Annotated in this window: 46 protein-coding genes and 1 pseudogene (1 of these 47 running past the window's edge); 18 read left to right on the top strand and 29 right to left on the bottom strand. The window is 52.4% G+C overall.

Translation table 11 applies throughout. From position 1 onward, the window contains the following. On the top strand, nucleotides 1-114 hold a 114-nt coding region (locus ACL7TT_RS09160), incomplete at its 5' end, for an IS3 family transposase (RefSeq protein ID WP_413395021.1). A 27-nt stretch (nucleotides 115-141) separates the two neighbouring features. Here ACL7TT_RS09160 and ACL7TT_RS09165 read toward each other — a convergent pair. From ACL7TT_RS09165 to ACL7TT_RS09185, 5 genes are all read right to left on the bottom strand, one after another. Further along, a complete protein-coding gene (locus ACL7TT_RS09165) occupies nucleotides 142-585 on the bottom strand; it encodes a hypothetical protein (RefSeq protein ID WP_413394871.1) in 444 nt (147 codons plus the stop codon). A 279-nt stretch (nucleotides 586-864) separates the two neighbouring features. Beyond that, complete coding sequence (locus ACL7TT_RS09170; RefSeq protein ID WP_413394872.1) at nucleotides 865-2,025, bottom strand: acyltransferase family protein; 1,161 nt, start codon at nucleotides 2,023-2,025, stop codon at nucleotides 865-867. A 117-nt stretch (nucleotides 2,026-2,142) separates the two neighbouring features. Then, entirely contained in the window at nucleotides 2,143-2,766 is a 624-nt protein-coding gene (locus tag ACL7TT_RS09175; RefSeq protein WP_413394874.1) for a LysE family translocator, read from the bottom strand. Between the two features lie 154 nt (nucleotides 2,767-2,920). Continuing rightward, entirely contained in the window at nucleotides 2,921-3,547 is a 627-nt protein-coding gene (locus ACL7TT_RS09180; RefSeq protein WP_413394876.1) for a class I SAM-dependent methyltransferase, read from the bottom strand. A 1,023-nt stretch (nucleotides 3,548-4,570) separates the two neighbouring features. Continuing rightward, nucleotides 4,571-4,816: a hypothetical protein gene (locus tag ACL7TT_RS09185; RefSeq protein WP_413394878.1), complete on the bottom strand. Its 246-nt coding sequence runs from the start codon at nucleotides 4,814-4,816 to the stop codon at nucleotides 4,571-4,573. Between the two features lie 716 nt (nucleotides 4,817-5,532). Here ACL7TT_RS09185 and ACL7TT_RS09190 point away from each other — a divergent pair. Continuing rightward, nucleotides 5,533-5,904, top strand: a pseudogene (locus ACL7TT_RS09190) (transposase); the annotation flags it as partial. A gap of 138 nt (nucleotides 5,905-6,042) precedes the next feature. Here ACL7TT_RS09190 and ACL7TT_RS09195 read toward each other — a convergent pair. From ACL7TT_RS09195 to edd, 8 genes are all read right to left on the bottom strand, one after another. Further along, entirely contained in the window at nucleotides 6,043-6,501 is a 459-nt protein-coding gene (locus tag ACL7TT_RS09195) for a CPCC family cysteine-rich protein (RefSeq protein WP_413394880.1), read from the bottom strand. After that, complete coding sequence (locus ACL7TT_RS09200) at nucleotides 6,501-11,390, bottom strand: RHS repeat-associated core domain-containing protein (protein WP_413394881.1); 4,890 nt, start codon at nucleotides 11,388-11,390, stop codon at nucleotides 6,501-6,503. Before ACL7TT_RS09200 ends, ACL7TT_RS09195 begins: the two co-directional genes overlap by 1 nt. Before the next feature lie 820 nt (nucleotides 11,391-12,210). Continuing rightward, nucleotides 12,211-13,647: a pyruvate kinase gene (gene pyk, locus ACL7TT_RS09205; RefSeq protein WP_299941940.1), complete on the bottom strand. Its 1,437-nt coding sequence runs from the start codon at nucleotides 13,645-13,647 to the stop codon at nucleotides 12,211-12,213. A 143-nt stretch (nucleotides 13,648-13,790) separates the two neighbouring features. Then, nucleotides 13,791-14,825 carry a type I glyceraldehyde-3-phosphate dehydrogenase gene (gene gap / locus ACL7TT_RS09210; protein ID WP_413394883.1) on the bottom strand — a complete coding sequence of 345 codons (1,035 nt, stop codon included), beginning with the start codon at nucleotides 14,823-14,825 and terminating at the stop codon, nucleotides 13,791-13,793. Nucleotides 14,826-15,012: 187 nt separating this feature from the next. Then, nucleotides 15,013-15,642, bottom strand: coding sequence for a bifunctional 4-hydroxy-2-oxoglutarate aldolase/2-dehydro-3-deoxy-phosphogluconate aldolase (gene eda / locus ACL7TT_RS09215; protein ID WP_413394885.1), 630 nt, complete (start codon nucleotides 15,640-15,642; stop codon nucleotides 15,013-15,015). 21 nt (nucleotides 15,643-15,663) lie between these two features. Next, nucleotides 15,664-16,374 carry a 6-phosphogluconolactonase gene (gene pgl / locus ACL7TT_RS09220; RefSeq protein ID WP_413394887.1) on the bottom strand — a complete coding sequence of 237 codons (711 nt, stop codon included), beginning with the start codon at nucleotides 16,372-16,374 and terminating at the stop codon, nucleotides 15,664-15,666. A gap of 196 nt (nucleotides 16,375-16,570) precedes the next feature. Next, nucleotides 16,571-18,031 (bottom strand): glucose-6-phosphate dehydrogenase, encoded by a 1,461-nt coding sequence (gene zwf, locus ACL7TT_RS09225; protein ID WP_413394889.1) that lies wholly within the window; start codon nucleotides 18,029-18,031, stop codon nucleotides 16,571-16,573. A 51-nt stretch (nucleotides 18,032-18,082) separates the two neighbouring features. Next, nucleotides 18,083-19,900, bottom strand: a complete 1,818-nt coding sequence (gene edd, locus ACL7TT_RS09230; RefSeq protein WP_459564491.1) for a phosphogluconate dehydratase — start codon at nucleotides 19,898-19,900, stop codon at nucleotides 18,083-18,085. A gap of 535 nt (nucleotides 19,901-20,435) precedes the next feature. Between edd and ACL7TT_RS09235 the strand changes: the two genes are divergently transcribed. From ACL7TT_RS09235 to ACL7TT_RS09245, 3 genes are all read left to right on the top strand, one after another. Beyond that, on the top strand, nucleotides 20,436-21,533 hold the full coding sequence (locus tag ACL7TT_RS09235; protein ID WP_413394890.1) for a LacI family DNA-binding transcriptional regulator: 1,098 nt from the start codon (nucleotides 20,436-20,438) through the stop codon (nucleotides 21,531-21,533). Between the two features lie 239 nt (nucleotides 21,534-21,772). Next, on the top strand, nucleotides 21,773-22,639 hold the full coding sequence (locus ACL7TT_RS09240; RefSeq protein WP_413394892.1) for a DUF6279 family lipoprotein: 867 nt from the start codon (nucleotides 21,773-21,775) through the stop codon (nucleotides 22,637-22,639). A 107-nt stretch (nucleotides 22,640-22,746) separates the two neighbouring features. Then, nucleotides 22,747-24,036 (top strand): aminotransferase class I/II-fold pyridoxal phosphate-dependent enzyme, encoded by a 1,290-nt coding sequence (locus ACL7TT_RS09245; protein ID WP_413394894.1) that lies wholly within the window; start codon nucleotides 22,747-22,749, stop codon nucleotides 24,034-24,036. 9 nt (nucleotides 24,037-24,045) lie between these two features. On the opposite strand, the gene olsF is transcribed toward ACL7TT_RS09245, so the two are convergent. The 3 genes from olsF to ACL7TT_RS09260 form a co-directional block, all read right to left on the bottom strand. Then, nucleotides 24,046-25,767 (bottom strand): bifunctional ornithine lipid synthase OlsF, encoded by a 1,722-nt coding sequence (gene olsF, locus ACL7TT_RS09250; RefSeq protein ID WP_413394896.1) that lies wholly within the window; start codon nucleotides 25,765-25,767, stop codon nucleotides 24,046-24,048. Further along, nucleotides 25,764-25,982: a hypothetical protein gene (locus ACL7TT_RS09255; RefSeq protein ID WP_299941966.1), complete on the bottom strand. Its 219-nt coding sequence runs from the start codon at nucleotides 25,980-25,982 to the stop codon at nucleotides 25,764-25,766. Before ACL7TT_RS09255 ends, olsF begins: the two co-directional genes overlap by 4 nt. 246 nt (nucleotides 25,983-26,228) lie before the next feature. Further along, on the bottom strand, nucleotides 26,229-26,564 hold the full coding sequence (locus ACL7TT_RS09260; protein ID WP_299941969.1) for a DUF1820 family protein: 336 nt from the start codon (nucleotides 26,562-26,564) through the stop codon (nucleotides 26,229-26,231). Nucleotides 26,565-26,735: 171 nt separating this feature from the next. Between ACL7TT_RS09260 and miaB the strand changes: the two genes are divergently transcribed. From miaB to ACL7TT_RS09290, 6 genes are all read left to right on the top strand, one after another. After that, complete coding sequence (gene miaB, locus ACL7TT_RS09265; protein WP_413394899.1) at nucleotides 26,736-28,103, top strand: tRNA (N6-isopentenyl adenosine(37)-C2)-methylthiotransferase MiaB; 1,368 nt, start codon at nucleotides 26,736-26,738, stop codon at nucleotides 28,101-28,103. Nucleotides 28,104-28,309: 206 nt separating this feature from the next. Beyond that, nucleotides 28,310-29,326 (top strand): PhoH family protein, encoded by a 1,017-nt coding sequence (locus tag ACL7TT_RS09270; RefSeq protein WP_299941974.1) that lies wholly within the window; start codon nucleotides 28,310-28,312, stop codon nucleotides 29,324-29,326. A gap of 17 nt (nucleotides 29,327-29,343) precedes the next feature. Continuing rightward, the gene (ybeY, locus tag ACL7TT_RS09275; protein ID WP_299941977.1) at nucleotides 29,344-29,814 is read left to right on the top strand and encodes an rRNA maturation RNase YbeY; all 471 of its coding nucleotides are present in this window, start codon (nucleotides 29,344-29,346) and stop codon (nucleotides 29,812-29,814) included. Nucleotides 29,815-29,883: 69 nt separating this feature from the next. Beyond that, nucleotides 29,884-30,780 carry an HlyC/CorC family transporter gene (locus tag ACL7TT_RS09280; protein ID WP_413394902.1) on the top strand — a complete coding sequence of 299 codons (897 nt, stop codon included), beginning with the start codon at nucleotides 29,884-29,886 and terminating at the stop codon, nucleotides 30,778-30,780. A 116-nt stretch (nucleotides 30,781-30,896) separates the two neighbouring features. Continuing rightward, the gene (gene lnt / locus ACL7TT_RS09285; protein WP_413394904.1) at nucleotides 30,897-32,465 is read left to right on the top strand and encodes an apolipoprotein N-acyltransferase; all 1,569 of its coding nucleotides are present in this window, start codon (nucleotides 30,897-30,899) and stop codon (nucleotides 32,463-32,465) included. 131 nt (nucleotides 32,466-32,596) lie between these two features. Next, nucleotides 32,597-33,514 carry a TIGR01777 family oxidoreductase gene (locus ACL7TT_RS09290; protein WP_413394906.1) on the top strand — a complete coding sequence of 306 codons (918 nt, stop codon included), beginning with the start codon at nucleotides 32,597-32,599 and terminating at the stop codon, nucleotides 33,512-33,514. 31 nt (nucleotides 33,515-33,545) lie between these two features. On the opposite strand, the gene ACL7TT_RS09295 is transcribed toward ACL7TT_RS09290, so the two are convergent. The 3 genes from ACL7TT_RS09295 to ACL7TT_RS09305 all read right to left on the bottom strand — a co-directional run bounded on the left by ACL7TT_RS09295 (nucleotide 33,546) and on the right by ACL7TT_RS09305 (nucleotide 35,432). Then, complete coding sequence (locus ACL7TT_RS09295) at nucleotides 33,546-33,839, bottom strand: hypothetical protein (protein WP_299941984.1); 294 nt, start codon at nucleotides 33,837-33,839, stop codon at nucleotides 33,546-33,548. 364 nt (nucleotides 33,840-34,203) lie between these two features. Beyond that, nucleotides 34,204-34,965: a YdcF family protein gene (locus ACL7TT_RS09300; RefSeq protein WP_413394908.1), complete on the bottom strand. Its 762-nt coding sequence runs from the start codon at nucleotides 34,963-34,965 to the stop codon at nucleotides 34,204-34,206. 17 nt (nucleotides 34,966-34,982) lie between these two features. Continuing rightward, nucleotides 34,983-35,432 carry a zinc ribbon-containing protein gene (locus tag ACL7TT_RS09305; RefSeq protein ID WP_413394910.1) on the bottom strand — a complete coding sequence of 150 codons (450 nt, stop codon included), beginning with the start codon at nucleotides 35,430-35,432 and terminating at the stop codon, nucleotides 34,983-34,985. A 162-nt stretch (nucleotides 35,433-35,594) separates the two neighbouring features. On the opposite strand from ACL7TT_RS09305, the gene leuS reads away from it, so the two are divergent. The 3 genes from leuS to holA all read left to right on the top strand — a co-directional run bounded on the left by leuS (nucleotide 35,595) and on the right by holA (nucleotide 39,817). Then, nucleotides 35,595-38,192, top strand: coding sequence for a leucine--tRNA ligase (gene leuS, locus ACL7TT_RS09310; protein WP_413394912.1), 2,598 nt, complete (start codon nucleotides 35,595-35,597; stop codon nucleotides 38,190-38,192). 81 nt (nucleotides 38,193-38,273) lie between these two features. After that, nucleotides 38,274-38,798, top strand: coding sequence for an LPS-assembly lipoprotein LptE (locus ACL7TT_RS09315; protein WP_413394914.1), 525 nt, complete (start codon nucleotides 38,274-38,276; stop codon nucleotides 38,796-38,798). Nucleotides 38,799-38,812: 14 nt separating this feature from the next. Continuing rightward, nucleotides 38,813-39,817, top strand: a complete 1,005-nt coding sequence (gene holA / locus ACL7TT_RS09320; RefSeq protein ID WP_413394916.1) for a DNA polymerase III subunit delta — start codon at nucleotides 38,813-38,815, stop codon at nucleotides 39,815-39,817. Nucleotides 39,818-39,964: 147 nt separating this feature from the next. Here the strand turns inward: holA and ACL7TT_RS09325 are convergent, their stop codons facing one another. The 6 genes from ACL7TT_RS09325 to ACL7TT_RS09350 form a co-directional block, all read right to left on the bottom strand. Next, the gene (locus tag ACL7TT_RS09325; protein WP_413394918.1) at nucleotides 39,965-41,143 is read right to left on the bottom strand and encodes a hypothetical protein; all 1,179 of its coding nucleotides are present in this window, start codon (nucleotides 41,141-41,143) and stop codon (nucleotides 39,965-39,967) included. Nucleotides 41,144-41,197: 54 nt separating this feature from the next. Beyond that, nucleotides 41,198-41,677 carry a hypothetical protein gene (locus tag ACL7TT_RS09330; protein ID WP_413394920.1) on the bottom strand — a complete coding sequence of 160 codons (480 nt, stop codon included), beginning with the start codon at nucleotides 41,675-41,677 and terminating at the stop codon, nucleotides 41,198-41,200. Between the two features lie 350 nt (nucleotides 41,678-42,027). Continuing rightward, nucleotides 42,028-42,876, bottom strand: coding sequence for a CsgG/HfaB family protein (locus ACL7TT_RS09335; protein WP_413394921.1), 849 nt, complete (start codon nucleotides 42,874-42,876; stop codon nucleotides 42,028-42,030). 50 nt (nucleotides 42,877-42,926) lie between these two features. Continuing rightward, nucleotides 42,927-43,337 carry a curli assembly protein CsgF gene (locus tag ACL7TT_RS09340; RefSeq protein ID WP_413394923.1) on the bottom strand — a complete coding sequence of 137 codons (411 nt, stop codon included), beginning with the start codon at nucleotides 43,335-43,337 and terminating at the stop codon, nucleotides 42,927-42,929. Next, on the bottom strand, nucleotides 43,337-43,771 hold the full coding sequence (locus tag ACL7TT_RS09345) for a CsgE family curli-type amyloid fiber assembly protein (protein WP_413394925.1): 435 nt from the start codon (nucleotides 43,769-43,771) through the stop codon (nucleotides 43,337-43,339). Before ACL7TT_RS09345 ends, ACL7TT_RS09340 begins: the two co-directional genes overlap by 1 nt. A gap of 1 nt (nucleotide 43,772) precedes the next feature. Continuing rightward, nucleotides 43,773-44,456, bottom strand: a complete 684-nt coding sequence (locus ACL7TT_RS09350) for a helix-turn-helix transcriptional regulator (protein ID WP_413394926.1) — start codon at nucleotides 44,454-44,456, stop codon at nucleotides 43,773-43,775. 979 nt (nucleotides 44,457-45,435) lie between these two features. Between ACL7TT_RS09350 and ACL7TT_RS09355 the strand changes: the two genes are divergently transcribed. Continuing rightward, nucleotides 45,436-47,094 carry an acyl-CoA dehydrogenase family protein gene (locus tag ACL7TT_RS09355; protein ID WP_413394928.1) on the top strand — a complete coding sequence of 553 codons (1,659 nt, stop codon included), beginning with the start codon at nucleotides 45,436-45,438 and terminating at the stop codon, nucleotides 47,092-47,094. A 235-nt stretch (nucleotides 47,095-47,329) separates the two neighbouring features. Here the strand turns inward: ACL7TT_RS09355 and pepN are convergent, their stop codons facing one another. Beyond that, complete coding sequence (gene pepN, locus ACL7TT_RS09360) at nucleotides 47,330-49,963, bottom strand: aminopeptidase N (RefSeq protein ID WP_413394930.1); 2,634 nt, start codon at nucleotides 49,961-49,963, stop codon at nucleotides 47,330-47,332. 1,030 nt (nucleotides 49,964-50,993) lie between these two features. Between pepN and ACL7TT_RS09365 the strand changes: the two genes are divergently transcribed. The 3 genes from ACL7TT_RS09365 (at nucleotide 50,994) to ACL7TT_RS09375 (ending at nucleotide 54,726) form a co-directional block, all read left to right on the top strand. Next, a complete protein-coding gene (locus tag ACL7TT_RS09365) occupies nucleotides 50,994-53,987 on the top strand; it encodes an intermembrane phospholipid transport protein YdbH family protein (RefSeq protein ID WP_413394932.1) in 2,994 nt (997 codons plus the stop codon). 207 nt (nucleotides 53,988-54,194) lie between these two features. Then, nucleotides 54,195-54,389, top strand: a complete 195-nt coding sequence (locus tag ACL7TT_RS09370; protein WP_299944975.1) for a YnbE family lipoprotein — start codon at nucleotides 54,195-54,197, stop codon at nucleotides 54,387-54,389. Between the two features lie 10 nt (nucleotides 54,390-54,399). Further along, nucleotides 54,400-54,726, top strand: coding sequence for a YdbL family probable chaperone protein (locus ACL7TT_RS09375; RefSeq protein WP_413394934.1), 327 nt, complete (start codon nucleotides 54,400-54,402; stop codon nucleotides 54,724-54,726). Between the two features lie 79 nt (nucleotides 54,727-54,805). Here ACL7TT_RS09375 and rpoS read toward each other — a convergent pair whose 3' ends face one another. The 3 genes from rpoS to ACL7TT_RS09390 form a co-directional block, all read right to left on the bottom strand. Next, nucleotides 54,806-55,855 (bottom strand): RNA polymerase sigma factor RpoS, encoded by a 1,050-nt coding sequence (gene rpoS / locus ACL7TT_RS09380; RefSeq protein WP_413394936.1) that lies wholly within the window; start codon nucleotides 55,853-55,855, stop codon nucleotides 54,806-54,808. A gap of 201 nt (nucleotides 55,856-56,056) precedes the next feature. Then, nucleotides 56,057-56,719 carry a peptidoglycan DD-metalloendopeptidase family protein gene (locus tag ACL7TT_RS09385; RefSeq protein ID WP_413394938.1) on the bottom strand — a complete coding sequence of 221 codons (663 nt, stop codon included), beginning with the start codon at nucleotides 56,717-56,719 and terminating at the stop codon, nucleotides 56,057-56,059. A 296-nt stretch (nucleotides 56,720-57,015) separates the two neighbouring features. Next, nucleotides 57,016-57,671, bottom strand: partial view of a DUF368 domain-containing protein gene (locus ACL7TT_RS09390; RefSeq protein ID WP_413394940.1) — the 3' portion only. It continues 307 nt past the right edge of the window; only the last 656 of its 963 coding nucleotides appear in the window; its start codon lies off the right edge, out of view; it ends in the stop codon at nucleotides 57,016-57,018.

Below are 57,671 nucleotides of genomic sequence, written 5' to 3' on the forward strand. Positions count from 1 at the left end.
GCGATGCGTGAAACGGTGTTTGAATACATAGAAGTAGATTACAATCGAACCCGCCTTCACAGCGCCAACGGCTACCTCAGCCCAGAAGCGTTTGAGGCACAGCAAGCTGCTTAATGGCGTGTCCGTTGCTGGTGGGCAAGATCAGATCGTCTCCTGGTTGCCTTCGCGGTAGTCGTTGACCACGAAGCTGCCGGACTTCGTCTCAGAGGGCATGTTCAACTCCTTGATGATCCGCGTTTGCCAGCCGCCGCCGGCCTTCTTCTGCTGGATCTTGACGGTCAGGACGTTGGAGCCTGAGCCCGCGCCCCTAACCGTGTACCTGTAAGTGGTGTTCTGGCTGGCGGTGTCCTCGAACGTATCAACGGTATCCAAGCCGGACAGGGTGCCATTGGAATTCCAGGCCAGCGGCGCCCTGGCAACGCTGGGTGTCCTCAGGGCAAACAAGCGCGGTGCGTTTTCTACCAGAGTGGGTAATACCTTGTGTTGAGACTCTGTGTATTGCTGCGCAACTTCAGTGACCGCAGTAATCTCCTTGTCAGCCGCAAACGAGCTATTCAGTAGAAATACTAAGTATAAGAACTTCATGTAACACTCCTTGTGTTTTAGCCAGTTGTTTATTGTCCTTTCGATGGCAGCTACGAAGCATCCTCCATAACTTGACTTTCTATTGTTCCGTGACTCAGTTTTATTTAATACTCCAGTTATTTCTGCAGTGATTAATCAGCGGGAACTGTAACTTATTGATTAATACAATACCATAAAAAATGCGGTAGTGTTCAAAACTCAATTAATTCAATATTACCCCTTGTTAGTTTACCATTTTTTATTAGGGAGGCTTGAACTACATTGCGCCTAACGCCGCGATCACCGACCTGTCCGGTGCAGCGCTTTATTATAAGCCATATCATCGCTCACACTAACTTTTGCCGGCTTAAGGCCGAACAGTCTGCGTGACATGTTGAACGGATATACAGCCAACAAGCATATGCTTGTCGTTACTAATAAAGAACTTACCAGCAATATCAAAGCCTTATATCCCAGCGATATTGGCCAGCTAATCACATAATAACCAATCACAACTATGACTGTTTGATGAAAAATGTAAAACGGATAAATTAGCTCATTGCTGAGTTTAAGCCATTCAGGTGTGTGTTTTAGGTAATGCTGGGCATATCCTATTAGGGTAAGTAACGCCGACCAAGCAACCAAACAGCAGACGAACCACCAAAGTGACCAGCGAGTTTGCAATGGTAAATACCCGCTTAAGTCTGGAGAGTAATAATATCCATAGAAGATCAGAGAGCTTACAATCAACCACATCATGTTGGCTCGACGGTTTTTACTGATTGACTGCCAAACAACCTGAGACTGAATGAAAGCCATCCCTGAAACAAAAAAGAAGAGGTAGAACAAAGAAGAAGCTGGATTACTAATAGTTTGGTCATTCCCTGGAAAATATATTTTTAATCCAACCCTAATCGCAATCAACATCGCAACCAAAAAAAATAGTCCGCTTGGGATAAATGATAGCCTTTCTAAACCAGACTTAATCAACATTGCCGGTTTCGATTTTAAAAAAATATGCAAAGGGATAGCGAATAGGGCGAAAACAATCAGATATTCAATAAACCAGAGGTGATTTGAATCAAACTTGAGTGCTAACGTAGGAAATGCTTGCCAGTACGATTCATAGTCGCCAATGTTCTCTATAAAATTTTGTGGCGGGACAATGAACAGCATTCCCACCATCAAAGGAATAAATAGACGAAAGAACTTTTCACGCAAAAATTGCAAAGCACTTATCCTGCGAAGGAGTAGGACACTACCTGCGCCCGCAATAAAAAATAGTGCGGGCAGCCTATACTGCTCAAAATATACCATGATGTCATCCAGCAACTTACTAGATTCACTATTCATGATATGCCAACCATCCCCGTTAAATGGCATCAAGACATGATGTAAAAATACTGCCAGAATTAAACCAACTCTTAGCCAATCCAGCTCTGAAATTCTATTATTATTCATATCGTTCTTTCCATACTGCGTAGAACCCTAGTGACTTATAACCCCTAAAGCACCTGCGTCAAAACCATAGCGAAGCAGAGGTTTTGACGTTGAATGCCTTTACTTGATGGTTGCCGGTTACTTTGATGCTGTTGCCAAGAAATAACCAGCACCTATAAAGGTTGAACCAAATATTCTACCCGGCACTTTACCCGAAATCACACGATTTGCGTTGGACCTGGCGCTTTGTGCCAGCAGAGAGTACGTGGACAAACATATAAATGACAAGAACATAAAACTGAATACCAGAAATGTAAACTGAGGTAATAACGGCTCTGAGCCTGAGAAAAACTGGGGGAATAATGCTGTTATGAACACAATCGCTTTGGGATTTGTCAATGCTACAAATATACCTTGTGCATACAAACCAAAAATGCTGACTTTAGCGTTTTGAGAGATACTGCCCTCAAGTTTCCCTATACCATTTCTCCATATTTTGAATCCCATGTAGATGAGATACATCGCTCCCAGAATCTTTAAGGCAGTAAATGCTATGGCTGAATGAAGCACAACTACACTCAACCCAAGTACAGAAAACCCTGACATTATAAAGAGTCCAGAAATATTTCCTAGAACTGTCACCAGAGACTTCTTAAAACCAACGGATAAGCTATTCACTGAAACCAATAAAGCTGCCGGTCCAGGTGTTGCTGTAGCTAATAATGCAATTGAACAAAAAGCTAACCAACTTTCAAGCTGCATTGAAATCTCCCAAGGTAGCTAATATCTCAATAACCGGCAGCTCAAACGGAACAAAGCGCAGTGTAAGCTGTTTGGCGCCGCAGGCGCGCTGTTTATTGACTTGTTATGAGACAGTTATCCGCTCAAGCGACTAACCACACGAGCATAAATAATTTTATAATTTCCGTGCAACCATGAAAACAACAGCATCTTTAATTCCATGATGCCACTGGCGTTCAATCGTAAATCCAGAATTATGAACTTCGCTTGCCAAATCAGATTTCGTCAGTACATACACATCAGGCATTATCCCTAGGAGCTTCCCTAGAGGTACAATAGGCTTAATAAAGCGGAGGTACGAATTACCTAGGCAAGCGGTACTACTAACGAAAACGCCCCCAGGTTTTAAGATTCTAGCCACTTCAGTGAGTACAGACTGTCTATCTGGTAGTAAATGCAATACATTTAAACCTAAAACAACGTCCAAACTAGCTGCATCTGCGTTGAACTCAATCAGAGTTGAACGAGTGAACGTAATATTCTCAACACTTGCTTTGTTGGCTTTTTCACGACCAATATCAAGCATGTTCTCAGATATATCAATCGCATCAATGTGCAATACATGTGGTGCGTGATGCATTGCGGTTGTTCCTGTTCCGCAGCCAAACTCTAAAAGCCGCATTTTTTTCTCTAACAAGATTTGCGTTTCGGTAAGCTTCCTCTTATAAGTCTCTTCGTCGGAAATCGGACTCTTTGCATACCCTTCTGCTTTTTTATTCCAAAATTTTTCAGATATATTCATATCAATCTCCATTAGACGGGTAAAGCCCGGGCTCAAAACGCCAAGATAAGGGGTGCGTAGCGAGGGATGATTGGAGTATCCCAGTGAGTAAAACGAATAGCTTAATGTTTTTGTTATGTGATTTCATCCTAAAATATAAAACCATGATTCGTGATTAACAAAAAATCCTTTTTTACTTTTTGTGTCATAGCCAATAATTTCATTAGATTGCCAAACAACATAATTCTCCAGCTCGCCACGAGCTACTTCTTTACCGTCATAATTTTCGTCGGAAGAAATTATATATAGCTTTTTTGAGTTTGTGCTTGATTTAAAAAAAATTAACTATATCTTCTGGTGATTCCACTTCCTTACATTTCCGTTCATTGAAGTGTCTTATATCACGAAGGTCGTCGAATATTTTATCTCTTCTTTTCTTACTTTTAATATGCCAAAGAAACCGGTCTTTTCGATTTGGTGCTATAAATTGGCTAAACAGCTCTTTTTCAATTTTATGATTCACGCTTTTCACATAACATTTGTATACGAATCATCATGATCAGTATTTCTGGATTTTTTTCACGTCAAACTATTAAAAAATCACTGCAAATCAATCTAATACAGTAATTTAGTACTATCGAGCCACCTGGAATAATCATCACTACAACCAGTATCCCAAAAATCATCAATAAATGTAACCCACTGTATTTATTGGTTTTTAAGAAGAATAAGCCTTCACTGGAAAAATAACAGTCACGGTGATCGAAATATCGGCTCATATCTGATCAAATTGCCTATAGAACTGCACCACGATCCAGAAAGGTGTATCGCCAGGGCGGGCTCCCTCTCGCCCGTTGACACACCTTTTCGGTACAGCTACGGCAGCGCCGCCTGCAGCGATTGAGCCTTGCGTATCTACAGCGGTACCAAGACGGAATGGAAATCCATTGTCTTGTCGTCCTGACTGCGCTTACCTCCCCAGGGAGTGTACAAGAAGGTAAGCGTTTGCGGGGCTGCACAGGATTTCTAAATGTCCGCTCAGCGTTACGTCTTTTTATTGGGGCGGTGCTTGAATGGCCTGAGGGTAGCTGGGGACTGATTGGCTGGGTTCTTCTCCAGCGCCCAGGCTTCTTCCAACAATTGCAGTAACCGCACGGCCCGCATCACCCGGTTATCCCTGCTGGGTGCAATGTGCAGATCCACAACCTTATCCTTGATGGCAACTGGCGTGATAATAAAATACCCACCCAGGTCCACTGGCTGAAATAATCGACAGGGTAATATAGGCATCTTGAATAGGCTCTTTATGTCACCTGTGGCGGAAAGGTGTAGCAAAAGCGTATCGCTTTGCGCGGTTTCTCTCGCCGCAGGTGCGATCCTTGTGGGGAAAAGAAAAGGGAAACTTGCAGAAAGGGGGTGCAGCCAGAGCGGCGGTGCGCGGCTGAAGTAAAAGACCACACCAATCATCACGCAACGCCACAGCACACTCCGCCGCCGGGTGCCGGAGTGACTCGGAAAATGCGCCTTCAGGGAGACGTTTATTGAAGGCGAACGAGTGTATGGCGTATCATTCAAGACAGCCTCGCTAGATAGCTCTGTTATCTATTGGGGTTAGCCATCCCCTGGTGTCTCTAGCACCGGGGGCTGGCGCTTACGCCTGACTTACGCGGCCATGATGCGGTCCTTCTTTTTGTGTTGAAAATTTGTTGTGGTTAGGGTTTTCCCACGAATGCTGCCTTACAGGGCGCCTCGCGGGCTGAACGGTGATCGTTTGGGTGTTTTTTCTATTTATTATTCTTTACTGGTGCCAGCTAAACGGCTGGGTGCTATGACAGCAGGCCTACCCTAATCGCTTTTTGTCAAGAATTCAATCGAGGTGAAGCTTTTGGCGACACCAAGTTTAAACCCCCACCACTGGTGAAGGGGGATGCAGTTTTACCTGTGCAGGGCGCAGTGCTGTGGAGCCCTGCGCGGAGGCGCGCAACACCAGAAGCTGAGAGCTGACAAAGACAGCAACGCTCAATGCTGCCGAAAATGCTTTGGACGAGTTGAAGGCCAAGTGGGGAGACCAATATCCGGTGGTGATCAAGTCCTGACGCGCCAAGTGGCCCACCCTGTCGATGTACTTCAAGTATCCGGAATACGTGCGTACGCCGATTTACACTACTAACGCCGTTGAGGCTGTACACCGCCAGTTCCGAAAGCTGACTAAAACCAAGGGCGGCTTTGCCAATGAGCACAGCTTACTCAAGCTACTCTACGCCGGTATACTGAAAGCCTCCGAGCGCTGGACGCACCCGATCCAGAACTGGAACCCGACGCTGTCACAGCTGACGATCCACTTCCCGGATCGCCTGGAGAAATATATCAGCCTATGAGGCTACTTGGCTGACACAGAGTTTTGAACACCCTCCGGGACGCCTTGCACCATGAGGTGTATGATAAGAAATTAGTATTTACGGCTCTGTAAACAAGTAGCCCCGAAAATGCGGGGCTACTCCAATAAAATAATAAATTTAATTACTTAACCACTTATTTCTATAAAATAAATTGGGTTGTCCTTTGATCCTATCTCTATATTCTTTAATGCTCCCTTTATTAACGCCGCTAGAAGAATCTATATCGGCTGTTCCGTCATCTTCCCAATTACAGTAGTCGCAAATATCATAACCAGTGCCTTCTTCTTGGTTATAAACTTCAGAAAGCGTTTTCATGTTGCAGCAGGGGCACCTAAACATTTCAGCAACCTCCCCTACAACTTCAACCTTTTTACCCGTCATCCCTTCGTAAAGTTCTGACAAGTAACCATTACTTACACCTATATATAATTCTGTTAGCACCTCAAAAACTTGATTCTCAAGCTCGACATTCTCATCTATATCCTCCAGCAACTCCAAAAGTTCGTCGCGAGAATTAAAGGCTAAACGGCATTTTGTAACGAGCTTAACAACTTCCTCTCTAGAGATTGTTTTCATTATAATTTGCCAGCCTCTTTCAGCGTATTGATGACAACATCATCACTTCTACCATCCCATTTGTAAAATGACTTTATTTTTCCACCAGCATTTGTCCCTATAAAAATAGTGTTTGTGGATGGATCGAATCTATAATTAAACGCTCCACTCGTTGTTTCAATCAGGTTGCCGTTATTTTTTCTCGTACCAAATTCAAGAGCCATTTCGCTATACTCCTTTGAATTTTTAGCACCGAACTCAGCACCATGTTTCTCAAAGTGCGTTTTTAACTTTCCTTTTGACCAAAGCTGTTTTCCAGGTCCCCACTTTGTAACAACACCTTTTTGTACTTGCGGACCAGCAATCGCATTAACTTGCCTATACGGATCTTCCTTCGCTGCTGTCAACCCCAGCGGGTCAACCCATTCAACTGGATTAGGCACATACTGATAATTATTCGCCCCCCCCAACAACCCAATCGGGTCCTGTTGGGTAAACTCCCCAATCCTCGGATCATAATACCTGAACCGATTATAATGCAGCCCGGTCTCTTCATCAAAATACTGACCCTGGAAACGAATGGGCTGTTCAATCTGGTTTTCATGGGCCAGGGCAATATTGCCATAGCTCTTATAGGCAACACTCCAGACCACTTCCCCTTCTTGGTTAGTGAGGGTATCCGGGGTACCGAGGTGATCCAGGTGATAGTGGTAGACCTGTTCTTTCTCTTGTAGGCTTTCCTTTAAAGCAACCGGTTTAAAAGTGCCCGGCTCGAAGTAGTAGGTGCGGGTATTGAGGTCCTGCCTGGTCTGGAGATCAACCTTATTCTCCCGCAGCAGGGTATCGCCGTCCCATAGAAAGCGGGTTTGCTCGCCATGGTCCGCCTTGCCAATACGGCGGCCCAGGGGGTCGTATTGGTAGTGGATCACCTGCTGGAACTGCTCAGTGCCCTTCTCTACCTTGAGCTTTTCCACCCGCACCAGTTGCTGGCGGCTGTTGTAGTAATAACGGGTTTGCAGTTTTTGCCCTTTGCCGCGCAGTTCGGCGATGCGGTTGCCGTGCATATCGTAGCGGTAGTGAGTGTCACCGCGAAAGGCTAAACGGTTGCCTTTGACCTGGGTGGCGCTGGCCTGCCGTTTGACTTCCTCACCGGAGCCCGCGGCGGCAAGTATATTGTGTGCGGGGTCGTGCACAAAGTATTCGGGGTTGGGGCCGTCTACCTGGGTCAGGCGATCCAGGGCATCGTAGTGGTAGCTGCGGGTGCCGCGCAGGCTGTCTTCGATTTTGGCGATCTGGCCGGCTTTGTTGTACTGGTAACTGCGCTCCAGGATTGGGGTTGTGCCCTGGGTGGGGTCAGACACCGGGCTCTGGTTTGCACTGCGGGTTTTGCCCAGTCGCAGTTTTTGCAGGCGGCCTTGTGGATCGTAGTCTCTCTGGCTTTCCAGTCCATTGCCGTGCTGGCGCTGGCTTTCCCTGCCCTGTTCGTCGTGGCTGATACTGGTGATCAGCTGATCCGTATCGCTGCCTAAGGGGCGGCGGTGCAGGCTTTGGAACTGGCCAGCGGGGTTGAAGGCAAAATTGAGCACTTCACCATCGGGCAGGGTTGTGGCGATACGGTTGCCAGCGGCATCGTACTGGTGGCTGAGTTTGTCTTTGCCCTGCCAGTCGGCGGTCACGCGGCCACTGGCGTCGTATTCCCAGCGCAGTTTGCGGTGGGTATTTTGCGCTTTGATGAGTTGTCCGCTGCGGTTGTAGCGGAAGCTGGTTATGCCATCTGGGGTGGTCTCTTCCAGCAGTCGGCCGAAGGGGTCGCGTTCGAAGATGGTGTCGATACCTTTGCCGGTATCAGTGTCGGTTACGGCTCTGGAGCTGAGCAGGTGGCCGGCGCGGTTGTAGGCGTAGCGGGTAACGCGACCGTCGAATCCCACTTCTTCAATTAGTCGCTCGTTGAGGTCGTACTTGAGTTGGTAGCGCTCATCGTTCTCGTTGCTAAGGCCAACGAGGTTGCGCTCGCCGTCATAGTGATATTCCAGGCGGCTGCCGTCCGGGTTGGTGCGGGTCTTAACCTGGCTGAGGCCGTCGTAGGCGTAGCAGGTACTGCAGCCTTCTGAGTCGGTCACCTCGGCAAGTAACCCCTGCGGGTTGTAGCTGTATTGAGTACGGGCACCGTCTGGGGTGGTCACCGCATGGATACGATCCTGGGCGTCGTATTCATAGCGGGTAACTTGGTCGGGGGCGTGCTGCACTTCTTCCAGGCGGCGGGCACCGTCGTAGCGGTAGTGTTGGGCGCGCCCCATGGGGTCTTTGACTGCGGCGAGATTGCCCTCGGGGTTCCACAGGTAGCGGGTGGTATTGCCTAAAGGATCGGTAACACTGCCGATCAGGCCAACGGGGTTATAGCCGTACTGGGTGCTGTTGCCGAGAGGGTCTTTGCTGGCAACGATCTGGCCATTGTTGTTGTATGCCCGTTGCCAGCTATTACCGGCGGGATCGGTGACTTTTGCGGGCAGGCCTTCGCCATTGTATTCGATACGGTGGCTATTGCCGGCGGCATCGGTTTTTTGGCTCAGGCGGCCCTGGCCGTCGTATTGGTAAATTTCCTCTCGCAGACTGCCATCGTCGCTGGGCAGTTGTACGCGGGTGACCTGACCCAGGTCGTTGTAGCTGTAGAGCGTCTCTGCCCCTTCCGGGTCGCGGTGGTAAATGGGCAGGGCGCGCTCGTTAAAGCGATAGCGTTCTTTACCACCTCGGGTGTCGGTGACGGTAACGCCTTTGCCGTCATCATCCCAGGCGAACTGGTAGTTGTACGTATCCTGGCCATCGATCGGGTCGCCCCACTGGCGCACACAGCGGGCAGCGGGGCCTTCCGTATCCCATTCAAAGTGGAAGCGGTAGCCGGTTTTCAGGGTGCGCTGCTTAATGACGTGCTGATGGTATTGGTACTGCTCACTGTAACCATCGGCGTCGGTGGCTTTGATCAGGTCGCCTTCATCACTGTACTCATAATGCGCGAGTGCTTTAATACGGCCATCGCGGGTTTCTTTTTTCAGCTCACCCATACGCTGGCTGTTGGCCTTTCCTGCGGGCGGGCTGATATGCAGGGCTTCGCCAAGACTGCTCTCGATGCAGATCAGGCGTTCGCCGATATAGTGGAGCAGGTAGTAGTTGCCGTAGCCATCGCGGATTTCCGCAAGCTTGAGGGCACCTTTATCACCAGTGGCCTTGAAGTGTTTCTGTACTCCGTTAGGGGCGCCGTAGGGAGTGATAATCCAGTGCTCGTTGTTGACGCGGCTGAGGCTTAGCCGCTCTACCACATTGTGGCTGCGGCCACTGCCCCCCGGTGCGGGCAGGCTGATCACCCGGCCTTCGGCATCGTGGAACTCTACCGCTTTGCCGGGGCGCAATACCAGACGTTCGCCCAGGGTGTGGGTCCAGCCGTGGCCCAGGCCAAAATCTTTGGGGTTACTGCTACGGTAAGTGCGCGCCAGGGTGAATGGCAGCGGGCCATCCAGCACCGCGTCCACCAGGGTCAGGCGCTCTTCACCGGTTTTTAAGTTGATCGGTTCACCGCCCTCACAGGCCTCGGCATTGCACTGGGTTTTGTCGCCGTTGCGGTTTTCCCCGGTCGGATTATTGGTGTTATCCGATTCGTTGGATGTGCCGCTATTACTCCTATTGCCCGCCTGGCTGTTCTGGGCGCTGGTAGAGCTTCCGTCGGAACGGTTGTTACTGCTTTGGTTGCCACTTTTATTGGCGCCTGAACGGCTACTGGCGCTACTGGCTGAACCGGAGTTACCCGAAGACGGGCCGCTGCCACTGGACGGCACCGCAGCCTCAGAAGCACTAAAATCGGAGAAACTGGCCCCACTGCCCTTGGCCTTGCCGCCGCGCTTCCTGGCAAGCAGGCTGCGCTGCTTTTTCAGTTTGGCGAAGTCGAGCATCAGTTCGCCGATACCGCGGAAGGCTTTCAGCAGACGGGCATTTTTTACCAGAGAGATTACAGCTCCGGCACCACCGGTAACCGCGGCCAATACGATGGTGAGAATAATCTCGAAAGCACCGCTGCCGGCCAGCTCGGTGATTTCCAGACTGTGCTGGGCTTTGACATAATCCTGGGCGAAGCGGTAAATGGCGTCCCTTAGAGTCGGCTCTGCATAGATCAGCTGGGCCACTTCAAGGGCCAGCTCCAGCTGTTGCCTGGTGATCTTGGAGGGATCGAAGCCTAGTACATCCACCACTTCCCGCTGCACAGCAGACAGGTACTCCCTGCCCGATTCCTCAAAACTCTTGTCGTGCAGGAAGTAGTTGACAGTGGCGGTACTGTATTCGATGGACTGGCGGAGGGGATGCACCAGTGCCGCCACCTCCAGAATATTCTTGCTCCACACCGCCAGGCCCCAGGCCGCATTGCCCACGCCTGTAGCACCGCGATCAATATAAGCCCCCACCTTTTCCAGGGGGGAGCGCTGCTCGTGGCGTTGCTGGATTAATGCCGCCTCGGCGCGTTCCTCGGCAATAATCTGCTGTAAGCCCATGCGAAGCTTGGTGGTCAGTTCGGACTGTTTGTCGGCAAGCGCCACATCCGCGAACGGGGCTTCTTCGATAATCAAGCGGTTTTGATTCAAAGCCAGGTAGATTTTCTGTTCCTGGCTGGAGAGGTGACCAGGTGCTTCGGAAAGCGAGGGCAGGGGCGTTGTTCCCGCTTGGCTGGACTGGATACTGGCACTTTGCCCATTGCTGGAGATACCGTTCACGCCAAAGAAGTGATCGTAAATCTCCTGAATCACAGAGTCATCGAACATTGACAGCAGTTGGGTGGCACTGACCTTCAAGGGAATATCCATCTGATAGACCCTGCCAGTCTTGACAATATAACGAACGCCCTGCCTGTTTTCGACACTTAGCTGCATGGATGATCCTTCAGTTGCTTTGCGCCAGCTTTTTGTTGTTCACCGTAATCGAACAATTCGCAAAGAGTTATTGCGTTCATCTTCTTAACCGCGGCGGTCAATCTCCCAAGGGCAGCCACTTCCCTGTTACAAAAGTGTACCCACCCGGAATACACCAGACGGCGATCCCCTAGCGCAATACCCGCAAAAAACATGCTGGATTAGGGTAAACGCAATTTGTGAAAACTTAAATAGTGTTGGCTGCCCACCGCTGGATTTATGCAATGTCTATTCACCAATAGTTTCACTGCAATGCCGGCAGGCACCGCCCGGCTCCCTCCGGTATCGGGTTACAGCCGGCATGGTCACCCGCCTGAAGAGATTAACGCAATTCGGCAAAAGGCAACAGCGCTATGCCATTACACGATATTGACGCCCTATTGAAAAATAAAAACTTCCGAAATAATTAAAATTATTTGATTTTTAATAGGGCATTCCCGCGCCTCTGCCGTTGTACCAATGAAAAGGGCACTGTCGTAGTGTGATACAACCACAACAGAATTTCTGCTGCAGATGCGCCTTTCAGCAAGCAGCTTCGTTTCAGCGCGCACCATTATTAGCAAAATAAAAATGGGTATTTTTCTGAGATCAGGATCTGGCTGCCAAAAGTGGAGGGCTCACTGTGAACTTGTGCACAGAATGGGTAAGGACAGGAAATGCAGGGTGCCCGGGTGGATCAAAAACCCGCGGATAGCACCCAGTGCTGACAGGGTATGCCCGCTGCCCTGCCACCGCAACCCCGCAGCGGCGCCGGGTCTATGGTGGCTATAGGGGGGGCCGGTTATTCGATTTCCTTAATCCGCATGGAGCTGGTGTAGCCGCCCACATTCACCCGTTCTCCCTGGGTGATGAGAATGCGCTGCCCCTTTTGCAGGTCAATGCGCGAGTTCAGCACTTCAATAACGGCGCCGGTCAATTGCCCCAGAGGCACTGCGGCCGGATCGAAGCTGACCGGCTCAACCCCCCGCAGCAGTACCAACTGGCGTGCGATACGCGGATGCCGGGTAAGCGCGTAGATCGGCAAGTGGGTATTGGCTCGGGACATCATGCGCGGGGTGCGTCCGGATTCCGTCAGTGCCGCCACCGCACAGAGGTTTTCCACCCGCGCCGCCACATCGATGGCCGCCTGGGCGATCACGGTATCGATACGGTCCGAGGCGCCGTGCTCCTGCGGGGTGTAGGGCACACTGCCGAGGTATTGCTCGGCCCCCACAATCACCTCGCTCATGGACTCCACTGCCGCCACCGGGTAATCACCGGCGGCGGTCTCGGCGGAAAGCATCACCGCATCGGTCCCATCCAGTACGGCATTGGCTACGTCCATCACCTCGGCGCGGGTGGGTGTGGGGCTGGTGATCATGGACTCCATCATCTGGGTTGCGGTGATCACGCCGCGGTTGAGGGCATTGGCGCGATGGATCAGTTTCTTTTGCACCCCCACCAGGGCCGGATCTCCGATCTCGACCCCCAGATCACCGCGGGCCACCATAATGGCATCCGAGGCAAAGATCAGGGCATCCATCTGTGCGCTATCGGCGACCGCTTCGGCGCGCTCCACCTTGGCCACAATGGCGGCCTGGCTACCGGCAGCCTGTATCGCCTTGCGGGCAGTTTCCAGGTCCTCGGCGCAGCGGGGGAAACTCACCGCGAGGAAATCCACCTCCAGCTCTGCGGCCAGCTCAATATCCCGGTAGTCTTTTTCCGTCAGCGCCGGGGCAGACAGGCCACCACCGAGCAGGTTGATACCCTTGTTATTGGACAGGCGGCCACCCTGCAACACGCGGCAGTAGAGTTTGCTCGGGGTAGTGCCGGTCACTTCCAGGCGGATCTTGCCGTCATCGAGCAACAGGACACTGCCGGACTTGCAGTCGCTGACCAGGCTCGGGTAATCGACCCCAACGCGTTGCGCATCGCCGCCCTGGGGCGGGCAGTCGAGGTCCAATGTAAATTCGTCGTTGTCCTCCAGCACCACGTGGCCTTCGGCAAAGCGGGCAATGCGGATCTTGGGTCCCTGCAAATCGCCCAGTACAGCAACGGTCCTGCCCTGTGCGGTCGCGGCGTTACGCACCTCCTGTACCCGGCGGCGGTGGTCGTCCGCGGAGCCGTGGGAGAAATTCAGGCGCACGATATTGACGCCGGCTCGAATCATTTCCTCGATAATATGGGGCTTGTCAGTACCGGGGCCCAGGGTGGCAACGATTTTGGTATGGCGAATCATAAGGTCCTGTGAATTGATCAAGTAAGAAGATAAAAGTGAACGGGGGCAACCCAGCTACTGTTGGCGCTGGGTTGATGCGCCGCATAAAGTGCGAGGCCATTCCCATCCCTGTTTGCAGACTGTGGAACAGGTTTACGCACAGATCAGGCAGACTCAGCAACCGGCAACTGCAGCTGCAACGCGGCGGCCATGGCCAGGCTGGTATCCAGCATACGCTGGGAGAATCCCCACTCATTGTCGTACCAGGCCATCACTTTTACCAGATTGCCGTTCACACGGGTGTGATTGGCATCGAAGTGGCTGGAGGCGCTGGTATGGTTGAAATCCACGGAAACCAGGGGCCGGTCGCAATAGGTCAACACCCCCTTGCTGGCCTCCGCAGCCTGCCGCATGATGTGGTTCACCTCTTCGACGGTCGTATCGCGAGCGGCGATAAACTGGCAGTCTACCAGGGAGACATTGTTCACGGGAACGCGTACTGCCATACCATCGAGCCGGCCTTTCAATTCCGGCAGTACCAGGCCCACTGCAGCGGCAGCGCCGGTCTTGGTGGGAATCATATTATCGGCTGCGGCGCGGGCCCGATACATATCCGCGTGGACTGCATCCTGGGTGTTCTGATCATTGGTGTAGGCGTGCACGGTGGTCATAAAACCGCGCTCAATACCCAGCCCGCGGTGCAACGCCTGCACCACTGGCGCCAGGCAATTGGTGGTACAGGATGCATTGGAAACCACCCGGTGGTCCGCACTCAGGGTCGCATCATTGACACCGTACACCACGGTAAGGTCGGCGTCCTTGGAGGGAGCGGAAATCAGTACGGCACCGGCACCCGCTTCAATATGTGCGCAGGCAGAGGCTCTGTTGGTAAAGCGACCGGTACATTCCAGCACCAGATCCACACCGAGTTCCCCCCAGGGCAGCCTGGCCGGATCGCGCTCCTGGCAAACCTGCACGCGGTCGCCACCGATCACCAGCGCGTCGCCATCCACGGTTACCTCGGTGGCAAAGCGGCCGTGGATCGTGTCGAAACGGGTGAGGTGCGCATTGGTGGCCACCGGGGCGAGATCGTTGATCGCAACCAGCCGGATACGATCGCGATAGCCGGATTCATAGATGGCCCGGGTGACATTGCGGCCGATTCGACCGTAACCATTGATGGCAATGTTTATTTTCATCTGGCGTTACCCTATTGTTTTGGCTTTCCGCGCTGCCTGCCTGTGCGGATACCCTTTACCGAACGTTTGTGGCACTGAACCCGTTAGCCCAGGCAACCCTCTGCGACTTGCCGGAACACAACTCCTGCAACCCCACCTGCGGGCTGACTTTTGCAACGGTCGGTGCCAGCGCATGGCTATCGGCCTATTAAGGTTTCAATGCCACAGCCTGCCTTGACAGGCGGGTGATCTCCGCCCAGTTTTTCTCCCGCACCAGAGCGCTGGACGCCATCCAGGAGCCACCCACACAAATCACATTGCCAAGGGTTAGATAGCTCGCTGCGTTATCCGGGCTGATACCACCAGTGGGGCAGAAGCGCACTTCCGCCAGCGGGCCCGCAATAGATTTCAGCATCGGTGTACCACCGGCGGCCTGGGCCGGGAAAAACTTCTGGTAGCGATAGCCGCGCTCAAACAGGCGCATGACCTCGGAAACACTGGCCGCTCCGGGCAGCAGCGGTACATCGTAATCATCCGCAGCCGCCAACAATCGCTCGGTCGCTCCTGGGCTCACCACAAAACTGGCGCCGGCCTCGGTGGAGCGCCGCAGATCGTCGCCATTTAAAATGGTACCGGTGCCTATTTGCACTTCGGGCAAATGTTTGGCAATCCGTTCCACTGCATCCAGGGCAGCCTCGGTGCGCAGGGTAATTTCGAGTACACTCAGGCCGCCTTCGAGCAGCGCCGCCGCCAGGGGCAGTGCATCTTCGGGGTGTTCAATCACCAGTACCGGAACAACACCGGCAACCGGTAAAATGTCGGCGATATTTTTCTGCATCCGTCACATCCAGATCGTTCGTTAAGGTGCCCAGTAAACCGTGACCGGTTTCAGTGCCTGTTTGAGAATGCTGCGCACCGGCATTTCCATTTCATCACTGCCGAGCAAAGCTTCGCGGTAAACTTTCAGTTTTTCCCCGCCAGTAATCAGTAGTTTGATATTTCTCGCCTGCAAAATGGCGTTTGCGGTCAAGGTCATACGCTCGGTGTAAGTACCGGTCACGTCACTCTGCCTGGCAGTAATTGCGCTGCAGAGTTTTTCAGAGTGCGGATTCAGCACGGGTGCAAGGCCCTGTGCATGGGGAAACCATGAGGCGGTGTGGCCATCAGCACCCATTCCCAGAACGCAGACATCGAAAGGGCGCGGCAGCCGGGCGTAGGCGCGCTCACATTCAGCCTCTCCCTCAGCCGCTGTTGCGTGAGAGGTTTTCATGGCCAACAGTGTCGCGTCTGCGGCGCAGTCCTGTAGCAGGCATTGTTGAATAAAGGCCTGGTTGCTGCCGCTTTGCGATGGGTCCACCCAGCGCTCATCCACCAGCGCGGCAGTAATGTGCGACCAGGGCAGCGGGCGCTTGGAAAGCGCGCGATAAACAGGCTCTGGCGTGCTGCCACCAGAGACCAGGAAGGTGGCACGGCCCTGCGCCTTGATCCCCTGTTGCAACTCATAGGCACAGTCATGTGCAAACACCTGTACCAGACGCTCGCGATCGGGATAAAATTTTTCCTCTACCATGGGTATTTCCAGTTACTACCGGGTCGGAAGGAAAGAATAGCCCTCTCCCAGGACACGCTGTGAATACATCCTTGTACGCTCGTAATCGGCATCCATGCCTCATACGATCCTGGGAGAGGGCTATTCTTCCCTTCTGCTTTTTTACTAGTACTTCCCTGAAGGTGCGCCTGTCGCAGACAGGCAACCCCAGCAATCATTACTTGGCGTTAAACCAGTGGCGGCCGCTACGGGCCAGCAATTCACCGGCCTCCGTCGGCCCCCAGCTTCCCGCGGTGTAAGGTTTGGGCTGATTATTGGTGTCACGCCAGTGTTCAATAATCGGGTCGACCCAGTCCCAGGCTGCGGCCACTTCATCGCGATGAATAAACAGCGCCGGATTGTTGGCCGCGGCATCCAGCATCAAGCGTTTATAGGCATCGCTGCGGAAGCTGTCGTAGGTATCCGACAGGTTTAAATTCAATTCCGCCTGCTGCAACTTTGTGGCCAGACTGTCCATCTTCTTGGCCATCAATATCAGCTTGATACTCTCTTCGGGCTGCAGGCGGATTACCAGGCGGTTGGGAATGACTTTACCGGCACTTTCATCGTAGACGTGATGGGAGACTTTCTTGAACTGCACCACAATTTCCGCACAGCGCTTATCCATACGCTTGCCGGTACGCAGAAAAAAGGGCACACCCGCCCAGCGCCAGCTGTCGATATGCGCCCGTATTGCGACAAATGTCTCCGTAGCACTGGCACCGTGTTCCAATTCGTCCAGGTAGCCGGGCACACGCTGCCCGTCGATCTCTCCAGCCACATATTGCCCGCGCACGACATTCTTATCCACTTCTGATGCCGCGAGCGGGCGCAGGGCTTCCAGCACCTTGATTTTCTCCGCGCGAATATTTTTCGCGGACATGGTGTTGGGTGATTCCATCGCGATCAGGCACAACAGCTGCAACAGGTGGTTTTGCACCATATCCCGCAGTGCGCCCGTCTCATCGTAAAAACCGGCGCGCCCCTCCAGGCCGACCGTTTCCGAGATACTGATTTGGATATGGTCGATCGCTTTTGCATCCCACAGGTGCTCAAACAACACATTGCAGAAACGCAGGGCAAGCAGGTTTTGTACGGTTTCCTTGCCCAGGTAGTGATCAATGCGGAATATATTGTCTTCGGGAAAATAACTGGCGAGTTTGCTGTTGATTTCGCAGGAGGTCTGTGCGTTGTAACCCAGTGGCTTTTCCACAACCACTCGGGCTTTCTCACTGATCAGACCCTTTCTGTTGAGGTTTTCACAGCAAAGGCCAAAGACTCCCGGTGGGATTGCCAGGTAGAAAATACGCACACGCCCGGGGTCTGCACCCAAGATGTCCGCGAGGTGTTCCCACCGGGCATCGGGCACGGCTATATCCAACGCCATGGGACGCAGCAGCCGGCTGAAATCGCGCCAACTGGAGTCACAGTATTCACCCTCGCGCAGGTGCGCCTGCAGGGCTCGCTGTGCGGTTTCCAGGTAATGATCGGCATCTTCCCGGCGTCGGCATACCGGGAGGATCCTGCAACTCTGTGCCAGACTGCCCTCTCTAAACGCGCGGTAAAGCGCCGGTATCAACTTGCGCAAGGCAAGATCACCGACGCCACCAAACAACACCATATCAAAAGGATCAAGCATAGGTTCCGCTCTGAGATCGTTTTCCTGCAATGCCTGGCGGCACTGTCCCGGTTAATACAGAATACTGGCGCCCGTCTCCGCACCACTGGCCATTGCACGCATATTCGCGAAGAGTTCTCGACCCATGCCGCGGGCATTTTCCGACAGATCGCACTGAGCGGGTTTGCGCGCGGCGAATACCTTTTCATCCACAAGCACACGCAGTACACCCGCTTCACAGTCCAGTTCAATCAGGTCACCGTTGCGCACCCTGGCAATGGCTCCCCCCTCAACGGCCTCAGGGGACATATGAATGGCCGCCGGCACCTTGCCGGAAGCCCCGGACATGCGCCCATCTGTCACCAGTGCCACTTTGAATCCGCGATCCTGCAGTACCCCCAGCGTCGGCATCAGCTTGTGCAGCTCCGGCATACCATTGGCGCGGGGGCCTTGAAAACGCACCACAACGATAAAATCCCGCTCCAGTTCGCCGGCCTTAAAACGCGCCAGTAGTTCATCCTGGTTGTGCAGTACAATGGCCGGCGCCCTGATCTTGAGCTGCGCGGTTTTCAGCGCGGAAACCTTGATCACGCTGCGGCCCAGATTGCCCTCAAGCAATTGCAGACCGCCATGGTGGGAAAAGGGATTGCTCACCGGGCGAATCACCGAGGTATCGGCACTCTCTTCAGCACTTGGCCGCCATACCACGCCATCTCCGGCATCGTTGAGGAAAGGATCGCAGCAATAGGGCTTGAGCCCCGAATCCCCCAGCACTGTGTGTACGTCCGGGTGCAACAGACCGGCAGAGAGCAATTCTCGAATCAAAAACTGCATACCGCCCGCCGCGGCAAAGTGATTAATGTCTGCGGTGCCGTTGGGGTAAACATGACACAGCAGCGGCACCACTTCGGAGAGATCCGCCATATCCTGCCAGGTCAGCTGGATGCCCGCAGCGCGGGCCATGGCCACCAGGTGCAAGGTGTGGTTGGTGGAACCACCAGTTGCCAATAACCCCACCACGCCATTAACAAAGGCTTTTTCTGTGAGAATCTTGGCGATCGGTGTGTGTTGGCTGGGCTCGGTAATTGTTACCAATTGCGCCACTGCCGCTTCATTCAGGGCATCGCGCAGTCCGGTGCCGGGATTGACGAAAGAGCTGCCCGGCAACTGCAGCCCCATAATTTCAATCAGCATCTGATTGCTGTTGGCTGTACCGTAGAAGGTGCAGGTGCCGGCACTGTGATAGGAAGCACTCTCCGCTTCCAACAGCTCTGCACGGCCCACCTTGCCCTCGGCATAGAGCTGGCGTACCCGCACCTTTTCCGTATTGGAGAGGCCGGTGGGCATAGGGCCCGCCGGTACAAAGATCGTGGGCAGATGCCCGAATGCCAGCGCCCCGATCACCATCCCGGGCACAATCTTGTCGCAGGTGCCGAGGAACATGGCGCCCTCAAACATATCGTGGGACAGCGCCACTGCTGAGGACATGGCGATCACGTCGCGGGAGAACAGACCCAGCTCCATACCCGGCCGCCCCTGGGTAACGCCGTCACACATCGCCGGCACACCACCGGCCACCTGGGCGCTGGCTCCGTGACGCGTCGCCGCCTCTTTCAGGCGGGCCGGGTAAGTCCCGAAGGGCTGGTGCGCAGATAACATATCGTTGTAGGCGGTGACGATCCCCAGGTTGGGCCCACGCCCCGAGGCGATCAATTGCTTGTCTCTTTGCGGGGAGGCGGCAATGGCATGGGCCAGGTTGCCGCAGGACAGGTGTGCACTGGCGCGACCTTCAATATGCGCCTTTTCTACCTGCGTCAGATAGTCTGCGCGGGATTCTTCACTGCGCAGGATAATGCGCTCCGTAACTGCCTGAACCTTACTGTGCACCATGACTTTTCCGTATTCACTCTGTTGGAGTGGCCACCTCGGGCCATCCGCCAACACCCGATTTTGGCGGTATTCCCACCACCACTGACCATCTAGCCCTGAAAAGACAATCCACTGTGGAAAACCCTACTCCAGCCCTTGGGTTGTAGTACGACTGGCGGCCTATCACCCCACAAAAGCATCTGGACCAGAGAGAACCCCAGGGCGTTTCTGGGTAAAAGGGCCGGGCTTCACCACAACAGCGTCCGGAAAGGACTCGACCTTATTTGACAGACACTATGTAGTAAAACTACATAAAATTCAAGATTTCCTGAATATGTTATTCGAGTTCAATAACATTCAGGTAAAAAGTGCTTTTTTTAGCGTTAATTGACCTAATTTTATCGAAATAAGAGGATGTTATCTCTTTTATATGGAATTACTGACTTGAAAGACGGGCAAAACCCAACCAAAATATGTAAGAAATTTACATATTGGCAATACAGCACTGGATAGCCTGGCCTCAACACGGACTTCGGCAAACTAGTATTGTTATTCTATGAAAGTCACTATCACTGACGTTGCCAAGCGTGCAGGGGTGTCGATTAAGACCGTCTCACGGGTCATCAACAATGAACCCTCTGTACGTCCGACCACCAGAACGCGGGTCCTTATGGCAATACAGGCGCTCGATTACCGCCCCAATCTGGCGGCGCGCAACCTGGCAGGCACTCATTCCTATTCCATTGCCCTGATTTACGACAACCCCGATGCCTACTACGTGATCGATATGCAAAACGGTATCCTCGCAGCCTGCAGGGCGCGGGGCTATGAACTACTGATCCATCCCAGCAGCGCCAAAGCGCCCTCCATTCACGACGAACTGCACAAACTGGTGGAGCAAAGCCGGATCGCAGGCCTGATCCTCACCCCCCCCTTCTCTGAATACCCCGAGGTCATCGACACCCTGAAAGCGCTAAATGTGGAATTTGTGCGGATTCTCTCCTCCCAGGCTGCCGACCAGCTGGACCAGCTGGAGGAAAACTGTATTCAGGTGGATGACGGTGCCGGGGCCTTTTCAATAACCCAGCACCTGGTGGAGCTCGGGCATCGGCGCATCGGTTACCTGCACGGAGGCATTGAACACTTTTCCACCCTCGGCCGCCTCGAGGGTTATATGAGGGCACTGCAGGAGTCGCAACTGCCTGTCGACGACCAGATGATTCTTGAAGGGGAATATTCTTTCGACTCAGGCGTGGCAGGTGCCACTGCCCTACTGAAGTCCGACTCCCCCCCCACCGCCGTCTTTGCCGGTAATGATGAAATTGCCGCAGGCGCTCTCTTTGCCGCACGCAAGATGAACATTGATGTGCCGCAGCAGCTGTCCATTGCAGGCTTTGAGGACAGCCCCTTTTCACGCCAGACCTGTCCCAAACTCACCACTGCCCACCAGCCCAACGAGGAAATCGGCCGTTGTGCGGCAGAGTTGACACTTGAGCGGATTCACTGCAAGGGGAATATGGGGAAGGAGAAATCGCAGGAGAGTATTACCCGCCGTTTCACTCCCGGGCTGATCGTGCGGGATTCCACTGGAGCGGCACCAAAACAATCTTCTACCATTCAAGCTCAGCCAGCGTCCCATAAAAAGACCGGATAACTGGGCTCCGAAGGCTTGACGTTCATTAATCCTGACCCCTGTTTTTCGTATCTGGCACAGATTGTCCGGCAGGGTCTGGTTGACACGGGGCCCAGTCCTAGCGTGCCAGGGATATGACCCCGGTACAGGCGGGATGACCATCGGCATCGGAAATGCCATTGCGTCGGCCATTGCCCTATCATCTATGCTTGGAGTTGCCCCGCCGGAAGCGACCGAACAATTTCCACAGGAAAGCGCCGATGGCACAGCCACCAGGTACGCTGATAATGTATTCCTGGCGCAAAATTGCGCTAATTTTCCTTTTTGTATGCATTGGCAGCTGTTCCAGTGTCCAGTTCGCCTACAACAATATCGATTACTGGATACGCTGGAAAGTGCACGACTATGTGGACTTAAACCGGGCACAGGCGGCTGAACTGCAAGCTGCCCTGGACAGCTTTTTCCGCTGGCATCGACAGACCCAGTTGGAACATTACGCGGAGTTTCTAACCCGCCTGGCCGACGAGGTGGATGAGGGCGCACTGGAAAGCCCCCGTTTGGAACCTGTGGAACAGCAGCTACAGCAGTTTTTGCACAGCGCCAGCGACAGTGCCTACGACCTGTTTCTTCCCATTGTGGCGCAGCTGGATAAACACCAAATTGACGAGTTGCAGAAAAACCTGCGGAAAAAACAGCAAAAGGCTTTGGAAGAATGGCAACAGCCGCCGGAGAAGATCCGGCGGAAGCGCAACCGACAGATCCGCAAAGAAGGCGAGCGCTGGCTCGGACACCTCTCGCAAGAACAGATAAATCTGATCGCCGCCTGGGTCTCCAAGGTGGAGTACAATCCCCAGTCCCGCAGTGCGCAGAGGCAACTCTGGCAATCGAAAGCAATTGGCCTGTTGCGCAGCAAACCGCCAGGCTATGTGGAAACATTGCGCAACCTGCTGGTAGACCCACAGCAACTCTGGTCACCCCAATACCGGCAGGCGCAGGAGCGGCGCCAGGAACAGGCGCGCGAACTCGCCGAACAGATATTGTCCAGCACAACTCCGCCCCAGCGCCATCACCTGAGTCGTACCCTGCGGGAATATGCGCAAAATTTCCGTATACTGGCGAGCCAGTAAAACCGCAGCCATACCCATTCGATCACCTTAACGGATGAATGCTGCAGGCGAAGGCACCGACAGGCTGCTAAGCTCGCACACTTAAATGATCAGCCAGGGGAACCCCCGTGCACATTGAATCCGCCACCAGCAGCCAATTAGCCAAATGGGAAAAGGAACTGAGTGCCCACTACGAGCGAATCTGCCAGCATGCACTGAACCTGGATATTACCCGCGGCAAACCTTCGGCGGAACAATTGAATTTATCCGACAAACTCGATGGCATTCTCGCCACCGATTATCGTGCGTCCGACGGTACGGATACACGCAATTATGGCGGCATGACCGGCCTTACCTGCGCCCGGGCCCTGGGCGCGGATATGTTGCAGGTGCCAACAGAGGAAGTCATGGCGGGTGGCAACAGCTCCCTGACCCTGATGTACCATGCCGTACTGACCGGATACCTTTTCGGCTTCGCCGGCAATGTTCCCTGGCGGGAACTGGAATCCCCCAAGTTTCTCTGCCCGGTGCCCGGCTACGACCGCCATTTTACGATTTGCGAGCAGCTCGGCATCCGTATGCTCGCCATCCCCCTGGAGAAAGGGGGGCCGGATATGGAGTGCGTCGAAAAGCACGTCCGCGAAGACAGTGACATTATCGGCATCTGGTGTGTGCCCAAATACGCCAATCCCAGTGGTATCACCTACAGCAGGGAAACGGTGGAGCGCCTGGCCCAGTTGGGGCAGATTGCCAATCCCGGTTTCCGGATTTTCTGGGATAACGCCTACGCCGTGCATGACCTGGGACACTTTATCAGCCTTGCCAGTATCCGCGCAGCCACCCTGGAAAACGACACTGTGGATTCCGTGCTGCAGTTTGCCTCCACATCCAAAGTCACCCACGCGGGCTCGGGTGTTGCCTTCGTCAGCGCCAGCAGCGCCAATCTGGATTCGCTGAAGCACCAAATGCAGGCGATGACCATAGGCCCGGACAAAGTGAATCAGCTGCGCCATTCGCGCTTTTTCACCGAATGCACCACGCTTGAAGAGCATATGCACAAGCATGCCAGTATTCTCAGACCAAAATTCGAGTGTGTGCTGGAGCACCTGCAAAATGCCCTGGGCGATTCGGGTATGGGCCGATGGGAGAAACCTCAGGGGGGGTATTTCGTCTCTTTCAACACCCGCCCCGGCTGCGCAAGGGCAGTGGTGAAGCTGGCGGCAGACGCGGGTGTGAAACTCACACCGGCAGGTGCCACCTTCCCTTACGGCAATGATCCGGAAGACAGCAATATCCGTATAGCCCCGAGCTTCCCAGCGCTGGAAGAGCTGGATACCGCCCTGTCGGTGTTTGTGCTTTGCGTTCAACTGGCAAGTGTGCGCCAGCGGCTGGCGCAGTGCCGAAATGCGAGCAGTTAAGCCTGCACTCTATCTGGTGGCCGGGCCAATCGTGGGGGGGGATGTGATACCGGGAGCCATTCCGCTCAAATAGCGCTTGGCAAATTTCTTATCCGCCAGGCTGAGGTCAACAACCACCAGACCATCCACGGCATCGCAAAAACCCGGATCGATATTAAATGCGTGAAAACTGGTCCCTCCCGGTTGGGTCAGTGCTGCATATTTCTTAAAGAGCGGGGGCAACACCACACCCTCTTCGCGCAGCACCTGCTTTAATTGGCGCAAATCCGCCAATGCATCTCCGGATAATGCCGGTAGAGATGCCCGGGCCCACGGAAAGGGCAGACGCGCGTCCCCCAGGGGCCTATTGGGGGCAAAATAGCGGGAGAAATAGCGCACAATGGCGGATTTGGCACGCACAGAAAATGTTCCCGGCATGGACACAGGTCCGAACAGGTAGCGTACCTTCTTGCGCATCACCCACTGGCCGATGGCACTCCACAGCAAGTCCAGGCCGCCTCCACGCCAGTATTCCGGCAGCAGGAAACTGCGCCCCAGTTCCGCCGAACCCGGCAGGCACTCGCGCGGCGGGTGCGAATAATTAAACAGGGTGCTGCTGTAGATCTCGTCCTCCGCCAGGGCCTCGGTGGACGCCAGGCGGTAGGCTCCAGCAATCTGTCTGCGCCCGCCATCCCAAAGCAGCAGGTGATCATAATGCGCATCGAAGGCATCCCAGTCGCGGCTCTGTCCTGTGCCCTCTCCCACCGCTCGAAACGCCACCTCACGCACTCGCGCCAGTTCACGCATCACCGGACAGTCGGCTTTCTGCCGGTAGAGATGCACCGACAGGTCACCCTGTCCGGCAAGTACCTCACAGGGCGCAATCAATTTCATCACCTCAGCCTGGGGCTCCGCAGCGGCGATCAATTCGGGTCCAAGGGGCGGGGGCGAGCGATGCAGTTGGTAGACATGCTTGCGCCAAAGAGCGGCCTTGGCTCTCAGTGTCAGGGGCCAACTGCAAAAGTGTTCCGCTTCGAGGGGGTGGCCGATGCGCACTTCTATGCTGCGGCTGGCCTGCTTGAACATCTCCCGCACCAGCCAGAGCGTCGAGATGGGTTTGTTCAGGGCAGACAGGCCGTAAAACCACCAGGAATTTCTGCCGAGTACCTGAACAGGCAGAATCGGCGCCCCGGCCTTCTCCGCAATTCGCGCAAAACCCGGATTCCAGCGCCCATCCCTGACGCCCTTGGGGGTCAGTCGAGAAACCTCACCGGCGGGGAAAAACAGAATGGCCCCCCCCTGCCCGAGGTGATCGTAAATACCCTGCACATCTGCACGGTGGGTGCGGCCGTGGAAATTATCCACCGGCAAAAAGAACGGGCGCAGGGGTTTGAGACTCCACAATAGCCGGCTGGCCACAGCACGCACGTCCCTGCGCACCCGGGAGATCATATCGATCAGTGCGAGGCCATCAAGACTGCCGAGAGGATGATTGGCGACGATCACCAAAGGACCATCAGCCGGCACCCGCTCCAGTTCAGAGGGATCCAGGCCGTAGCGGAAATCCAGATCGGTGAACAGCTGGCGGATAAAATCGATCCCCCCCAGATGGGGGTATCGCCGCCCAAATTCCACTATCCACTCTTCACAACAGATTTTCTTCAGGGTTGCGGAAACCAGTTTACGAGTGGGTTTTTGTGGCGCAGCACTATACCAGGCATTTTTCTGCAGAAGGTGCTCAACTCGAATCATGCCACCACCACCTCTGCCGGAAGGTTGGAGGGGGTCGGCATCCGACACCAGGCCCCCCGTTTCAGAGACGGCGCCTGCCTATCGAAAATATCCCCGGCCAGATAAACCCTGTCAGCGCAATTCTGCGCCAGAAAATCCACCAGCCGGCAGGACTCGCAGTCACTGCTGCCCAGAGGGACATCCGATATCCACAGCGCGCGGTAGCGATTTCTCATAGCAAGATTTCCGCCTTTGATCAGCAACTAACCGGGCCACCGGCCAGGTCTGTGCGGGACGCAGTCAAAATCGAAACCGGTAAAACGGTTTGTCGTCTAAACAATGACTGTGCAGCGGCTTGATGACAGTTCAGTGTATCTTTCTTGAAGCTTATATGGCAACAGAAGACAGAGGCGCAAAGGGCTGATGGCGGCCAATCCGCCGAGTCCAGGCCCGGCGGCATCGGTTCAGGCGGGGAGGATGCCTTACTCGGTATCCTGGGGGCGACTGATGGGCGGCGCAAAGGGAAACTTTGCCACTTTGTCCCCCCCTTTGGCCTCTACGATCTTGCCCGTGCCCTCCTTTTCCACTTCGTCGATACGCACAATGCTGTGCATCGGTATATAGGAGCGCGTGACCGAAGCAAACTCGGTTTTCAGCTTCTCTTCGCTGGGGTCCACCACCAACTGTGCCCTTTCTCCAAATACAAACTCTTCGACTTCGATAAAGCCGTACATATCACTCTGGTAGATAGCCCGAGCGTAGAGTTCATATACCTGGTTCTGGTTGTGAAAAATTACTTTATAAATCGGGTTGGCCATAGGTCTCTCTGAATGGGAATTACCGCGAACCTCAAAATTAGTCAGACAGCGGGCAAAGCGCGCAAGAATAGCACAGGTTTGCAACCGCTAATATAGCCATCTAGGCAGTGCGGGGCCGTATGGCTATAATGCGCCCCCCGTTCAATTGACCAGATTTCAATCAGGCAGAATATGTCCGATATACCGGTGAAGAAACTTTACATCAAGACCCACGGCTGCCAAATGAACGAGTACGATTCCGCCCGGATGCGCGACCTACTCGGGGAATCTCACGCCATGATCCCCACTGACAATCCCGCTGAAGCGGATGTGCTGTTGGTCAACACCTGTTCTATCCGCGAGAAGGCCCAGGAAAAACTGTTCCATCAACTGGGCCGCTGGAAGCACCTCAAGGAAAAAAATCCCGGCCTGCTGATCGGTGTTGGGGGCTGCGTTGCCAGCCAGGAGGGGGAAGCGATCGCCAGACGCGCACCCTACGTGGACCTGATTTTTGGCCCACAGACCCTGCACCGCCTACCGGAGATGATGGAGACCCGGGCGCAAAAAAATGGCGCTGTGGTGGTAGATGTGAGCTTCCCGGAAATCGAGAAATTTGACCGCCTGCCCCAGCCCGAGGCCGATGGTGCCACTGCCTTTGTTTCCGTCATGGAGGGTTGTTCCAAGTACTGCACCTTTTGTGTAGTGCCCTATACCCGCGGCGAGGAGGTGAGCCGCCCGGTTGCCGATGTATTGGAGGAGGTTGCGCACCTGGCCGGTCAGGGCGTGCGCGAAGTGAACCTACTGGGCCAGAACGTCAACGCCTACCGAAGCGTCGGTGAGGATGGCCATGCAGTGGATTTTGCCGAGCTGATTACCTATGTTGCAACCATCGAGGGTATTGACCGCATTCGCTACACCACCTCTCATCCAGTGGAGTTTTCCGATGCGCTGGTCGATGTCTATGCCCGGGTGCCGGAACTGGTCAGCCACCTTCACCTGCCGGTACAGAGTGGTTCCGATCGCATCCTCATGGCCATGAAACGCGGCCATACTGCACTGGAGTACAAATCCAAGATTCGCCGCCTGAAGGGAATCCGCCCGGATATCTGCCTTTCCTCGGACTTTATTGTGGGCTTCCCCGGCGAGACCGACAGGGACTTTGAAGCCACTTTGAACCTGATCCAGGAGGTGGGTTTTGATCTTTCCTTCAGCTTTATCTACTCGCCGCGCCCGGGTACCCCGGCAGCCGACCTGCCCGATAGCACCCCGGAAGAAATCAAAAAACAACGCCTGCAGCTACTGCAAAATCGCATTAACCAGCAGGCCTCCGCCATTGCGCGGCGCATGGTTGGCAAGACTGAGCGGGTCCTCGTTGGCGGCGTATCAAAAAAAGATCCGGGACAATTGCAGGGCCGCACTGAAAATAACCGAGTGGTCAACTTTCGCGCCGACAACCCGGCCCTGATCGGAAAATTTGCCGATATACAGATTGTGGAGGCCCTGCCCAACTCCCTGCGCGGGAAATTACTCACATCAGAACTGGAGCAGAGTCTGTTCTAAAAAGTCCTGGACAACCTGTCCCCCAGCAAGATGCAATGGCAGCCCCTGTCCTGCCGCCCAGAAGAGGCTGTGGTCACCAAAAAGTACTATTTGTTATTAAAACAATATTTGCATATAACCTATTTGTAGCACTCAAGCCTTTCCCATTCCGGGAAAATGGGTATACCCTAGCAATGAACCCCTAACATTAAGGTGCCGTAACCAGTTTGGAAACACATACCCTCGCGCACAGCATCACCCTCGAGCCCAACGACGCCCGCCGTCTCGCCAACCTCTGCGGTCAATTTGACCAACATCTGCGACAAATAGAACAGCGGCTGGACATTGAGATCCGCAATCGCGGCAATCTGTTTACTTTTTATGGCGAATCCCAGCCCGCCCGCGCTGCCGGCGAGTTACTGAACGCCCTCTACCGGGAGACCGGCTCTCATAACCACCTGACCCCAGATGAGATTCACCTGGCCCTGCAACAGTCGGGCGTGGAGGAGTTGCTCAGCAATGGCGAATCCGGGGAAGGCGACCAGGTGGTTTTGATCCGCACCAAAAAGTGCTCGGTACGCCCGCGCGGTCTGAACCAGCGCAAGTACGTGTATGCAGTACAATCCAACGATATCAACTTCGGCATCGGCCCGGCGGGGACCGGCAAAACCTACCTGGCGGTGGCCTGTGGGGTGGAGGCCCTTCTCAAGGACCGGGTCGAGCGTATTCTGCTGGTACGTCCGGCTGTCGAGGCCGGTGAAAAGCTGGGCTTTTTGCCTGGCGACCTGAGCCAGAAGGTGGACCCCTACCTGCGCCCGCTCTACGACGCCCTCTACGAGATGCTGGGCTTTGAGACTGTTGGCAAGCTGATCGAGCGCAACGTCATTGAAGTGGCACCGCTCGCCTATATGCGCGGGCGCACCTTAAACAATGCCTTCGTCATCCTCGATGAGAGCCAGAACACCACCCGCGAGCAGATGAAGATGTTCCTGACCCGTATCGGTTTCGGTTCCACCGCAGTCATTACCGGCGATCCCAGCCAGGTGGACCTGCCGCGCGGACAGGTTTCGGGCCTGCGCCACGCCGTGGAAGTCCTGGGCAAGGTCAAGGGTATCAGCTTAACGTATTTTGGTGCCAAGGATGTTGTCCGCCACCCCCTTGTCCAACGCATTGTAGAGGCCTACGATATTCACGAGGCCGAACGCGACATGACCGCCGGCAAGGCCAGCGAGAATGCCGCTTGACACCCAGCTGCCGAGTCATGATTGATTTGACACTCGATGTACAGCGGGCCAGCCGTTGCACACCACTGCCCCCCGACGAGGCCATTCACACCTGGGTTGCCAAAACACTGACCGGGCACCGAGAGGTGGCCGAACTCTCCGTGCGCATTGTCGACAGGGAAGAGAGCCAGCAGCTCAACAACCGGTACCGCGGCAAGGATGGTCCTACCAATGTTTTGTCCTTTCAAGCGGACTTACCTGCGGAGCTAAATCTTCCCCTATTGGGGGATCTTGTGATCTGTGCTCCGGTAGTACAGCTGGAGGCGGAGCAGCAGCGCAAATCGCTGTCGGCGCACTGGGCACATATGATGGTCCATGGCACACTGCACCTGCTGGGCTATGACCACATCGAGGATAACGATGCAGCGGTGATGGAAAAGCTGGAGACAGACCTGCTGTGTAGCCTCGGCTTTTCCGCCCCCTACACTCCTGCTGGGAGGGCGAAATGACAGCCCACTGCGCGGCCGAATTACCCAAGAAATACTACCAATTACCCAGAAATGAGAGATATCCGGAGCATGGCCACTTCCATGACCACAGACGAACCCCCAAGTAGCCACTTGTCCAGCAAGTCCCGATCCAGTGAAAAAAACTGGTTGGAAAAACTGTTCAGCGCTTTTTCTGCTGAACCCAAATCCCGCGATGAGTTACTGGACATCATCAAAGACGCGGCTGAAAACCAGCTGGTGGACGCGGAAGCGCTGTCCATCATTGAAGGCGCACTGGATGTCTCCACCCAGCAGGTGCGGGAAATTATGATTCCCCGCTCTCAGATGGTTGTGGTGGGCCTGCGGGACAATCCCGAAACCTTTTTGCCCAAAATTATCGAATCCGGCCACTCGCGATTCCCGGTAGTCGGTGAAAGTATCGACGATATCCGCGGAATACTGCTCGCCAAGGATCTGCTCCCCCTGCTCCTCAAGGGTGTCGGTGAATTTCAGCTCGAGGATATCATCCGCCCGGCCAATATCATTCCAGAAAGCAAGCGCCTGAACATTCTGCTGCGGGAATTTCGTGAAAACCGCTACCATATGGCCGTCGTTATCGACGAGTATGGTGGCGTCTCCGGCGTTGTTACCATTGAAGATATTCTCGAAGAGATTGTCGGGGAAATTGAAGACGAGACCGACGAGGAGGAAGTGGATAGCTTTATCCGCCGGGTGGGTGACAATGACTATATCGTCAAAGCACTCACCCCTATCGAGGAATTCAATGCGTTTTTTGAATGTGCCTTCAGTGATGAAGAATTTGACACGATTGGTGGTCTAATCATGCAATCTTTCGGCCACCTCCCCGGGCGCGATGAGGTGACTCGGCTCGGGGACTTTATGTTCCGCGTGCTCTATGCAGACAACCGGCAGATTCACCTGTTGCGCGTGGCCCATATACGCAAGCCGCCGGAAGAGGACAGTTGACAGAGGGCGCCCTAAAAACCCGCAGTCGGCACGCAGATTGATAGCGCGCCGGCCGATGGCCCAGGTGTTTGAATAACTGGGCACACTGGCCAACAGGACACCGAACACGCGAATCTATGCGCAGATTACTTTTTCCTCTCGCCAGCGCTGGCGCCGGCGGGCTGATGACACTCTCCTTTGCCCCGTTCAACTACTGGATGTGCGGCCTGCTGTCCCTAGCCCTGCTGGCCTGGCTGTACTTGCTGGCCTCTGGGTGGCAAACTCTGCGCGGACGCAGCGCCCTGTGGCTGGCATTCTGCTACGGCCTGGGGCTGTTCGCCAGCGGCGGCTCTTGGGTCTACATATCGATTACCAACTTCGGCAACGCCTCTGTTCCCCTTGGGATCGCGCTTACCGGAGGGTTTGTCGCCTTGATGGCGTTGCTACTGGCCACCCCGTTTTATTTTATCGGCCGTTTTACCGATAACCGGTTCAGCTTTGCCCTGGCCTTTGCCGCCCTCTGGTTTATCAGCGAATGGTTCCGCAGCTGGATATTGACCGGCTTCCCCTGGTTGTTTGTCGGCTACGCCCATTTGGATACCTGGCTGTCTGGCTGGGCTCCGGTACTGAGTGTCTACGGCATTGGCCTGTTGCTGGCGTTTGGCGCGGCTGTGCTCGCCCTGGTGGTCAGCGGCCGCCTGGTGCCACTCAATCAGCGCGGCCATATTGCCTTGATTATCACGGCACTTCTGCCCTGGCCCGCAGGCGCCCTGCTTTCCCATATGGTGTGGACCCACGCCGAGGGTGGGATCATCACTGTGGGGCTGGTGCAGGCCAATATTCCCCAAGAGAAAAAGTGGTTGCCGGAATTCCGCGGAGAGACCATAAGCCGCTACCAGGATGGTACCCGCACCCTCAGCAGCCAGGATGTGGATGTGATCATCTGGCCGGAGGCCGCCCTGCCGATGCTGTACAGGCAGGCCCCCAACCTGATGCAGGCGCTGCAGCGCAATGCGGAAACATCCCAAATCGACCTGATCAGCGGCATCCTCTACGATAGACGCGACCCCAACAATAATGGCCGAGTTGTGCATAATTCGGCCGCGGTGTTCGGCCAGAGTCCCGGTGTCTACCACAAGCGTCATCTGGTTCCCTTTGGTGAATATGTCCCCCTGGAGGAGTTGATCCGAGGCACCATCGAGTTTTTCGACCTGCCCACTTCCTTTATCCGCTCCGGCCCCGACGAGCAGCGCCCGCTGAACGCAGCGGGCGTCAGCTGGGCACCGCTCATCTGTTACGAGATCGTCTACCCACGCCTGGTGGCGAACAGCGCACTATCGGCCCAGGTGCTCCTCACGATCAGCAATGACGCCTGGTTCGGTAAATCCATCGGCCCGCTGCAGCACCTGCAAATGGCGCAAATGCGCGCGCTGGAAACCGGCCGCTATATGGTCCGCAGTACCAATACCGGCATGACTGCCATCGTGGACCCCCAGGGACACATCCTGAAACAACTGCCCCAGTTTGAACAAGTCAATTTGACAGGCGATATCCGTGCAATGCGGGGAGCCACCCCCTTTATGCTTGCCGGTATCTCCATCGTATTTGCTCTGGCTCTACCCATGCTGGCTCTGGCAGTCATTCTGCGCCGAAGAGGCAGTACCCAAGCCAAGGCACCTGCCACCGGCGAAGTCACCGGCCCGTAAACCCTCCGCAAAAAGTGCCCCGGCAACCCCGCGGGCACACCCCAAGCCCAGCCCGGGCCCCGCCATGATTGAAGATGACTGCTATGCTGCAAGCACTTTACCAGTGAAACTGCGGCAGGGGCGCCCTACCTATGCATTGTTTAATCAGTGGCGGCACCGGCCTGATCGGCAGGCTCTTTTGCCAGCGGTGGCTGGCCCGCGGAGGCAGTCTCACCGTACTGAGCCGGCAGCGGGATAAAGTGCGCGCACTGTGTGGAGAGTCTGTGGATGCCTGTACGGAACCGGAAGAGGTCGAGCGACCGGTAGACGTCGTGGTGAACCTGGCGGGAGAGCCTATCTCCCGCCGCTGGACCGAGAGGCGCCGCGCAGAGATCCGCAATTCACGTCTGAAAACCACAGAGAAACTGGTGCGCTGGACGCTCGTGCAAAGAGCGCGCCCCGGTTACTTCCTGTCCGGGTCGGCTATTGGCTACTACGGGGATCGCGGTGGAGATTTGCTCAAGGAAGACAGCCCTCCCGGAGGGGGTTTTGCCGCGCAGTTGTGCCGGGATTGGGAAGCTGCAACCCTGCCCCTTCAACAGGCAGGTATCTGTGTCGGCATTATGCGCACGGCTGTTGTACTCTCCAACCGCGGTGGTGCCCTGCCACAGATGCTGCCGGCATTCCGGCTTGGGCTTGGGGGCCCCATGGGCTCTGGCGAACATTGGATGAGCTGGATTCACGAAGAGGATGAAGTGGGGCTGATGCTGCACGCTATCGACCAGCATCTGTGCCTGCCATTTAATGCGAGTGCACCAGAGGCGGTCACCAACAACAGCTTTGCCCGCCTCCTGGCCAAGCAGTTGCACCGGCCAGCTATGATGCGCGCACCCGCCTGGCTGCTGAATATCCTGTTTGGGGAAATGGCACAGGAGCTGCTACTGACGAGCGAGCGGGTAGAACCGCGCGCAGCACTCGACAGCGGTTATACCTTCCACTTTCCCACCCTCGCGCAGGCCCTTGCAGACCTGGTCAATGGGGGCAGCGCCACCAGTGGGGCACGGGCCTGAAAGTGCCATCAGACCATAGGCACAAAACGTCTCAGGCCGCAGCCATGGCGCTCTCCAATGCCTCTGCCAAATAGCGGCAAGCCGATTCGCTGGTCACCCGCTCAAGGTGGCACTCCATCGGTGCAGATCCAACCCACCGGGCATGCCAGCGATACCATTGGGATTCTTCCGCACCCTTACGCAGCTCTATAAATTCCACTTGGGCGGGGTCAATACGAAACTCTCGCACTATTTGCCCGGCAAATGTCTCAAAGTTCTTGCTTAGCTGGGCACCAACCTCCGTACCAGCATAGAGAAATAACAGGGTTCGGCCATCCTGCCTCACTTGCCTGAAACCAATCCAAACCGCTTGGTTTAATCGGTTGTGCAATTGGATGGGCGTAAAAGAAATCGGGATGCCCTTCATCTTAGGTTTATCTCGCTTATTGTTATGGTTGTCTCCCACCGCCGTTACGCCTATTAGTAACCCCGGTAGTCCAACCGATCTTCCATGTTCTGTTTGATGCCGCCGCCCCGGAAGCACGCATGTAACCTTAGTCCAACTGCAGGTATTTCAAGGGTTCGGCCTGCGATGCCATTCATCCTAAGTCTGTCACCACAAGTGATCAAGTCACAGTCTTATCCGGCACCCTGCGGCCCCTCCCCTCTTAACCAGTAGGCCTCAGAAATGCCTTTATGTTAAAAGTTCCTCAGCAGGGGTGAATCGGCGGCAGCGATCTCCAGCGATACCATACTTGTGCCAATACCTCCCGCCAGTAGATCTGCGTTTGAAGCATCGCTACAGCACCGGGTGTCCAGCGCAATACGCCGCTCTGTGACCGCGGTAACAACTCCGCTACACTGCCTACCGACAGCGGCTGCACCTGCAGGCCAGCGCGGGCAAACACTTCTGCTGCGCGGGGCATATGCCACCAGTGGGTTACCAGGACAATACTTTCCACACCGGCGCTGCGCAATATCGCCGCGCTGTGCACGGCATTCTCCGCAGTTGTACGGCTGCAATCGTCGCGCCAACTGACCTGCCGCAACAATTCCCCCTCCAGTAGGGCTTCCATCATCTGTGACTCTGCCAACCGCTCATTCTTATAGATCCTGCCACCGGAGACCAGTAGCGGCAGGTGATCCGGCGCTTTTTGTGCCGCCCACAGCACCCTTTCGAGACTTGTTGCCGACAGGCGCTCATTGCCAGACGCCGGGTCACGGTAGCGCCCACCACCGAGAATAACGACTGCCTGGGGGGAGATACCGGCCATTTCCGGAGCTGTGCCCAATTGCTTTCCAAGCCAGGCAGAAAACGCGGGTGTGGCACTCACCCAGAGAGCAGCGAAAGAAATAACGGCCAATGGCAGTGCCAAACGCGCTAACAGGGGACCGAAAGGCAGGGAGTGCAGTAGAAATGCCAACAGCAATCCCAACAGAGGCGCCAGTGGCGGCATCAAAAGGTTAGCCATAACTGGATAAAATTCGATCAATACTCAAGACCACCTTCAATTTGGCGGAAGCAGCCATATCCACAGCGGTGGCAAGGGGTGATCTGGGTATGCTCCGGGGGCAGCACACGGTAACCACAACCCAAGCACTGCAGTTCCTCATCGGCACCCACATATTCCCCAGCCAGGGCCCAGGGCTTCCCCTCTTTGATACAACGCATCAGGTTGGGCCAGGCGGTTTCGGTTGGATCTGCCGCATCCAGCAGCCAATTGCCGCCACGCTCCTCAAGGGTACGCAACTCCCCCCCGAGGCCGCGCAGATAATCCCCCGCCCGGTGCAAATCATCCTTTAACCAGGCACGCAGGAAGGCGACTTTATTGGCCGTGAGATCCTCAACGGCCAGCTCTCCCTCCACCAGATTCTCCAGATCCTGGCGCAACTCGTCGACCAGATCTACCTTCGGTGGTAACTTCGGTTCCTTCGTCACAATATCCCTCCTATAATTCCGCGTTTACACATCCTAATGGATGCTCCGGGAACGGGACTTGATCGCAATCACCCCCCCTGAAATACCGGTCAGTAGCCGTACCCGTTGGAGCACTGAACGGTTTCCCGTAAATTTAGATCACAGAGTATAGGTCTCGAATCCATGCAAGAGCAGTACAATCCCTCTGCTGTCGAAGCTTCCGCCCAGGCATTCTGGGAGGCACAAAAGAGCTTCGAGGTTAAGGAAAACACCGACAGGGAAAAGTTCTACTGCCTGTCCATGTTCCCGTATCCCAGTGGCAAGCTCCATATGGGGCATGTGCGCAACTACACCATTACCGATGTGATTTCCCGTTACCATCGCATGCAGGGTAAAAATGTCCTGCATCCTATGGGCTGGGACGCCTTTGGCCTGCCCGCTGAAAACGCGGCAATCCAGCACAAGACCGCTCCGGCCAAGTGGACCTATACCAATATCGACTACATGAAGGGACAGCTGAAAGCCCTCGGCTTCGGCTTTGACTGGTCCCGCGAGCTGGCCACCTGCCAGCCTTCCTACTACCGGTGGGAACAGTGGTTTTTCACCCGATTATACGAGAAAGGCCTGGTTTACAAGAAGAATGCCGCCGTCAACTGGTGCCCGCACGACCAGACGGTGCTGGCCAATGAGCAGGTGGAGGACGGGGCCTGCTGGCGTTGCGGTACTGCAGTTGAGCGCCGCGAACTGTCACAGTGGTTTATCAAGATTACCGACTATGCGGAGGAATTGCTCAGCGACCTGGACAAACTGCCAGACTGGCCCGAACAGGTACGTACCATGCAGCGCAACTGGATCGGCAAGAGTCGCGGTGTGGAACTGAGCTTCGCCCTGCCTGAGACCGTGGCTGGTATGGACCACTTCGACGTCTACACCACCCGTCCGGACACCCTCATGGGTGTCACCTATCTCTCCCTGGCCGCCGAACATCCCATCGCCCTGGCGCTGGCGCAAAGCAACCCGGAACTGGACGCATTTATTGCCGAGTGCAAAAGGCAGTCCCTGTCCGAGGCCGATATGGCCACCATGGACAAAAAAGGCATGGACACCGGACTGAAGGCCATTCATCCCATCAGTGGTCAAGAGGTGTCCGTATGGGTGGCCAACTATGTATTGATGGAGTACGGTTCCGGCGCTGTCATGGCGGTGCCCGCACACGATCAGCGCGACTGGGAATTTGCGCATAAATACCGGCTGCCTCTGGTACAGGTTGTAGAACCCACCGATGGCCGGGTCGTCGATCTGGACAGGGAGGCCTTTACCGAAAAAGGCAGGCTGGTGAATTCCGGCTGTTTTGACGGGCTGGACTTTGAAGGGGCCTTGAGTGCGATCTCCGAGGCACTGATCGCCACCGGCAAGGGCCGCGTAACCACCAACTACCGCCTGCGCGACTGGGGCGTGTCCCGCCAGCGTTACTGGGGCGCACCCATCCCCATGTATAACCTGGCGAACGGCAATGAAATCCCGGTGCCTGCGCAAAAACTGCCCATTTTACTGCCAGAAGAGGTGACGCTGGACGGGGTCCGGTCCCCCATCAAGGCCGATCCCGAGTGGCGTAAGGACGAACTTAACGGCGTCCCGGTTGAACGGGAAACCGACACCTTCGACACTTTTATGGAATCCAGCTGGTACTACGCCCGCCACACCTGCCCCGACTTTGAACAGGGTATGCTCGACCCCGATCGCGCCAACTACTGGCTGCCTGTCGACCAGTATGTCGGCGGTATCGAACATGCCATTTTGCACCTGCTCTATGCGCGTTTCTTCCACAAGCTGATGCGCGACGAGGGCCTGCTCAACAGCGACGAGCCTTTTAAGCAACTGCTTTGTCAGGGGATGGTGTTGGCGGAGTCCTTCTACCAGGAGGAAAATGGTCACAAGACCTGGATCAACCCTTCCGATGTGGATGTCGAACGCGATGAGAAGGGCAAACCGATCAAAGCCATTGAACGCGCCACCGGTAAGGCAGTTATCTCAGGCGGCGTGATAAAGATGTCCAAGTCCAAAAACAACGGCGTAGACCCCCACGCCGCTGTAGAACAGTATGGCGCGGACACGGTGCGCCTGTTCACCATGTTCGCGGCACCGCCGGAACAAACGTTCGAGTGGCACAACGCCGGTGTCGAGGGGGCCAGCCGTTTCCTGCGCAAATTGTGGAAGACGGTGTATGCCCATGTTACAGCCAGCGCCAGTCAGACCGAATTTGACCGACAGGCCTTGAATGACAGGCAGCAGCAGTTGCGCCGCAAAACACACGAAACCATCCAGAAAGTGGGCGATGACTACGGCCGCCGCCAGACTTTCAACACGGCCGTTGCGGCAGTGATGGAACTGCTCAATGCGGTGGGCAAACTGGCCGAGCGGGACAGCGAGCAGGGGCTCGCCGTTGAACGCGAAGCTCTGCAGGCCGCCGTACTGTTACTGGCTCCGGTTACCCCCCACATCTGTCACCAGTTGTGGCAAACCCTGGGAAACACCAACGACCTGATTGATACTCCCTGGCCCGAGGTGGATAAACAGGCCCTGGTACGCTCAACCATCACTCTCGTGGTACAAGTCAATGGCAAGGTGCGCGCAAAACTGGACGCACCGGCAGATGCGGATAAGAAGGCCCTGGAAAAACTCGCTCTGGCCGACAACAAGGTGCAGAAATTTCTTGGGGAAGCCACTGTGCGCAAAGTGGTTGTGATACCGGGTAAACTGGTCAATATCGTCGCAAAATAAAATTGCAATCAAAGCCGGACGCACAGCGCGTTCGGTTCCCTTTGGCAAAAGTTCTGATCGACCGATTCAATCAGGTGGTTTATGAAAAAAATCGCACTCCGGATTATTACCCTGGCGTTTGCCTTTTCAGTTATCAGTTGTGGCTGGCACCTACGCGGCGCACCCAAGAATTTCCCTCCGGGCAGCACTATTTATATTTTCAGCGAGAATCCGCGCAGTGATATCGCAGAGGAACTGAGCCGCCTGCTGCATAATAGTGGTGTGGCTATTGCGCCATCGCCCATGGACGCGGACTATGTACTGACCATTCACACAGAAACCGAGCGCAAGCTCACTGTCGCTGTAGACTCAGAGGGCCGCGCATCTGAGTATGAGCTGATTACCAGCGCTGTTTACAGTATTCGTACTGGCAGTGGGGAGACTCTGTTGAATAAGGCCCAGGCGGACGTCTACCGCGCCCTGGTGTGGGATGTCTCGGAGATCGTCAGCAAGGGCGAGGAGGAGCGCTTGCTGCGCGCGGAGATGCGCCGGGAACTGATCGGCCGGATAATCGACCGGTTGCGCCGCATTGATGCCAATGCGCCCTTAGAAGACAAAAGCTACTAAGCGTTGCTGTTCCAATGCGTATCCCACCCCATCAGCTGCAACCACACCTCGGCAAGGGGCTTGCCCCGGTCTATATTATTTCCGGTGACGAGCCGCTTCAGGTGCAAGAGTGCTGCGACCAAGTGCGCGCTGCGGCAAAAGCACACGGCTTTAGTGAGCGTGAACTTCTGCACGCAGAGCACAATTTCGACTGGGGATTACTACTCGCCTCTGCGGGCAATATGTCCCTTTTTGCGGAAAAAAAACTGATCGAGGTACGCGTGCCCAGCGGTAAGCCGGGAGACAAAGGCAGCAAGGCCCTGCGGGAATTTGCCAAACGCATCCGCCAGGATTTGATACTGCTGATCGTGCTCCCCAAGCTGGATAGATCCCAACAAAATAGCAAGTGGGTCAAGGCCCTGGAGAAGGACGGGGTACTTGTTCAGGTCTGGCCGGTGAGTGCCGGGGAAATGCCCCGTTGGATCAACCAGCGACTGAGCACAGCCGGGCTGAGCGCGGAACCGGAGGCAATACAGATTCTCGCTGAGCGGGTTGAGGGCAACCTGCTTGCCGCGAGCCAGGAGGTGGAGAAGCTGAAGCTTTTGAATTCCGATGAACGCATTACCGTCGAGCGGTTGGCACATAGTATCACCAGCTCTGCCCGCTACAGCGTGTTCGACCTGATAGATAGAGCCCTGGCTGGAGAGGCTGAAAAATCCATTAAAACCTTAGAAGGGCTGCGAACGGAAGGTATAGAGCCCCCGGTTGTACTCTGGGCACTGGCCAGGGAAATACGCTCACTGCTGGACATTGGGGAAAAACTTGCGCAGGGCCAACCCCTGGGACGCCTGGTACGCATCCAAAAACGCCAACCGCTTGTACAGTCCGCCCTTTCGCGCCTGAGTCCCCGGCAACTGGAAACCCTGCTTCTACGCGCGCGCGCTATTGACACTGCAATCAAGGGTGGGGCCGCACACCAGTCTCCCTGGACTGGCCTGCTGGAACTCACTCTGAATCTATGTGGTTATCGCTGCTTATGACCGCTGACACTTATCATACTATGGCCCCAGGCCGTGGACTTGCATGATAGAGGGTACCTGCCAAAAGCGGTTTATTGTAGATCTCAACAACAGGTAACCCCTCCCCTGCACTGGGAGGGGTTGATGATTACCAGATGGCTGACACTATTAGTTTTGTACAATAGTGGCCAGGTTGTTGGTACCAGTCTGATGCACGTTGGCCATGTTGAAACCATTTGACTGGTCCACGAAAGCCGCGTTGTCATTGCCGGATTGACCGAGATGTGCGCTTTGTTCAAAGCCATTCTGGGAGACAACAATCAGGTTGTCAGCACCCAGGTCCTGGTGGATTTCAGCCAGGTTCAGCTCGCCCACTTGATCAATATCCACGGTATTGGAAACACCTTCACTGAACCCAAGTGCAGTGTTACTGTTTCCGGACTGATCGATCGTGACGATGTTCATATCGCCATTCTGGGAGAACCCGGTCATATTGCCATCACCCACTTGAACCAGCGTGGCTGTGTTATTGTTCCCAAACTGGTTCATATCGCCAGAATTGAAACTGTCAAACTGAGTAACGGTGGCAGCATTGTCAGCGCCCACCTGGTAGGTCACACTGGCGTTGTCGCTACCATCCTGAGCGATAGTGGCCAGGTTGTTAACACCAACCTGGGCCAGATCCTGGTAGTGGAAATCCCCGGTCTGTAGCAAATTTGCGGTGTTCTCAGCGCCTTCCTGATAGACGATTCCCACGTTTCCATCACCTATCTGACCGCCATTGAATCCATCTGAAGACGCATACCGGGTGCTGTTCCACACACCATTGCCATCCCCGGTCTGGGTGCTGGTGAAGAAGTTCGCATCCCCTTCCTGATGCAGAGCGGACATATTGTCATTGCCCTCTTGCAACATATCGACATAGTTAAAGTTGGACTGGCTGTACTGGTCAATATACAGTGTGTTCTCGCTGCCCATCTGTCCCGCATAGGCAGTATTTCCTGAGCCCTCCCACTGATGCAGAATGCTCCTATTGCCTTCACCCTCTTGATAGCTAGAGGCTTCAGAGCCCTCCTGCATCCACTGGTCGGTTTCCGACCAATTGCGATTGCCGATTTGTGTCTGATCAATATAGTTGCCGTCAGCAAAAGACTGGTAGGCGCTTGCCCGATTGTCATTGCCTTCCTGCAACTGGTAGGTGGCGTTATTGGTAGACTGGTCCAACTGGGTTATATTTGCCCCATTGTCATTGCCAGACTGTATTTGATCTCCGACGTTACCATCGGCTAGAACTTGGCCGGCACCGGCAAGCAGGGCTATCGCGGCAGCAAGTGATAGTTTTTTCATGGATGTTCCTTCCTCTAATTTAACTGAAAATACAAACGAAAATAACACAGCGCATTAGTCATACTGCACTATTTGCACTGCGTGGTTGTCACCAAACTGCGCGACAAATCCAAATAAACCACTCCCATTTTGGATAATATTTGCAGAATTTCTCTGACCAACCTGATCGATCAGTGCGACATTACCCGTACCATATTGAATAACTGCCGCCTGGTTATAGCCACCAAACTGGGATATGGCTGCATAGTTCACATCGCCAGTCTGCTGAATGACTGTTTCATTGGAATAACCTTCCTGAATCAGGATTGCCTGATTAAATTGGCCAGACTGGGAGATTTCCGCTGAGTTATAGTCGCCAATCTGGGCTATCTGAACCAACTGCCCGTTAATCGGATCATCCCTAAGTAAAAGAAGATCCAATGCGCCCTGGCCGGATAGCAACTCATCGTGGTGGTCCAGATCATCCGCCCAGACACTGTGCAAAGAAAACAGGAATAGAAACACAGAAAAGGCAATCGCATTGCTAGCGTTCATGCAGAACCCCAAAAAGATAAAGAAACACACCATCATAGGTCCGCCAACTGTGTCAGTGTAAAAACAATTAAGAGAGAAATAAATCGGAAGAAAGCGTATTTCTTGTATCCTTATTACAGAAAAAATACGACTTTTGTATGAGTGATTGTTAACTTAAGAGTGAATTTTTCAGGCCTATGAAAGACAGCATCTCTTGTTAAAGTGCAACAATACCTATTGAAAGTATTAATCATAAAATTTCAATGACAAGGAAATAGCGACTAATAGCTTTTATTAATCCAGCTAATATGGAATAAAATAAGGGTAAAACCATACCGTCCAACAACCTGGCAAGTTATAGGCTTGTTGATTTATAATACCTTTATCGGAGTTTCAGCATACTCACTCAATACGGAAGCTGGATATTCCCTACTATCCTGTAATGCCCAAAGATTGGAATTTACTCCCTGGGAGATCAGGTGTATTACTGCTGCCTCAATAGCAGACAACACACAGAGCTGTGCAGGGTCATTGGTTGTCGTCCCAGCCTCAATCTCCAGTAGCCGCTTGTACTCTACGAACTGATAGACGTCACCCTGTATCTGACGTGATAATATTTTTTTACTAGTGAGAACACTACTGAGAACCCTGCCACTGCGCACATCCACCGCGCGTAGATTGACGGTAACCTCATCCACGCGATATTGTTGCGAAATACCTATACCAAAATATCGAATGCCTGCGCCTCCGGTTTTAATGTTTGTTTCATAGGCAACAATGCCACCCTCAAGCATTATGTTTGCCGACATAAGAGATGGCAGTTCAAAAGGTGGAATGTTACCCTGCTCCTTTATGGCTGCACGAATTATTTTTCTTTCAGTCAGTAGGTTTTGGAGCCCCTCCCTTTCCAGGGTTACAAACCAGCCAGATTCATTCAGAACCTGCACCAGCATCGCAGCTGCCCCCTGTGTAACCGCTGTTGAGAACGAACTGGCTGGAGCCGGCCTGTACTGGCCTGTCAGATCGCTAAAACCATACACCGCAACAACTATCTTTCCTTTTGGAGAAGGTAAGCTCAGTAAGTCCACGAAGGTACTCATCCGGTCAGTCAGGGTTGCTTTCTGCTTTCCAGGACCGAATAGGGCCTCGCCGGTTTTTTGAAAAAAACTACAACCACCAACAAAAAAAATCAAGACAACAAAAATAGTTCTCAACAACATCATCGCTGCCCTTAAAAAATACAAAAGCGCCATCCGCTGACAAAAACATGCTAATTTCCAGGATCCAGGCCGACAACCACGATCTCGGAAACCTCCCCTGTAACAGCATCAGTAATGGTTATGGTCAGCGTGCCATCCACGTCGACAATATTAACGATAAAATCATCTGTAACCAAAGTGCCATCATTACCGTTTCCCACATCGGTAAGCAACTGTGACAGCAGTCTGGATTCTAAAGTATCTGTAAACCTGTCCAAAGAAGAAATACCAGAAAATGGTGAATTATCGGCCTTTGGGTCCCTCTTACTGTTTTGTGCGCTTGCATTGTTCAACAGATAGTTGCCATTTAACGGATTCCCGCCAAAAGAGGGATTTACTGGTGTGTAAATCAGCTCTGTAGCCGAACCAATACATGGTAAAACTGAACAAAAGGCGACGACAAACAAAATACATTTTCTCATCAGATCTCTTCTCCTGCCAAATCCAGATTTTGAGAGAATAATTCCTGTAATTTTTGCTGCCGCACATTATTGTCAATCTGCGTTGCTGCACTCTCTATAACCTCCGCAAACCTTCTTCGCCCGGGATATATTATTGTTTTAAATACCTGTTTATTCTCATAGGTAACCCAGACTACGCTCCCCCATCTGGCAGAAGGTCTCTCATGAACAGTCAGATTATATTCAAATTCGGATAATGTTACCGACAGGTAAAGAGAGAGGGAGCGGGAAAATTCATGGCCTATACCACTTACAGTGTCATCGATAACCAACCCTGTCAGCAGAGAATCCTCTGCTTCCAGATCCTCTAAATCCTGGGAAAACCCACTTAAAGTAAGTAAAGAAAAAATAATTACCATGAACAGGATTTTAAAGGTACGAAAATCATTAATCATATTATAAATTCTGACTGGCCCAACCACTTGCTTCTAATCGATTTTTACAACCAATTTTTCGATATATTTTATAAAGATGGCTCTTGACGGTATGCTCACTGACACACAATGCTTCCGCAATATTTGCATTGGTATGGCAATCACAAATAAGTTGTAATATTTGTCGTTCTCTTCGTGTCAAATTGTAAGTTTTACCAGACCATTTTTTTGGTTTTCTGTGTTGCCTCAAAAAGTTATGCAGCACATCTCGTGGAAACCAGTATTCACCAGAAAATATTCTTTTCAACCTTTCCAGTATAATTTTAGGCTCACTTTCCGAGGGCATTAGCCCCAGGACCCTCTCCCAATAAAGCACAAAATCTATATCCTCTGTCTGGCCGATATTAATCAGTACAATATTGGGAGGCTCCGCCACCTCGTGTACTTCCCGCAACGACTGATCGAGATCTGCGAGCGTTAGATCCGCACAATCCAGAATAAGATAATCGGCACCCACCTCCCTAAAGGTATCAATTTCCGAATGACGAAATATGACACATCTGATATTAAATTCATCTTCTATTTTTCCAGCAAAAATAGAAGTTTGAATGTTAATACAGGAAGTTAAGAAAACGACGGAAGGTCGACTTTCTCCCGCTTTTGCAGTAATGACTTTTAGGCGTGCATAATCCTTATGCAAATTCATCTGGGATTCCCCAATGTGCAGTCCTATTACGATATTTATTATTTACCTTGCCAGTTCTTCTTGATACTTCTCGGTCATCTTACAGTGTGAGCTAAATCTATTCGATCAAACACTTTCCTGCAACAGGAAGTAACTTGCAGGCTAAAATTTCAATCTTAAGTGTGTTCATCTCCATTGTGCAAGTTATTTATTAATACCAAGGTATTACCATAGGTAGAACAAGAAACTAACAAGTATTTTTTGTCATTTATTTCCTCATACATCGTGAACTAGGAATTGATCAGAGTATTTCATGTAAATATCAGTATTGCCGGGTTGATATTGAAAAAAAATCACTTAATGGAAGTCAAACAACTAGTGGGTGAAATTTGTTTTATATCCTTAAACTGTCTTAAATTGAATGCCGATGGAGAAAGAGAAAACCGAGTATATAGATATATCTGATACAGATTTTCACAACAGAGATTGAAACAAATCAGAAAGGCAAGCTTGGCGTACACAATATTATTCAAAAACAATCAATTAAAATTAGATAAAGAAGGTATATAAAGAGAATTAGTGTATTAAAATGACGCCATGAATAGGGGTATCAAATAGTTATGATGGGATTGTCAAAATTTCTGGATCAACTGTTGATAATCCTGTAGCGATTGGAAGGTGATTCGGCTATGCTTTTCCCGATTTTCAGGATGAATCCAGCTTCCCGAGTGTAACCAGTCGGTTGGTACCAGTTCAGAACCTTCACCAGGTTTGAGGGTATCCTGAGCTACCTGGCCGGAAGGATACAATATCCAGGAGACTACTTCATTACCCTGCAAAACCAACAACTCTCAACATAACCTTTCGCCAAATAAAGGTCCATTTGGTTACTTATTAAACACAAGATCCATTATGCTACATGGCGTTTTACCCGTTGTGGGGGCAATATTAGGTTGACCAGATTCCTCTCCATCTATCGATGTCTACAGAGACTGAAGTTATGATCGATCACTTTCACCCAACTGCGCACACTGTCACTCACCAGATTTACAATCAGGTACCACCCCTTTGTGGGCATAATCTGTACGCGGGTGACCCGGCGTTACAGGAGGCAGTACACACCAATAAAGGACGCTGGGCTGAATCCGACTTACACCGTTACGGAGAAATCTGCGGCCGGCCGGAAATGATTGAGCGCGGGTACGCTGCCAATGAATTTAGACCCCTATTCGAAAGCCATGATCGCATCGGAAACCGTATTGACCTAGTGCGCTACCACCCCTCTTACCATCAATTGATGCAACTGGCGCTTTCGGAAGGGCTGCACAGTACGCCTTGGACTGATGCCGGCCCCGGTGCCAACGTGGTACGGGCGGCAAAGAACTACCTCCAAAGTCAGCTGGAGGCCGGCCACGGATGCCCGGTAACGATGACTTTTGCCTCTATACCGACCATTCAGCTAAATCCTGAAATTGCTCAGGAGTGGGTCCCCAAGATTCTCAACAGGGGATACGATAGCAGTAACCGCCCCTATTTTGACAAGCCATCATTGACAATTGGCATGGGTATGACGGAGAAACAGGGAGGCTCTGATGTGCGCGCCAACACAACCACCGCAATTCCAATGGGGGATGGCAGTTATGAACTCATTGGCCACAAATGGTTTATGTCTGCCCCCATGTGTGATGCCTTTCTGATCCTTGCACAGGCCCCCGGAGGACTGTCCTGCTTTCTGGTTCCGCGCTGGCGACCGGATGGCAGTAAAAATCCACTGGAAATACAGCGTTTGAAGATCAAAGCGGGCAATGTGTCAAATGCCTCTTCGGAGGTGGAGATACGGGGCGCATTTGGATGGCTACTGGGAGAGGAAGGGCGCGGCGTCAATGCCATCATCAAAATGGTGGCAATTACCCGATTTGACTGTATGGCCGGATCCTCGGGAGGCCAGCGACAAGCGGTGGTGCAGGCAGTGTATCACGCCTCCAAACGAAAAGTCTTTGGTCAGACATTGATCGACCAGCCTCTTATGAAAAACGTCCTCGCCGACTTGCAGCTCGAAGTCGAGGGATCTGTTGCCTTGACAATGCGGATAGCCAAAGCAATGGATCACGAGGAGGTAGAGCATGAAAAAATGCTGCTGCGATTGGGCGCTGCGGTGGGGAAATACTGGATATGCAAACGCAGCCCCCATCATGCTTATGAGGCAATGGAATGTCTGGGGGGCAATGGGGTTATCGAGAATTTTATCACCGCGCGACTCTATCGGGATGCCCCTATTAATGCCATTTGGGAGGGTTCAGGCAATATCCAGGCTTTGGATGTCCTGCGTGCAATCACTAAAACGCCTGCCGTGGTGAACCATTGGCTCGACGAGATGGAGGAAAGCCTCAGCGTGGATGCAAGACTGGATAAGGCGATCGAAAATCTACGAAATGAGCTTGCAGATCTGGACCGGTTTGAATACCGGGCACGACATATTGTTGACCAGATGGCCATTACCATGCAGGCACACCTTCTAATCCAGGGTGGTAATGAGGCGGTCAGCAATGCCTTCATAGAATCCCGGCTGGAAAGTAACGGCGTGCGCAGTACCGGTAGCCTTTCAAAAGGGATTGATATAGAGACACTACTGATTCGCGCAAACCCACTGATGGTATAAATCACCTTCTACTAGCAAGGCAGGAGAGAAGAATACCCCTCTCCCAGGATCGTATGAAGCATGAATGCCGATTACAAGGGTACAGGGACGTACCCACAGCGTGTCCTGGGAGAGGTATTCTTTCTTTCCAACCCGGTAGTAAGTCACACGACCGCAGCCTGCGGTCATGCAAGGCGACCACAGAGAGAGAATTCCGCTATAGCACAAAACATAATTAGGTCGGATTGCCGTCTGATTACTCACTCAAACTTTTACTCACCACTTCATATATATCTCCCGACAGGTTTCCAGAGTCCATGATCTTCTTTAACGCAATTTTCATTTTAGGGGCAAGATCACCTGTGTATCTCTTCCAGCGGGTAAGGGGAATCACTTGTTGCGCTGCAATCTGTGGATTCAACTTATCCAGAGCTATTACCTGCTCAGCAAGAAATTCAAACCCACTGCCATCACTCATGTGGAATTGGCTGAAGTTTCCTTTCGTGAAGCCACCAATCACTGCCCTTACCCGATTGGGGTTTTTCAAATCAAACGCCGGATGCTGAATGAGTTTTTCAACGGTTTTCAGACTTCCCCTGCGGCAACTCCTGCTCTGCTGGCCAAGCCAGAGTTCGACAACCTGGGCATCCTCTTTCCAACGCCGATAAAATTGCTCGATCGCAGCATTCGCCTGCCTATCACCGGCATGATTAATCAAGGCATTTAAGGCAGCAGCCTTGTCAGTCATATTGCTCGCTATATCAAACTGCGCTTGCGCCAAAGCCAGTGAATCGGCTGTTTCTGTGACACAGAGATATAAAAGACAGGTATTCTTTAGTTTTCTCTCGGCAATGTCTTTCGCATTGATACTGTAGGGTTTTCGCACATTCAATGCAATATACCGTGCACGCAACTCGCCAGAAAGTGCTTCTGCCAGCGTTTGCAGGGCAAATTTCCGCGCGACCACTATCGCCTCCGCATCAATGCATGCTGACTCCTCAGCAATAGACTGTTCACTCGGTAACTGTAATATCTCCGCAACCAATGCCGGGTCGAGATCTCGATTCAGTAGCACACGTTTGTAGGCTTTTATCAATCCAGGCTGAAGCTGAAGTGTCCCACCTTTACGGTACGCCTGCTGAAGATCAGACAGTGCCATAAATGCCAGCCGCTGGGAAGCATTCCACCGGTTGAAGGTATCGGTGTCTTTTGACATCAAAAACAGTAACTGTTCAACACTGTAGGGGTAGTCAATTTTTACAGGCGCTGAAAAACCGCGTAACAGGGATGGCAGGGGCTTATTTTCAAACCCAGTAAATTCAAACGACTGCTCACTTTCTGTAACTTCCAATACACATTGGGTTGAACCAGTGCCATCCAGAATCAGGTCATTTCCACCTTTGTCCAATAACCCCAGCTTCAGGGGAATATGGAACGGGTGTTTTTCTTTCTGGCCGGGAGTTGGCGGACACGATTGACGAACAGTTAATCTATAGATGCCACGCTTTTCATCAAAATAGTCAGTTACATTGAGTTTTGGCGTACCCGCCTGGCTGTACCAGCGCCGGAACTGAACCAGTTTAACCTGGTTGGCATCCTCCATCGCTGTTACAAAATCTTCACACGTGACTGCGCAGCCGTCGTGGCGCTCAAAGTAGAGATCACTCCCCTTGCGAAATCCTTCCGGACCTAACAGGGTGTGTATCATGCGTACCACCTCAGACCCTTTTTCGTATACGGTGAGTGTATAGAAATTTGAAATCTCCATATAGGAATCCGGTCGGACAGGGTGCGCCATGGGTCCCGCATCCTCTGCAAACTGATTGATGCGCAATAGAGATACATCCTCTATACGTTTAACTGCTCGCGAGTTCAAGTCCGCAGAAAATTCAGCGTCGCGAAAGACTGTAAATCCCTCTTTTAGACTTAATTGAAACCAATCTCGAAGGGTAACCCGGTTACCGGACCAGTTATGAAAATACTCATGGCCAATGATCGATTCAATTCTTTGGAAACCTGCATCTGTTGCGGTCTCCGGACTTGCCAGAACGCAAGCCGAATTGAATATATTCAGCCCTTTATTTTCCATGGCCCCCATATTGAAGTGATCAACTGCGACAACCATAAAAGTATCAAGATCATATTCTCTTCCATAAACTTCCTCATCCCAGCGCATAGCGTTTTTTAGGGACCGTAAAGCGTGATCGCATTTATAGATATTTTTTTCTTCCGTAAATATCTGTAACTTTACCTTTCTACCACTGGTAGTGGTAAAATAGTCATCCAAACACTTTAGATCCCCTGCTACCAGAGCAAAAAGATACGCAGGCTTGGCAAAAGGATCTTCCCAGGTTACATATTGACTTTCATCTTTACAAAGCCCTCGGTCAATTTCATTGCCATTAGAGAGTAGTACCGAATAATTTTTTGACGCGACTATGGTGGTGGTAAATTTCGACATAATATCCGGCCTGTCAGGATAGAAAGTGATTTTTCTAAATCCTTCGGCCTCACACTGAGTGCAGTACATTCCATTGGAAAGATACAATCCCTCCAGGGAAGTATTACCCTCGGGATTGATGCGGTTTTGAATTTCCAAGTGAAATTCAGGCTTATCCACGGATATCGAAATTCCTTGCGGTATCTCCTCATAATCCTCTGATGAAAGCGGCATACTATCGATAGCGATGGACAATAGCTCCAGATCCACACCATCCAGAAGTAACGGGGGCAGACCCACCCCCGCCGCAGGATTTCGCCGAATCTTCAGCTGCGATTTGACCAGGGTTGCCTTTGGTTTCAACTCAAACTGCAAATGGGTATTGTCCACCAAGTAGTCTGGTATGCGGTAATCCTTGAGATAGATGGTATTTGGCTTGGCATCTGGCATTATCAGGAATATCCTCAGTAAAAGTCGTTCACGCTGAAGGGGCATAAGGTATCACTACAAACAGAAACAACAAGTGGAAAAACCCTTATTACTCCGGCAACCAAACTTGCAGGGATAATTGTATCTTCTTGGTTTTGCACCCAGGTAAATAGTGTCGTTTGGAACCACTAACCGGGATAGAACGCCACTTTGGAGAGGTTGAACAGCGTTTGTCAGTACCGAGGCTTGAGGCTAGCATTTCACAACATTCTTCACTCCCAACAAAAGATGCCAAGTCAGCCATTTCCAACCGGCGCCATCCTGTTGTTTACAAAGGGGCATGCGCTTATGGGTAACAAGCTAATCGCTTTGCTACTTTTAATCGGTATTCTGATTTTTATTGGAACACCTGCCTCAGAGTCACGGCCTATCCAGCATAAAGAGTTTTACCTAGATACGTTTTACAGGACGTTTATCCTGCGCCATGAATGTCACTATCGGAAAAACAATAAAATAATATGTATCAATAGCGATTGGCTATAATTAAATTGTTAACTCGGCGCAGAGAATAAAAAATGCAGTTTTTGGGTGACAACTTTCAAATTGAAGGCTATGCCATCAGCACCCTGAGGAATACCTCTAAGGTGCCCTCTTTGTATTTATTGTGTCAGGTATGTGAACTGGAGAGCAGGGGTAAGATGCTAAAAATGGCCACAAACCCCGTGGACAAAAATGTGCGCAGCGTGCCCTGACTGATAATTCGCTTTCCAAAGGGAAGTGGCTTACCCCAAGGATTGAGAAACCAAGAATACCGGTTAGCAACAACCAGCGTATTTGATATGATCAGCTAAAGTCACGTAGGGTTTCCCTTCAACCCGATTCAACCACGGAGTGACACGAGAGAGGGAAATACAAGCTGTTTCATAGAGCTTCTCCAGTGTTTAGAGGTCAAACATCAAAAAGACCCTGAATTACTTATTGGGTTGCCGGGTTGCAAATACACAAGCAATAATACAGCCTTATCATTTCATCCAATGTCGAGAGGTTTAATGTGCACAAATCACGTATTTTCTTTGCTGTGTTGACATTGGTTTTGATTGCTTTTTCCATTTTCAGTTGGTGTAACAGGGAACAGGTCGTATCGCAACTGATCAATCTATTTTACGGAAAGAAGGTTATCCAGAATATCTCCAGTTTGGAATTGGGTTTGAGTGAAATTTCTGTTAATCAGATTCGATTGCAACCTGGCAGGGGTGATACTGTTATCCTGGACAGGGTAACCATTAGCTATCCTTTTCATATTATTTTTAGCCACAATACTGATAAGAGAGTAGAGATTTCAATAGGAAAACTGACTCAACATATGGGGAATCGAACAGGGCCGACCAATGCATTGAACACTGCAGAGGAAACGCGTGGTTATCCAGCAATCTATCTAAGCAGAATCATTCAATATATTATCCGCTATATGCCGGATAAAGTTAATATCAACCAGATAGCAATCGATAAGATTGGTTTCATGGGCTCCCTGGAAATCACGCGTCAACATAGCCGTATAACCGTAAAACTGCCATACAAGCTCTCTCAAAAGGAAGAATACAGTTTATCCTTACAAGCAGATGTTGCCCTCGAAAAAATTAAATTAAACGTAAACCTAGACTCCAATAAGATAAATGCTATTTCTTATACCGATATAACTATTTTAAAAAAAGAGCATGGTGGATGGATTTTTGATTCAAATATGTTTTTAAATTTTGATAGCATCTCGCCAGTTATAAACACTACCGTAACTTCAATAGTTGGACTTTCACCAGAAATCCATACACGCGGGACTATTACTATCCGTACCACATCCGATATACCCGATAATATCACTGCAATTTCTGGCTATCGAAATATCAGTTTGGCATTTGAGAGTGAGAATCTGAAAGCAGATTTTCACAGTAAACTACTCGATACAATGCTAGAAGCCAAGCTGTCGATTACGACACTTGTTGAGCTCAAATTTAGTGCATTAGATCCGTTAATTCCTGAGTACATCACTGGGTCCGGCAGCTTAAATCTGTTCCCAACGGGAAATCTCTCAGAGCAGAATTTTCTTTTGGACTTTGAATTCGAACCCCCTCTCCAGACAAATATTCCCAATGTACTCGTCAACGGATCGGTTAATCTTTCCTCTGATAAAATATTAACCAACTCTCCTCTCTGGAAAAGAGCTCCAACACTTGCATCACTTAAAAATCAGAATGGAAGGTTAAACTTTTATGGAGAGATCAACTTACAACCCCTGGATCAACTATCTTCTGCAGAAAAAAATGTGCTTGACCGGTTCACTCTGACCTTATCACCTGAAAGCCAAGTGTCTTTTATAGCCTCTATGCAAAATTTTACAGAGGGCTCCCCATTACAACCATTTGGCTTTGACAAAAGTCAGGTACAAGTGGAAATAGAGGATAGCCTTACAATCACGGGAGTAGCCTCTCAGTCCAACCAGATTAACCTGGCGGTCGATGGCGGAACCGTTTCTATAGGAATGAAGGGAGAGAAAAGCAACAGTTCAATCCAGAGCCATTTTCGGAAAATCCAATGCAAGATTACTGACAGTGCCGAGTGTGCTTTTGAGATAGAAGCTGAGATTCCAGAAATTGTCAATCCCACTTCCGGGATCTCTATTATACAGTTGTTTTCAGCGGCTAAAGTACATGTCAAAAAAATCGGCGATAAGCATAGATTGCAAGTCAAGCAATTCAAACTTACTGCAAAAGAGATAAAAGATAGAAGCCTGCATCTGAAGAACTCCGAACTCTTTGCCCCAGATATAAACTGTGTCTTTCATAGGCAAAAATCCAGCTGTAACAGCACAGAGTGGAACAGTAACCTCACAGCAATTTTCGATGAGTCTCCCTCACTCTCAGGCGATGTCAATTTCAGTAATCTCAAGCTACAGATCGATGACGGAAAGACCGATTTTAGCAGCACATATAACAGTAAAAACCTGCATCTGACCACTCTGGAAAAATACGCTGTTGATGCCAGTCTATCTGGGTTTGTTTCTCTCACCGACAATGTGCTAGAGGGAAAAGGAAACCTGGTTTCCGGCTCATTGATAATCAATTCTCATTTACAGCATAACCTGAAACAGGCAAAAGGCAGCTTTCTCTTTTCCCTGCCGCCAGTCGATTTCAGCCCCATGCACCCCCTAAGCCAAACGGTTAAGGGACTCCCTATTGATGTGGTTTCAGGGCAAATATCAGCCAATGGAACACTCTCCTGGCCCCAGCAACAAGACAGTGCCATCCAGTTGAGTTTGTCTGATATAGCCACTGTTTATGCAGACAGTTTTGCAACAGGCATTCACGGACAGTTGTTGCTTAAGGAAGATAATGGACAGTGGATCACAGCGGGACCACAAACACTGTCAGTAGAATCCATTGACGCGGGCATGCCCCTGGAAAAAATCCACTTCTCCCTTGTGTTAGACAGGGAAAAAGACCTGGTCCTGAGAAATTTCACTGCAGAGTTTCTCGACGGGGAGATGACTTCGAAAGCGCTGACATGGAACCTGTCTCATAAGAAGCGACAGAGCAAACTGTACGTGCAGGATATATCCCTGGAGCAACTGGCCCGCATAACAGAATCAAAACACTTTGAGGCTAAAGGGCGCCTCAATCTCACCATTCCCATCGTCACGGGTGCCGATGGGATCACTGTGGAAAATGGGCAGATAAGGGCGCTGGCGCCCGGTGGCCAACTGCGCTACTACGGTGCCTTTTCTGCACAGATGCTGGCAGATAACCCGCAACTGATGCTGGTTTCCAACGCCTTGGAGGATTATCTCTACCGCACGCTCGAAGGCAATATGGAGTACTCTCCCAAGGGAGACCTTCAGTTGAAACTTAAGCTTGTGGGGCGCAGTGACTCTGTGGATACTGACAGGGACCTGATTATCAATCTCAACCTTGAGAACAATATTCCAGCCATGTTGCACTCCCTCCAATCCAGCCGGGACATGGCAGAGGCGCTGAAAAAGCAGCTGGACCAATAGGCCGCCGATAAAGTAGGCTCTGCTGAGCTGGATTGAGCTCTGGGCGCAAGCCCCGGCCAGTTCAGAACCGGTTAAGATTGGGTCAGTACCATGGGGAGATATGGCCGCGCTTCCGACCCGATTGCCGAACCTGGCCGATCAGTTGCGGCAATCGCTGATGATTCCGCAAGTTAAAAGGTGCCCGACCGGCATTGCGAGGAATGTGAGATGAGAGCCAGACGACTGATTTCCGTGGGGTTGCTATACGCTATGGTTGTTACAGGGTGCACGCCAACCGTCGCTGTAAAGGCCCCCACCGAACCGATTACTGTCAATCTAAACATAAAGATTGAGCACGAAATCCGGGTCAAAGTGGACCGGGATCTCGATACTTTGTTCGAAGGTAAGGATGGCATTTTCTGAGGAGGAAAACATGAATATGCTGAAAAAAACCCTGCTGCTTTTGGGTATCCTAATCACACTGCCGGCCTTGGCGATTTCTCTGGATGAAGCCAAGGACCAGGGGCTGATCGGTGAGGCAAACAGCGGCTACATCGCAATCGTAGAGACCAGCTCTCCTGAACTGGTAAAACTTGTGAAACAAGTCAATACAAAGCGCAAGTCCGCCTATGCCCAGATTGCCAAGCGCAACAACATCGATATCGCCCAGGTGGCAGCACGCGCGGCAGAGAAACTGGAACAGCGTCTCTCACCGGGCGAGTTTTACCAGGATAACCTCGGGCGCTGGGTACAGAAGTAGATAAAATCAAGCCCGCTGTATTCACCCAAAACCCCACGAAGGCACCGTCTTCGCTGGGTGCTTACCTCGAGGGCCAGGTTTACAGGTTTCCGAACAGGGATTGTCCATCCAATCCTTGCTTTTCCATCACTTCGCGCAAGCGTTTGAGTGCATCGACCTGGATCTGGCGAACCCGCTCCCGGGTGAGCCCGATTTCCCGCCCAACCTCTTCGAGGGTACTGGCTTCAAAACCACGCAGCCCGAATCGACGTGAAACCACTTCACACTGTTTTTCGGGTAGCTCCCCAAGCCAGCGGTTGATGCTTTCAAAAAGGTCATTGTCCTGCAACAATTCCGCCGGATCAGACTCCTGCTGGTCGGGAATGGTATCCACCAGGGTCTTTTCAGAAGAGGGCCCTATCGGCGTATCCACGGAGGTAACCCGCTCGTTGAGCCCCAGCATCCGCTCGACATCCTCTACCGGCTTCTCCAGCAGATTGGCAATCTCTTCTGCAGACGGTTCGTGATCCAGTTTCTGTGCCAGCTCGCGGGAGGCCCGCAGATAAACATTTAATTCCTTGACCACATGAATGGGTAAGCGGATAGTCCGAGTCTGATTCATGATCGCGCGTTCTATCGTTTGCCGTATCCACCAGGTAGCATACGTGGAAAAGCGGAAACCACGTTCCGGATCAAACTTTTCTACAGCGCGGATTAACCCCAGGTTGCCCTCTTCAATCAAGTCCAGCAGAGCCAAGCCACGGCTGACATACCGGCGCGCAATCTTTACCACAAGGCGCAGATTGCTTTCAATCATCCGCTTTCTGGCCGCGGCATCTCCACGCAACGCTTTGCGTGCGTAATAGACTTCCTCTTCTGCAGTCAATAAGGGGGAGAAGCCTATTTCATCGAGGTAGAGCTGGGTCGCATCCAGGTTTTTTTGCAAATGACCATCGCCATTCAGCCTGCGAACCCGGCTCTTTTCCGAGGGAGACGCGATGGAGTTATTTTTTGCCGCTTTTTTCCGCGTACGGCCTGTATCTATCGCTTTATCCCGATCCAGTTGCTGTCCATCATTTTTTACAACCAACTCTGGAGGAAAGTCTTCTGCCTGGCCAGCCATTGATTGGTCTTGCCGCTGTGCTTCCATTTCCCCTGCTCCTTGTACTTTGCCAATATCAGCCGCCAAACACACTCTAGAGACTGTTCAGGTGACAACCAGTCGCTTTGGGCATGTGGCGACAGCCACTGAATCAGCTGACCTTGCGGTCGTCACGATTACAGTGACTACCTCAAGTGGTATCAATAAAAAGTCCATTTTTATTACAGGGCCGCAGAACATCCGTCCGGCTTACGGCAAATAGGCAAGAGGGTCTACTGGCTGACCGTTTCTGCGAATTTCAAAGTGGAGCTTGTTGCGGTCGGTACCACTCGAACCCAATTCCGCTATCCGTTGTCCCGCTTTGACATTGCTGCCCTCTCTCACCAGCAACCGGTGGTTGTGGGCATAAGCACTCAGATACTCATCACTGTGCTTCACGATCAGCAGCTTTCCATAACCTCTCAATGCACTTCCCGCGTAGATAACGGTGCCATCGGCCGCTGCCAGTACAGATTCTCCCTTTTCTCCGGCGATATCAACTCCCTTGCGCAGGGAGTCTCCGGAACGGAATTGGCTGATCACTTTTCCACGTGCGGGCCAACGCCAGCGAATTGAGCCCGTCCGCCGGGTCTGGCCCGAATGGCGCTTGGTACTTCGCGTTAAAGATTTTTTACTGGATGCAGAAACAGTCTTCTTTGCAGCCACCTTGCTGCTCGGCGTTTTATTAGCCTTTTCACGCGCCCCCGAAGCCGTGCTGACAGGGGCTTTTCCTCGCAACTTCAGGCGCTGACCCGGGTAGATATAATAGGGGGATGTTATGCCGTTGAGTGCGGCCAGTTGCCGGAAATCCTTGCCGTAGCGCCAGGCGATCGAATACAGCGTATCTCCCTGGCTCACAGTGTGATAGTTCAACCGAATGTCGGGGGGCTGTTTCAGGGCACTGCTGGGAGCCCTGTGGGTACTACAGGAAAACAGGCTCAAAAGTAGCACGCCAGTGCCTAATATCTTTAACAACCTAAACAAAAAATGACCAGGTCCCAAACTATTGCCCCGCCAAAAACGGGGTTCAGGATGTTGTAAAAAATGACATTCCATTATTCTCTTTTTAAATCAGACCGCGGCATTTATGGAAAAAGCGTCTAAAGAAAAGCAGCAAAAATCTCGAAAAAAGCCACCTAAAAAGCTGCCATACCGAGATTTTCCAGATCTTATTGCGGTGTGGCACAAGATTTCCCCCTATGAGCTGCGCCAAAAAAGTCCACTGCAAGTACCAACAGGATAGCGGCAAGAGCCGCGATAACAGCCGCACCAAAGTGGGCCTCTTCACCACTTTGCACAACAAACTGGCTCGGAGAGATATTCGTCTGAAGAGGGGCCAGCTTACTGGACGTCACAATTTCCCCGCCCACAGGCAACTTCCAGGGCCAGAGTATTTTCAAGCTGCCCAGCAATATCCCGGCCAAAAAAGCCAGTGTTCTGGCGACATACTGGTGTATCAGCCACGAGAGCAGACGACTGAACAAGATCAAACCCACTGCAGCGCCAGCGGCAAAGCAAAATAAGTTGATGATCTGCAGTTCGTGCACTGCGGTGAGCACCTTGGGATAGATCCCAATCAACAAGAGAATGAAAGCTCCGGAAATACCCGGCAGCACCATGGCGCAAATAGCCAGAGCACCGGAAAAAAACAGAGTCAGCGGGGTTGCGGGGAGATCACCGGGACGCAGTTCACTCACTGTAACCGCCAGAATCGCCCCCAGCAGTAGAAAGACAAAGACCGATAGGGACCATCTGGGAATCTTGCGCAAAACAGGCACAGAGGATGCCAGTACTAGACCGAAAAAAAAGGACCAGACCATAATGG

The sequence above is a fragment of the Microbulbifer jejuensis genome, from assembly GCF_047289955.1.
Lineage (GTDB): Bacteria > Pseudomonadota > Gammaproteobacteria > Pseudomonadales > Cellvibrionaceae > Microbulbifer.

Coding starts and splice junctions, on each gene's coding strand:
- ACL7TT_RS09165 (WP_413394871.1), bottom strand. CDS start 585: ATGAAGTTCTTATACTTAGTATTTCTACTGAATAGCTCGTTTGCGGCT.
- ACL7TT_RS09170 (WP_413394872.1), bottom strand. CDS start 2,025: ATGAATAATAATAGAATTTCAGAGCTGGATTGGCTAAGAGTTGGTTTA.
- ACL7TT_RS09175 (WP_413394874.1), bottom strand. CDS start 2,766: ATGCAGCTTGAAAGTTGGTTAGCTTTTTGTTCAATTGCATTATTAGCT.
- ACL7TT_RS09180 (WP_413394876.1), bottom strand. CDS start 3,547: ATGAATATATCTGAAAAATTTTGGAATAAAAAAGCAGAAGGGTATGCA.
- ACL7TT_RS09185 (WP_413394878.1), bottom strand. CDS start 4,816: ATGCCTATATTACCCTGTCGATTATTTCAGCCAGTGGACCTGGGTGGG.
- ACL7TT_RS09195 (WP_413394880.1), bottom strand. CDS start 6,501: ATGAAAACAATCTCTAGAGAGGAAGTTGTTAAGCTCGTTACAAAATGC.
- ACL7TT_RS09200 (WP_413394881.1), bottom strand. CDS start 11,390: ATGCAGCTAAGTGTCGAAAACAGGCAGGGCGTTCGTTATATTGTCAAG.
- pyk (WP_299941940.1), bottom strand. CDS start 13,647: ATGATTCGCCATACCAAAATCGTTGCCACCCTGGGCCCCGGTACTGAC.
- gap (WP_413394883.1), bottom strand. CDS start 14,825: ATGAAAATAAACATTGCCATCAATGGTTACGGTCGAATCGGCCGCAAT.
- eda (WP_413394885.1), bottom strand. CDS start 15,642: ATGCAGAAAAATATCGCCGACATTTTACCGGTTGCCGGTGTTGTTCCG.
- pgl (WP_413394887.1), bottom strand. CDS start 16,374: ATGGTAGAGGAAAAATTTTATCCCGATCGCGAGCGTCTGGTACAGGTG.
- zwf (WP_413394889.1), bottom strand. CDS start 18,031: ATGCTTGATCCTTTTGATATGGTGTTGTTTGGTGGCGTCGGTGATCTT.
- edd (WP_459564491.1), bottom strand. CDS start 19,900: ATGGTGCACAGTAAGGTTCAGGCAGTTACGGAGCGCATTATCCTGCGC.
- ACL7TT_RS09235 (WP_413394890.1), top strand. CDS start 20,436: ATGAAAGTCACTATCACTGACGTTGCCAAGCGTGCAGGGGTGTCGATT.
- ACL7TT_RS09240 (WP_413394892.1), top strand. CDS start 21,773: ATGGCACAGCCACCAGGTACGCTGATAATGTATTCCTGGCGCAAAATT.
- olsF (WP_413394896.1), bottom strand. CDS start 25,767: ATGATTCGAGTTGAGCACCTTCTGCAGAAAAATGCCTGGTATAGTGCT.
- ACL7TT_RS09255 (WP_299941966.1), bottom strand. CDS start 25,982: ATGAGAAATCGCTACCGCGCGCTGTGGATATCGGATGTCCCTCTGGGC.
- ACL7TT_RS09260 (WP_299941969.1), bottom strand. CDS start 26,564: ATGGCCAACCCGATTTATAAAGTAATTTTTCACAACCAGAACCAGGTA.
- miaB (WP_413394899.1), top strand. CDS start 26,736: ATGTCCGATATACCGGTGAAGAAACTTTACATCAAGACCCACGGCTGC.
- ybeY (WP_299941977.1), top strand. CDS start 29,344: ATGATTGATTTGACACTCGATGTACAGCGGGCCAGCCGTTGCACACCA.
- ACL7TT_RS09280 (WP_413394902.1), top strand. CDS start 29,884: ATGGCCACTTCCATGACCACAGACGAACCCCCAAGTAGCCACTTGTCC.
- lnt (WP_413394904.1), top strand. CDS start 30,897: ATGCGCAGATTACTTTTTCCTCTCGCCAGCGCTGGCGCCGGCGGGCTG.
- ACL7TT_RS09290 (WP_413394906.1), top strand. CDS start 32,597: ATGCATTGTTTAATCAGTGGCGGCACCGGCCTGATCGGCAGGCTCTTT.
- ACL7TT_RS09300 (WP_413394908.1), bottom strand. CDS start 34,965: ATGGCTAACCTTTTGATGCCGCCACTGGCGCCTCTGTTGGGATTGCTG.
- leuS (WP_413394912.1), top strand. CDS start 35,595: ATGCAAGAGCAGTACAATCCCTCTGCTGTCGAAGCTTCCGCCCAGGCA.
- ACL7TT_RS09315 (WP_413394914.1), top strand. CDS start 38,274: ATGAAAAAAATCGCACTCCGGATTATTACCCTGGCGTTTGCCTTTTCA.
- holA (WP_413394916.1), top strand. CDS start 38,813: ATGCGTATCCCACCCCATCAGCTGCAACCACACCTCGGCAAGGGGCTT.
- ACL7TT_RS09325 (WP_413394918.1), bottom strand. CDS start 41,143: ATGAAAAAACTATCACTTGCTGCCGCGATAGCCCTGCTTGCCGGTGCC.
- ACL7TT_RS09330 (WP_413394920.1), bottom strand. CDS start 41,677: ATGAACGCTAGCAATGCGATTGCCTTTTCTGTGTTTCTATTCCTGTTT.
- ACL7TT_RS09335 (WP_413394921.1), bottom strand. CDS start 42,876: ATGTTGTTGAGAACTATTTTTGTTGTCTTGATTTTTTTTGTTGGTGGT.
- ACL7TT_RS09340 (WP_413394923.1), bottom strand. CDS start 43,337: ATGAGAAAATGTATTTTGTTTGTCGTCGCCTTTTGTTCAGTTTTACCA.
- ACL7TT_RS09345 (WP_413394925.1), bottom strand. CDS start 43,771: ATGATTAATGATTTTCGTACCTTTAAAATCCTGTTCATGGTAATTATT.
- ACL7TT_RS09350 (WP_413394926.1), bottom strand. CDS start 44,456: ATGAATTTGCATAAGGATTATGCACGCCTAAAAGTCATTACTGCAAAA.
- ACL7TT_RS09355 (WP_413394928.1), top strand. CDS start 45,436: ATGATCGATCACTTTCACCCAACTGCGCACACTGTCACTCACCAGATT.
- pepN (WP_413394930.1), bottom strand. CDS start 49,963: ATGCCAGATGCCAAGCCAAATACCATCTATCTCAAGGATTACCGCATA.
- ACL7TT_RS09370 (WP_299944975.1), top strand. CDS start 54,195: ATGAGAGCCAGACGACTGATTTCCGTGGGGTTGCTATACGCTATGGTT.
- ACL7TT_RS09375 (WP_413394934.1), top strand. CDS start 54,400: ATGAATATGCTGAAAAAAACCCTGCTGCTTTTGGGTATCCTAATCACA.
- rpoS (WP_413394936.1), bottom strand. CDS start 55,855: ATGGAAGCACAGCGGCAAGACCAATCAATGGCTGGCCAGGCAGAAGAC.